This is a genomic window from Haladaptatus rarus (assembly GCF_054177585.1).
Genome location: NZ_JBPEHG010000020.1, coordinates 1 through 56741 on the forward strand (window position 1 = coordinate 1; position 56741 = coordinate 56741).

Genomic DNA, 56741 nt, shown 5'->3' on the forward strand with positions numbered 1-56741 from the left:
GTTCTCCCAACATTCAAGATTCGCCGTCTCTAACGTTTCACTGAGCAGTTCTTGGTTGAGCATGAACACCAAAACCACGGAACTGCTCGCTTCTTAAACTGGCCTAACTAGACAGTGCCTCTGCTTTTGAAACATCTATTGCTTCGGTATTGCCTGAGCCTAGTGAATATTTATCCCCGATGTCACTACAAGGTATAAGAATACTCCCCATCTCGGAATTCGCGGTTGGGTAAGATTTGAGTTGAAGCGTAAACGAATTCTCGGTTGAATCAACGATAGCCAATAATGCAATTCCACTTTCTGATTGTGCGACAGATAGACTTCCATCACCGACGACAAGATAATTCCCACCGATAATACTCTCTCCCTGGGCAATTTCGAGTGCTGCCTGCAACGGGAATCCACCGTTGAGCAATCGAGCCATCGTCTTGCCGATACGAATGGCACCACTGTTGATCACGTCGCTTAGTGTGACAACCCCACTAATCGCACCAGCTTCGATCAGGTGACAACCTTATGTATATGATTGACATGCATTAAGGAAGAACGCATCAACTTGTACCGATTCGAGAGTACCCGCATCCAGTGTACCATCAGTACAGCGGAACCCCCCGTCATCGATATGACCGATGTAGTGAAAGAAATCCGTCGGCGTCGATAACACGTCTTCGAGGGCAGTCGTCGAAAGACTATAATGTATCTGGATATTGAAGGGAAGCTCATCCCGAGAGCCGTAAATCTCGTCGATTGCATCTCGTTCCGCATCCATCGCCGTATCATTACAGACGACTGTGATGCTGATATCTCCGGAAGATGGTGAGCGATCGAGTCGGTTCTTGAACGCGGCAGGAACGATCTTGTTCGCACCGACTGGCGTATCGTCACCTACCCACGCCTGACACGTTGATGTGGTTGCTTCTGGTTGGACGAATGAGTCGGCGACTGTCTCGGATGATTGTGCCTCGGCACCGCGTGTAAACTCATCATCGCGGAAAAAGTCCTCGACTGCTATTGTCTCGACCGCAGATTGTGGAATCGTCTCTGCCTGTGGCGATCGGATAATCGCGAGATCATCGACCAAATACGGAAGCATCTCGACGCTATCCGGTGTGAGCGTGACGTGGCTTGTGAGCTGCCACTCGGGGATTTGCGACTCAATTGTCTCGTATGGTATCTGCAAGTACTGTTCTATCTGTTCTGCTAGTGGCTGCTCGTAGAGGTGTTCGAAATCGATATCGAGTTTCGGTTCGAGCGCATCACGTTCAGCAAGTGCTACTGGATAGTAGCCCTCTGTGCGGGTTACGCAATCGAGGACGAACACTTGTTTGAGGATGCGTTCTACCTGTGTATCGAAATCGTGCGGCTCGTCGAGTGGATATTCAAACCCAGTTGTCGTCCGGAGCAGCGGGCGGTCCCCAGGTACCATCGTTGCACCGAGATAATAGGCCAACGGTGCTGCAACGTAGATGTACCGATACTCTGGTGGAAGGATGAGTTCAACACCGCTCTCAGGACGCTCAAGCTGCGGGGGAATATTGAGTTCGTCACCGAGTTCGATAGCTGGTGGATGGCCCCGAAGTGTCGGAAACGACCGTTCGGGTGAGAACGTCTTGAGTGCCGATCCAAACGTAGAGATAGCAGCCATGATATCTTCTGGCTCACTAGTCGTCGTAACTGTCGTTGCCGGATGTTTATGATGAGATCGAGCACCAACAAGTATTGCCGTCGGCTCGACAAATGTAATCTCTGTTCGCCCGGTGTCGGAGCATACGGACATAGAGCCTTCGACTTTAATATATGTCTTAATTGTACCTTCTAGCTTAAGTTGATACTTTCCTGCTGGGAAGGAAGTTTGGCTACCAGGTTCGACATTGGCTATTACTCCATCCGTTTCAGTACGGACGTTAACGACAATGACCGTCGGAAGTGTTAAAGAAGAAGTCCGTAGACGAACTGCTGCATCAACTGGGAAGTGGAAATGATTGGTCGCCGCTCGCTCGAGAGTCGACGTGATGGGGTCGCTCGTGGTCAATGTCAACCGGTGGCGCTCGATCGGGTCGATGATTTCGAGTCCTGACTCGGCCTCTAATGGCCTAAACGATATTGCCACTTCGTGGCTTGGACTCCCCCTTCCAGATTCCCGAGCGAGGTCAGTCATATTGACTTCATGTTATCATATAAGAACAAAAATGTATCGGAACGTAGAACAAATTAAGTAATGACCTTGGTCACGGTACTACGAGCCAGTCTGTCGTCGTCTCTCTATCATGACTATGCCACCGCTGTTGCAGTTGTCCGCTCTCGAGTCGAAGTTCGACGACAGCGTCGAAGAGCGACTCTAAACGCAGAACAGCGGCATTCGTGTGCGCACGCGGGAGGTGAAAATGGCCCATTCCGTTAGCCGATTTCAGACGCCCGATAAGAATGTGAAGAAATCGGAACAGCAGTTTTTCGTCAATCGAAAGCAGCGGAATGAGTGAATCGAAACAAAGCCGAAGTTCCGCAGGCGCAAGCCCGTCTGCATCAGCGTCGAAGGCGTCGATCGCCTCGGAAATCGCGACTCCCCCCGTCCAGAACAGTTGTCGGAAGCGTCTCACTACGTACCGACTGATCGATTGCGGTACTTCGATTTTCTGTAGGATAGTGAATCACTTGCATCCGGTCAGGAGCCCGAGCTGGTGCCTGAAAGTGTGTCGCCGCATGCGGCGTCTGAGCCTTTGTCGAAACGAACAATCTGCGTCGACACTGTTTCGACTGCCCACCCAGCATTTGATTACAGGCCTCAGTCCGTATTCCATCTGGGAGGTCGCCAACGACAAGAAGGGCTGCACCAGTTGCTTTGAGACGAGAAAGAACGGTAGGGAACTCAGTCTGTGTTCCCTTTAGTGTTTGCCCAGTGCCATCCTGCTGCACCATTTTCTATACCTTCTAATTACGACATAATAAACATTTCCAAAGTAATTACTAACCGACAAGTAACTACTGTCCCTTCACGAGTAGATTTGAGGTACCAAGCTTCTCTCCCCTGTTTGTAAGAGAAGCGGGTGTTGAGGTCAATCAAGTGGTGTGCTGCACACTTGGCACATGTCTGGTTGCCAGCTCACTGTTTTGATGATTGGCTGCTCTTCCTGACAATGAGGACAATATTCTTTTTCTTCAGACATCTATGATGACAATTAGAGCTTAATTATCATAAGTGATACAATCGCACACTGGATATGTTATTTGTAAGTTGTACACAACTTTAGTCGCTTTTCAATCCCGACGGTAAAATCGCGACCGTTTACTCTAATCAATGGTGTGATGATCGGATAATCGGTGGCGGCCATTTTGTTTGGGCTTGATCCCTCTTGTGTGTCGCAACAGGGTTTGCCACCGAGGCACTTGGCAGTGCAACAAGATAGTGTAGCTAATAAGTAATAAATTATTTGATTTATTTGTTTTGTGCCACAAACCAGAAAATGAATAGGGTAATATGGTGGAAAGATGGGTGGAAGGTACAGTATTGACTACTTCTGTGATCTCTGTCAGGAGTAAGCCTTGAGGCTCTCGTATTTCAAAACTGTATATTATTTTGTCGAATATCGGGGGTAGATATGGAATCGACAGATTTGTCGAACCCCGATAATCAGTCATTCAAACTTACATTATGTATTCATTACTATTCTTGGTGTGGCCGAGGACTTCGTCCTGATCTCGACTAGCTCTAAGGGAAATGTCGAAAGAATCCTCCGTTTTAGGTAGATGAGGACTTATTGGTTTCTCTAACGCCCTGTCTCCCCTCTCAGTCGGAAGCGAGTACAGCGATGGAGTAGACGGCTCTCGCGCTTCTTTCATTGCTAACAATGTTTTCATTGTTGGCAGTGCTAACATTTCTATCATTGTCGTCGTTGAGGGAGACAGAGGCTCACAGTTGAATTGAAGACCATTATCAATCTCAGTGGAACCTCCGCCGAATATCTTCGCAAATTTCGACTTCGAAATGGTGAACCTTGTTGGAAAGGTACTCCGTATTCAAGCTAGTTCCTCAGACGGTCTGCACACGTCGCATCGATTTATCTCGTAATTCAGGTACAGCAACGATTCATAAAATATTAATTCTGGAGCAAAAGGGATCCGACGGCTGCGACAGTATTGATAGCCGCTAATGCGACAAATGCACCACCATAGTCACCTGTTGCATCACGGATGGCGCCGGTAACAGCTGGCAACAGAAGCGCAGCAAGATTCCCGGCAGCGATAACGACCGCGAGCGCTGCCCCCTCACTGATTGCCGTGTCAGTTGTGACCCCGTAGATTGCGCCGAACGGAAGCGAGACGGCGAGCATTGCAATAAGCGGGAAGACCACGAGAAGCAACGGTGAGTGAGCGACTGCAAGAACACTGAATCCCACTGTTGCTGTCACCGTCGCGGCGGTGATCAAAGACCAATCCTGGATTCCCACTCGCCCAGCTACAACGCCGCCAGCTACCCGTCCGGTTGTAGCAACGAGTAACACGGCAGCATTGAGCGGCCCGTTCACATTGAGTGCATCGAAGTATGCAGTGACAAACGTCGACAGGGTCACGTACGACCCGAGTGAGGCGATGTAGCAGACTGCAGCAACGACCACCACGGGATGGGTGAGTATATGGTGAACATTCGATGGGCGGCCATTCGCTCGGTCAGTATTCATGGGCGATGACGTCTTGTGAACTGTACCCGGTGTCGCCGTTTCAGTGTTTTCGGCCTTTTTGGTGGCTGACTGAGAACGGTAAGGAATGGTGAGAGTTTCCTCTCGGTGCTGCCAACAGGCGATGCTAGCGAGCGTTCCTAAGAGTGCACCGGCCCCATGAAGTCCAAACGATCCAACACTGTCGAGGAGTGGTGGCACCAGAAGGAAAGCAACCACTCCACCAAACGTCAACGCACCTCCGTAGAATCCCTGTTTGCGTGTTGCATCCGTCCCACGGTGAAGTCGGGCGATGTGTGTCGCACCAACAGTGAGGATGATTCCGCTCGCGAGTCCCCAGATGGATCGGAAAGCAAGCAGCATGAGAAAGGTGCGAGCGAAATCGAGCGTAATCGATAACGCCACGTGTCCTACTGTGGCTCCGAGCAGAATCCGTGTAGTCGAGTACCTGGGTGTTAGATAACTACTCAGGATTTGTGCGAGGACGACTGAGAAGAGCGGCACGCTCGTTAAGAGCCCAAATGCCGTGTAACCGATGTCGAACCGGTTGGTGAGCACGTTGGGAATCGCGGCAGGTGCGAATAGCACATAACCGACGCTCGTCACTGCGATGAATGGGATGATTTCGAGTGTTCTCGGTACTGACGCTTCGGTGGACACACTTATTGCCGTCACTGGTTGGACGATCGACTGCCGGGCGTATCGTCGGTATTGCTATCCTTGTCACGGTTCGGATTTTCGTACTCATACTCGTATACCGCACGTGCCGTCTCTTGTGAGACTTTCCCGAGTTCGATGTCACGTCTAATCGCTTCTGGATTGCGGTCGTCGGGATTCCCATATCCACCGGCACCAGGCGTACGAATGCTAACAACTGTTCCAGGGTCGAGTTCGCGGACGACTTTTCCAGCCAGCTGCTCGCCGTTGCTTGTGTCGGTTTTTGCCTTCCCATTGAGAGCGTTTTCAAGGAGGTACGCAGCACCGGGCGTTCCGTCACGGCCACCAACGAGTCCGTAGGGCGCATGACGACGACGGTCGGCGAGGAGACTGAACATCGCTTGGTGATCACGCACGCCGATATCCCGCCGCAAGCCAAGTCCTCCCCGGAATTCGCCCGCGCCCCCTGAATCTTCTCGGAATGCATAGCGAGTCACACGAAGAGGGTAAGCGGTCTCAAGGACTTCGACCGGGGTATTCATCGTATTGCTCATGTGGACGTGGACGCCATCTAATCCGTCTTTCCCGGCACGACCGCCAAACCCACCACCTTGTGTTTCGTAAAACGCATACTGCGAGTCGTCTCGCGGATCGGTCCCGCCAAATGTGACATTGTTCATCGTCCCTTGACTGCCTGCGAGCACGCGGTCTGGTGTTGCCTTCGCGAGCGCGCCGAGCACAACGTCAGTAACGCGTTGAGATGTTTCGAGATTCCCGCCGACGACCGCCGCCGGAAGTACTGGGTTGATGATGGTTCCTTCTGGCGCCTGGATTTTGATTGGCCGGTAACAACCATGGTTCGGTGGAATATCCGGGTCGGTCACGCACCGTATCGCGTAGTACGTCGCCGATGCCGTTACGGCGAAGACGGCGTTAACCGGTCCCTCGGTCTGGGCCGCTGTTCCTTCGAAGTCGACGGTGACCGCCTCGCCGTCAATGGTCACAGCGGCAACAATAGGGAGGTCTTCGTTGCCCCGACCGTCATCGTCGAGGACATCCTCGAATCGGTAGGTATCGTTGGGAAGTGAGGCGATTTCCGCTCGCATTCGGCGTTCAGAATAATCCTTAATCGCTTCGAGTGCCTCACCGAGATAGTCTGCACCATACTTCGATACGAGTTCCTGAAACCGCCTCCGACCGGTCTGATTCGCGGCCTCCTGAGCACGCAGGTCTCCACGTCGCTCGTCAGGTGTTCGGACGTTCGCGAGAATGAGATCCATCGCTGTCTCATTCACTTCCCCACTTTCATAGAATTTCACGGGTGGAATCCGGATACCTTCTTGATAAATTTCTGTCGAGTCGGCTGCAACGCTTCCGGCGCTTGACCCACCCACGTCTGCATGGTGGGCGCGATTAGCGGCGTAGGCAACGACATCTCCGTCGGCAAACACCGGTGTAACAAGCGTAAGATCGGGGAGATGGGCTCCGCCGCGGAAGGGATCGTTCAGAAGCACACCGTCACCCGGTTCGAGGGTTTCTGGTGGGAAATGATCAATCGCCGCTGCCACCGAAAAGGGCATTGCCCCGAGGTGAACGGGCATGTTTTCGGCTTGGCTGATCATCTCACCAGCCGCGTCAAATAAAGCACACGAACAGTCCCTACGTTCTTTGATATTCGGCGAGTACCCCGTTCGGATCAAGTTTGCATTCATTTCTTCGGCAATCGCCGCACAGGCGTTCCGGATGATTTCGAGAGAAGCCGAATCGACCTCGGAGTCGTCGGTCGTGGCATCAACGTCAGACGCCGTATCGTGATCAGTCATCGGGAAACACCTCTACAAGCAGGTTACCGTATTCATCGACACGGACGCACTGCTTTGGTGGGACGACCGTCGTGCTTTCGGCTCCCTCAACGACTGCCGGGCCGTCGAAATTGCTGTCTGGCGGCAAGCGAGTGCCGTCGTAGATGCGTGTCTCCAGAGATTCGCCGTCGTGGATGACGTCTCGCGTCTCACGAAGTGCGTCGTCCGCATTACCGCTTGAGCGGTCAGCGGTGAGAGCTGGCGTTTCGATAACGCCACGCGAGCGAAGGCGAATTGTCACGAGTTCGACCGATTCATCGGGGTATGCGTGACCGTAGCGCTGCTCGTGGCGCTCATGGAATTGTTTTTCAACGGCGTCGATGCTTGCCTCATCCAGTTCGCCCTCCGGAACGGGGATCGATAGCTCAAATGACTGACCGACATATCGGAGATCAAGCTTTCGCTCGAAATACATCCGGTCGTCGGAGAGTGCCGCTTCAGCGAGCTGATTTCGCCCTTTTCGTTCGAAATCTGTGAACGTGGTCGCCAATTCAGTGGGATCGACGGCAGAGAGACGGCGGACTCGTGAGGTACTGTAGTCATAGATCATATCGCTCATTAGTAGTCCGAGCGCGGAGAGAACGCCCGCGGTTCGGGGAACGATCACCCGAGGAATTTCGAGTTCGCGGGCAATTTCACAGGCGTGGAGTGGCCCCGCCCCGCCAAACGCAACGAGACCGAACTCGCGGGGGTCATGGCCGCGCTCGACGCTGACGACCCGCAGTGCCCGTTGTATATTCGCATTTGCAACGTCGACGATTCCCTGTGCTGCCTCCTCGACAGACTGTCCAAGTGGTTCCGCGATTTGTTGGTCAACGATTCGGTGAACGTCACTGACTTCGACGTTGAGTTCGCCGGAGAGGAATTCGTCGGGATTCAACCGTCCGAGCAAGAGATGAGCGTCAGTGATGGTTGGCTTGGTGCCGCCCCGTCCGTAACAAATCGGACCAGGGTCGGCGCCAGCGGATTGGGGACCGACTCGGAGGGCGTTGCCCTTGTCGATCCAGGCGATCGACCCTCCGCCAGATCCGATTGTGTGCACGTCGACCATCGGCACGCCAACTGGGTACTCTCCGATATCAACGTCGGTAGAGATTATCGGCGTCCCATCCTCGACGAGCGAAACGTCACAGGAGGTTCCGCCCATGTCCATCGTGATTACGTCGTCAATATCACAGCGTTCCGCGACTGCCGTCGCACCTTGGACACCGGCAGCAGGCCCCGACAGTAGTGTCCGAACCGGTTGTTCGCGGGCGACGTCAGTGGCAATGATCCCACCGTTCGATTGCATAATCTTGAGATCAGTATCGATTCCTATCGTTGCGATTTCGGTACCAAGATTGCCGATGTAGCGGTTCATTACCGGTTTAAGCGCAGCATTCATGGCTGTTGCCAATGTTCGTTCGTATTCACGGATTTCAGGGAGGACGTCGCTCGACAGCGAATACGAGGCATCGACACCCTCGTTCTTCAAAATATCGCGCACCTGTTGTTCGTGATCATCATTTTCGAACGCATAGAGCAGGCTGACCGCCACGCTTTCGGTTTCACTACTCTGCAGTTGATTCGCAACGGATCGAACACTCTCCTTGTCGAGAGCTCTGAGGACAGAACCTCGTTCGTCGAGACGCTCTGCCACCTCGAAGCGACGGTTTCGCGGAACGATTTGGGCCGGTTTTTCGGTCTGGAAGTCGTAGATATCTGGCCGGTTTTGACGGCCGATTTCGATGACGTCTCGGAAACCGTCGGTCGTCACGAGCGCGGTGTCTGCCCACTCCCCCTCAAGCACCGCGTTCGTCGCAACCGTGGTTCCATGGCCGAGGAAGCCTATCGACTCAAATGCCCACTCTTCGCGCTTGTTCGCTTTCTTGAGGCCGTCGAGAACGCCGTGCTCTGGAGCGTCAGGTGTGGATGACGTTTTACTGACCCGAACCGTTCCGTTCTGTACGGTAACAATGTCAGTGAAGGTTCCTCCGATATCCACGCCAACACGAAGCGTATCGTCGGTATCTGTATCAGTTCTGTCGTTATTCATCTCTGAACTATTGATGTAGCATCGTTTTCGCTATTTGTTCATCTATGCCTCGTGTCACATCTTCCCGAGTACGTGGTCTGACTGACCGAGCGTTGTGGAGAGTTTTTAGCATCGATCACAGAGGGTCATAGACGATCGTCAATCATCATCACCTATGGTGCGTTGATCACTACGATCCCACTCCCGCGAAATCGCGTAATCGATGTATCCTTGCGTATCTTCGAGCGACTCTTCGGAAACTCCACCGACAACGAAACTGATTGCAACGAAAGCAATCGTGTTCACGAGCAGGCCGTAGAATCCACTCACAAACCCAGGGAATGCGCTCGGTAGTGAGACGACCCCGAACTCGATTACCGCCGTGACGAGGACACCCAAGGAGAATCCGATGAGAGCGCCTTCTCGTGACGCACGTTGCCAGAACAGCGCCCCCAAAAGGAGCGGGAACAGTTGGGCGGCCCCGTAGAAACTGAGTGCCGTCAACAACAGAATGAACTCGAATTGCTGAATCGCGATAATATACGAGAGGAGCCCAAGCACGGGAATCGTGAACTGTGCGACGCGAGTAACGGTCTGTTCGTCCACATTCTCGTCGGCATAGTCCTGGTACCAGTCTCGGGTGATGAGTGCTGATACAGCGTGAAGCTGAGAATCGGCAGTACTCATCGCGGCCGCGACGGCTCCAGCGATGACAATTGAGGCGAACCACACAGGCGTGAATTCGTAGAGCACGGTCGGAATCGCAGAATCAGGTTGTGCGAGGTCGGGGAACGCTTGGACTGCACCCAACCCTAAGAAGGCCACCGGCAGATAGAACAGGATGAGATATCCGGTTCCGAAAGCAGCGACCCACTTGATTACGCGTGGCGACCGTGCCGAGATATATCGGAGAAAGAGGTGGGGCGTCATTGATACTCCGATTCCGGTCATGATTGCGAATGACACATAGAACGCTGGGGTGATCGTTCCCCCAGGGCCGGGAAGTGATACATAGGCGCTGAATGACTGTACCATCTCCGTCCAGAATGCCTGTGGGCCTTGGTAGGCAGAGAAGACAAAGAACCAGCCGGCAATCCACATCGCTCCGAACATGAACACTCCTTGGATGGCGTCGGTCCACGCGACAGCGCGAAGTCCACCGAGCCAAACATAGATGACACCAGCGACTAGAAAGATCGCAGCCCCTGCTTCGAAACTGATTGCGCCCTGGGTAGCCGTCTCGAAGATGATTCCGCCACCGATCAGCTGCGTCGCGATGTACGGGAAGGTAAACAGAATGAGTGCGAGGCTTACAAGTTTGCCGAGGAGTGGTGATTCATAGAAGTCCGCCAAGAGATCGGATGGGGTAATATAGCCATGTTTTTTCCCAAGCAACCAAACGCGGGAGCCGACAACCCAGAGAATCAACCCGGAAATAACGAGGTAAAATGTGGAGGCACTGAAAATGCCGATTCCATTTGCATAGACGAACCCACCGATGCCCAGGAAAGCAAACGCTGAGTGATAGGACGCAGCGAACGTGAATAATAGGACGACAATCCCGAGGCCACGGCCAGCTGCCATCCAATCATCGACTTCGAGTTTCCCGACCTGCCATCCCCGATACCCGAGTGCGAGGATAATCGCGAGGTAGACACCGATCGTACCGAGCGCGACTGTCGTCTGTAACGAGACCATTAGCTACCTCCCTCGACGGCGGTATCTTGCGAACTGGACTGTGTCGTCACTACTTCTTCACGACTGTGGAGTTCGGGTGGCACCTGATCTTCAGTGAGTGCGAACGCATCACGCCAGGCAGCCCAAATGAGAACGGCCGTGATGAATATACCCCATATAACTGTCCAAAGGTATAACGCACCGATTCCTGCGATCGTCCCTGGAACATCAACTATCTGTATCACCGGTGGATTCATCGCGATGGTAAATGCGATGAGAATCGCGGTCGTGATTTTCCCTGCTCGTGATGTGAAGTGCCCCATGGTATGTTATCTACTACCACTCACCTTAACCTTTGTTTATAAAATTTTTCATGAAAATATTTTTCGACATTGGAGAAACATTCTCTATTCTGTAACAATTTGAGAACACTGCCTAAAACAATGGGAACTTGTTTTCCCTCGAGATGGATGTCATGAACTTCCACTATCAATTGCCAGTAACTTACGAATCGCTTCGCTATCTTCTCTTGACATTTTCACTTATTCAAACTACCATCTTTTCAAATTCGAAAGATATTTAAATTATGATATCAAATAAACAAATGCAAGGGATCGATATAAGTTAACACCAGACACACAACGCACGACTCACGGCAGAAGTTGCACCCACTGTCATCCTCCCCTGCGCTACCACCCTCGAAAAACCCACACAACTGCACACCGGACAGCCTCAGAAAAGCATAGTCCCGCGTCTTCAAGGAACATGTCACCTGGATACAAGCATACTCCTCGTTCGGAGTCACTGTTCGCCCCTCAAATTGAGTGAAAAGTGTTGCTGGTACCGCCTCCCCTTGGACGCCCATCAAACCGTTCCACGACATGTCAGACTCCAAAACACCTCCGCGAAACGATCACCCAGAATCGCTTGCAAACCGTTCACTGGTCGAGAAAATTACTGCGGCAGTTGCAGCAGAAACCAATACCGCATCTGATGAGTTGGATTCTATTTACGAATGTATCGATCCAGATGCACTTGAGGCGCTGTTCGCATCGACACTTCAGGGAACGCTACGCACGAATGGAAAAGTACTGTTCCACTATGCCGGGTGCCAGGTGACAGTCAATGCAAATCGAACAGTCGAGGTCGACTCACTCAAAAATCCCGACATCGAGTGACCTTCTTCCTCCTTTCCCTGAATACCGGCTCTCAGTCCCCTTTGTGAGCGAGGGCCAAAAGCGCGGGTCGTCGGTCGCACTCTCAGCCGCGGTGATCGGTGCCTCCGTGATGGGGGAATCGATGTCATAACTTGTATCGACGCCGTAATCGACACCGAGTGCATCGACATCGGATTCCGTACTGATGACGACTGCGAGGTTGACCTCCGGCAAGTCGTGGACGATCGTCAGGTCGCTTCGTTTCAGGGTTCCCTGAGAGAGTCCCTTTGTGTCCACAATATACCGCCCTTCGACCGTCGCGGCTGTGACCGTGCCGCCCATCGCAAGCCCGCCGAGGATTGACCCACTCACCGTTAGGAATGTTCTCCTGGTATGTTCTACCATGACATAACTCGATACTACGTTATTACTAATTAATATATTGGATTTGAATTATCTGTATCATTGTGATAGGAGTTAACTACGGACCCAATCCGGCATCAGGACACACGGTTCGAGGGGTTCGCCGATCTCGTGGCAAGCGAGACGTTCCTGAGGCGGCAGACAGACGAAGTACGGCCGATGGCACGGCCCGTGCGATTCGAGTGGGACGACCACGAATGGTCGGGGAAATCATACCCTCACAAACGTCCTAAAGAAGTGCGTACCGACCAGCGAACGCTCATGGAATGCCCAGATTAGGAATGGGACTATTAGAGTTCAAACTATAATAGTTTCACCACTAATTCCGAAGCACATACCCTGTATTCCTACAGTCTGAACCAGTTCGTCAATCGCATCAAGGAACTTAACCGACTCAAAGCGCTGTACGACAGTCAGCCCCAGCACCTGCCACACCGGATTTCAGGGTTGCGAAACAGTTCAATACGACCTTAGTAGATCTCGACTGGAACGCCCAGTGCTTCGAAGTCATCGACGTTGTCAGTAAGAACTGCATCGTCGAGGACCTCGGCCATCGCCGCGATGTACGCGTCGTTCGGCCCGACACCAGCGTTTCCGCCCTCGCGGTCGTCTGCTGCGGCAAGTAGTTTTCCCGCCACCCGAGCGATCTCTTCATCGACTTCAACCCGAGGATAGCCCAGGAGGCGGTTTCGTACCTCCTGTTCGGTCGTATCGCTCCGAGCCGTAGCGACACCGTAGTAGGTTTCGGCGACGACCGGAGTGGGCAACCACTGCATCTCCCCGCGCTCTACAAGTTCCGTCCCCTTCGAGAACGCAGCAGGATCCTCCGCCATCAGGTCGAACAGGTACGACGAATCGATGATCATTCGCCCGTGTCACCGCTCTCGAAGGCGTTGCGGGCGGCGTCGAGACGGTCGCGGTCACGTCCGCGGAGTCGGTCAACTGTCTTCTTGGCGTCCTCCGCGTCCTCTTTCGACAAGAGGCCGGCGACATCGCTGGGATGAGGGCCACGCGTCATTCGGCGTAGCGTCTCCTCCATCGTTTCACCGCTCTTCTTGTGGGCGTTCAGCCACTCGTGATACTCTTCGGAGACTCGGATGGTTTTGACCATGCAATATATTTGGATATATGGGTCTAAGAGTGTTACGCTGCCGACCCTCCTCCTTCCCCGTGTCTGTAGTCGCTACCGTCTTGTGTTGACCTCTCGACGTCGTAGCCGACCGCGTGTTCCGACAACGTCTCGGCTCCTGGGTTGATTGACCGAAGATTGCACTCATAGCTGTGTGTGGCAACTACCGAATAGTGGTCAGTCGACCGGCAGAAACGAGACGGGGTGCCCACCCAGCTGAAACATACCGGATTTCCTCTGCTTTTCTACCGGCCAGACAGTCAGCCCCAGCTCCTGACAGTCCTCCTGGACACACCAGAGTTCCGCTGTGAATCGCCTCGGGGTCAAGCCCCGGGCGTTCTCCTTGACCGCCTGTAAACAGCGCTCGCTCGACAGTCTCACCGTCACTAAACCTAACACTCTCCTGCTAGTCCACAGAAGACAGTCCACGGGGCTCTAACCACCTTATCTCTCCTGTGCTGTTCATCTTGGACAGTCCCTTCAGCGTGAAACCATCGGAGTCCGGGGTGTGCTGGTCGCCAAATCTGACAGTCCATCTGTCGTGGTCGGCGGACACGGTAATTTGTCCTTCCTGGACAGTCCACTGTGCTGTTCCCTCCCGCTGACGCGGGTCACTTCATTGAAACTGCGGTGTCTCGCCGGAGACGGCACCCAGATCTGCGTGATGACAGGGGGCACCCCAACCAATGCACCGCTGGCACCCCACTACCGTCGCTCATCGGATTTCTTTGGCCTGTCCCGGGAAATGGACTGTCAGAACTCGTCGCTCTTGGTGACTGTCCTGTGCTGTCTCACAGCCTTTGTGTCTCATACGTCGTCACTCGGTTTCTGGGGTGAACCGCTCCTCGAAATCCTCCCGTCCTGGTGGCTGTTGTCCTCTCGTAACGTCACACGTCCTTCCCGTCGGTACTGCCGGGTAGCTCGCTCCTCGTCGTCCTGCTCCTCCCTTGTTTTCAGCCACCCTTCTCGCTCCCGCTACACTGTCCGTCGCTGTCTCGCTCTCATTGACTGTCCCCGGTTCTCGGTGTGGCTGTCTCTTCATCGTCTGTTGTCAGTGCCATCTTCAGTCAGCTAGGTCGGTTTCTACTTTCGCACTGCTGGACTGTCCTATCTCGCGGCATTCTGTGTTCTGTGGCTGTTGCTTCTGCATGAGAGGACTGTCCCTTCGTCCCGGATTCATGCACCCGAACTATGACGGGTATTGTATCACCCATGTTCCGGGCACGGCAGCAGCCGCACTCAACGCCTCCGTGAGTTCAACATTACCCGAAGGCGTCTTCATCGGTGTCAATACGGACGTTTCCAATGTTGTGGTTCTGTCGTTGACGCTTACGGCTTCGAGCAGTTCCAAGAGACGCACACCCATCACACGTTTTTTGAACGGATTGCACGCCGTGGGCTTCCTCCTTGCAATAGTGTGAACTCGACCTTTTTCGTTCCCGAGGACATGCACAACCGGAAACTCCTCTTCGAGAAGTCCCACGATTTTTGTTGGGGAGGATGTCAATTGATATCGGGTCGGGGAGCGTTTTCGTACTTGACCATCTTCTCGGGTTTGTCAGTGATGGTCTCGTAGATACGTTGGAGCGTCTCTTCGGCTTCCAGGAGGTTGTGTGCCTCGAGGAACTCGCGCCCTTCGTCGGTCAGCCCATAGAACTTCCAGGGATATCCCTGCCGGCGCTGGTCGTCCGGCAGTGCGACCTCTGCGACGATTCCAGCGTCAATCAACTTCTGGATGTGTTTGTAGACGGTGGCCTCGCTCACACTCGGGTTGAGCTGTTCAAGCTCGTACATCGACGGGAGTTGCTGTGGGTGCTGCAGGATGTTGGTGACGAGAGCAAACCGCGTCTGTTGGGTCACGAAGTGCACTAATTCGCGGGCGTCTGCGCTACCACCCGTCCCCAGGTCAGTACTCATATTGTGAGCTACGCACTGGTGCGGCAAGTAGTTTACCCTGCAGTAAATTACTTCAGGGTAAACTACCATAGTTGACCAAGTAAATTACTCCATAAACACCATCCGGCTTGCGTAAGGTGAGTTGACCATGTCTGACGAGGAGTCGCCAGTTCCCGACGAGGTTCTCACGAGCGCCACTGATCAACTCGATCAGGATGAGATATCGCTGGCCGACAATGAGGAAATTATCCAGACGCTGAGCGAACTCACGCCAATCTATGAAAATGACCACTCATACTTCGTTCTCGGAAACTACGACCGGGAGCCAATTCGGCGACTCAACCTCGTCACCGATCGTCTGAATCGCCGTGAGGACGCCTACGCGTTCCGCATGGTCGACATTCGCGGTGAGTGGGACAACAGCATTCAAAAATTCTGTCTCATCGCCGACCTCGTCACTTACCTCGTCGGTGTCGCCGAGAAGAATCCCAGCGACTTCCTCGTCGAACAGGGCTTGCTCGTGGGCACCACCGAGTACTTCTCGAAGAGTTACGTTCTCAAGCGGGAGTATAACGACGAAGACCATCCGTTTGGGTGGATGCAAGACGGTGTCTTCGACCTCTTTGAAAAAGAGGGTCGATTGTATCGGTGGCGAACAGACGATAATCTCCTCGAAGCTGCTGAGTTGCTTCCGTGATTGACCGAGTCACCCTGAACACCGCATTCAGCCCTGGTTCGTCGTCGTTTGAGTGTCGTTGTTCATCGCGATGTACTGCTCAGGGCACGTCCAGTGTGCCGTCGCCCGCTCTTCGTTGGTTTCGGGAACGCCCGTACACAGTTCTTCTTGGGCCTCTCGATCGACAGTGCGTTGCTCGGGCGTTTGTTGACCAGCGTTGTGTTCGACAACTTCCACAGTACGGGGAAGCGAGGATGCGAATGCAACCGTGACGCGGTAGTGAGTCCCGCCCATTGCCGCCGTACACCCACCAAAGCTGAGCAATTTGCGCGTGGGGTCAAGCACCACTCGCAGTCGATCAGCCTCCGGCTCGTACGTGGCTGTCTTCAGACTCGCCTTGTCGCATCCCCCGCCGTACCACATGAAGCCAGTTACCTGTACTTCTTGAGCGTTATCGTCGAATGCGACGATGATTGGCCGGGATTTGCGGCTGCGCCGGGGATCAACGGTCTCAAACCGCTTGCCGACAATCCCTGACCCACTTGCAAGACTCCCGAAGCACCCGGCGGTGACGGCTCCACCTGCTGTGCCAACTAATGCGAGAAATCGTCGTCGGGAAGGCGAAGACGAGTCTGGCATATTGCGTGACATCATTGTGTGCCCCCTAGCGCGTGGATATGGTCGTCATCGCACGTGACGAACAGCATGTCGTCAATCACTGCTGGGCCACCACGAACCCATCCAGGCAGGGAGTACTCCCAGCGCCGGTCACCTGAGTCAGGATCGAGTGCATACACCATCGTATCGTCGCATCCAGCATACACTGCATCAGCAGTGACGGCAGGTTCCGATCCGAAGTTGTTCCACCCCCAGAACGACCACTCGACCTCGCCATTGGAGAGATCTAACGCATAGAGATGCGTGTCGGAACTGCCAACATACACCGTCCCATCACGAACTGCGGCGGTTGTGAAGGGGCCGGGTCGTAGGGGGGATTGCGAATTGGACGAGACAGTCGGCGTGGATTCGAATGACCACCGGATATCCCCGGTCGTGGCGTCAAGCGCGTAGAGCGTTCCTTTCTGGCTACTGGCGATAACGATCCCGTCAGCAACAGTCACTGCACCCCACATCGAGCGATCGAGCGGGTGGCGCCACTGTTCGGTACCATCCTCCGCTCTGAGGGCGACGAGTGCGCCCTCACCGCCGCTCACATAGACACTCCCGTCGGCAACCGCGGCACTTCCCGGAATCCAGCGGTCGATGGGTGCTTCCCACGCTTGCTCCCCGGTCATGGCATCCAGTGCGTAGAGCATTCCGTTTTGACTACAGCCGACATATACGGTGCCATTCGTTTGTGCGGCGGTATTGTGTCCTTCACTGCGACTGACAACGGTCGGGGCGGTCAGTTCGTAATCGGGAAGTTTGTGTCGCCAGCGCTCGGTACCAGTCGCTGCCTCGAAGGTGTATACCGTCGTCTCGAAGCCGACGTAGACGAGTCCGTTTGCGACTGCCGCTGCTCCGTCGTTGAGGCCATCACTCACCTTGGTCGACCAGACTTTGTCCCCTGTGGCAGCGTCCACCGCATGGAGGTGGTCATGTCCGGGCATGTACACGTGTCCGTTGGCGACAACGGGAGTCTTGTCGATAGTGGTGCCGACATCGTAGGCCCATCGTTTTGTAACGCCAGCTGTCGGGCCGGAGGCGTCGGTCGATCCAGTATTGGCGGTATCGTATCCAGCTTCGGGCCATGTCCCCGGTATCGAATGGTCGGAGGTACGATTGCCGAAAATCGAGGAGTGGGAACGGCCGGCGATGGCAAGGCCACTGCCAGTGATTGCGACACCGCCGGCAGCTAGAATTGTTCGGCGTGTGGAGGGCATTGTCTTTACTGCGACAGTTCACGATTTAGTTTTGTCGTCGATGTAGAATCAATTCCTTTCCTAATGGGTGGACTACTGCGCGTTGCGATCCACCCCCACTCGCGTTCTGCCCACTCCTCGAATGGCTCCGTCGTATACTCAACCGGGCCCTCGGAGTTTCGGGCAATCACGATCCGAACGTCGTTCGATTCAGGAAGATACTCCACGTCTTTGCTCGTGACCTCTTTCTGGACGGTGAGTGGCGTGCCAGTCGCCTGAATCCCAGGGGCGGGGACACAACGGCGGCGGTTCGTGCTCGTGTATACTCGTCTGCGAGATGGCCGACGAGGCACTCCATTCTAGTGGACTGGCAATCGGTAGTTACTCATCCTCTTGCAGTTGCTCAATGAGCTCGTCCATCCGATCGACGAAGGCTTCCGTTCGAGTACGTAGCGCACTCACGTCGAGATCCAGTGGGTCATACCATAGTCTGCCTGCTCGCGGTAGTCCCACAGTTCAGAGAGAAACCGGCCGTCATCTCGTGGAACATCACCTTCGAGCACGACTTCCTTGCCAAAGAGGGTCGAAACGCCACGGTGGGACGTGGGATCGAACCCTTTCGCGTAGAGTACTGCCTGCGCTGCGTGAAAACAGGCATAGTACAGTCGGTTCACGACTGCCGAATCTGAGCCGTTTCCCTCGTTGAGGATTTCCGCATCAGCTAGTGCTGTCTGAGCTTGGTCGAGTTCCTCATCGACGTAGTCTGCCTCAGGCATACGAGCGGCCTTCTGTGAGCACGTGTTTGATGAATGGATGATTCTTGCGTTTCGCGAATCGCTCCGTGGTTTGGATGTGGACGGACACCACGACAGAATAGTCGAGTTGCACATCGTACGCGAGATCTCGAAGGTCGTCCGTAATGGTCTCGTCAGTGACGATTACGAAGATATCGACATCCGAATCCCTCCCCCGGGTCTCACCACGCACCGTACTACCAAAGACGATGAGATCCTCGATGTGCTCGCCATACTCGGCTTGCGCAGCGGCTGCAAATTCCTCTGCCGCTTGCTCATGATGTGAGGAATCCTCATCGGTCATACGTCTACGTACGTGAGCGAGACCTGCTAAATGTTCGCCTCGGTGCAAGCGAGGAATGCCACTAAGATGCTCAAGATGACCTACTCGTCAGCCATGGAGGCTATCATCTTCGACCCTCCTCGAGGACCAGGCGTCTCTCACCCATCTATGGTCACCCGTCATCGGGTAATCTATTCGTTTCTTCGAACGACGACAAAATCCGTCGTCACGGCCACCTGGCAGCCGTTGTAGCTGAACTCCATCGTCCTTTCTTCATCAAGGGAGTGGGTGCTCGGATCGTCAAATAGGCCATCAAGATGGTCGGGATCCATCACATCATAGAGCGGGTCGAGATCAAGGACTGGGGTGTTCGTCAGGGCGGCAGTTGCCTGTACGACGGCTTCGCTCGGTGACTCGGTCTCACCGATTTCGTATGTGATCTCAGTGGACTGGGAGGCAGTCTCGTTCCCATTTTTGTCGTTATTCGGAGGCATGTCTGTCATTGTGATATTGTCATGAGTGGAGTTCGCTGTGGAAATCTGCGCTCTGGCAATCGAGGTGATCAAGTCGTGGTCCAAGGAGTTCCCGAACGAGGATGACCAGCGGGTTGTCCTCACCCTCGCCGATCAGTGCCGTCTCTTTGGGGTAACTGCCATCCGAATTCGGCTCGTCCAGAATTGCGAGCATGACCTTTCGGCGGTCGATGAGAATCAAGCGACCGACTCTCGGGTATCCCGGTAGTGCGTTCAACAACCCACGCTGGGGTTCCCAGAGTGTGACGTCTGGCAGGTTTCTGCGGGTCAGGTCGCGGACGTCAGCATTCTGCGACCCCAAGAATATTTCTACACCCCGGTCGATGGCGTCTTCTGCGTGACGAAGACACTTTTCTTCGAGTAGATCGGTGCTGACGTACATGCAGAACAGTTCTTCCTCCGCCTCGTCGGCAAGTTGTCTGCCGTACTCGATCGCTGCTTGACGGCCTTCGAGAATCCCGATCGAGTTCTCACTGGACTGTCGATCGGTGTCGAACTGTGCCAGCACCTCGTCGAGCATGTCTCCATCGAACCAATCCATTTCTGCCCCGACATCGTTTCGAGACGAAGCGGTCTTCGTCTCGCGGTCGTAGTCGATCATCCCATGATCTGCGAGTCTCGGAAGCGCATTGTGATGTAACTGGAGCCGTTCTCGTTTGCGCTGCTGCTCAAACTCGTCGGACCGTATCACCGTTTCGTCTTGCTTGACCAGCCGGTCGGCCAGTTCGGTGACGTGGAGCGACCGTGGGGCATCGTCGAAGTGGGACAATATATCCCGATAGTAGGGATCAGACAGAACTGTCGTCCTCCGTCGGTACTCTCTACTGGTCATGTTGTCACACAAATATTTCTCAACATTAATAAGTAGTTGGGCCAAGGACTGCGAAAGATGACGCCCTTCCTCTCAGCACTTCTCCATGGTTTTGACATCCTCCCCGCGCTAAAGCGCGAGGATTCCACCGTGGGGGTTCGGCTACTCCGATTCCCCGGCGGTAATTTGCGGGTGTGTATGCTCCTCGTTGGGACGGTGAGCGCGTGGTGACGCCGACCATCGGTGGTCGTCCCACTTGAGGCATACGGGCCGTGCCATCGGCCGTGGTACGTTTGCTTCGTGCCGTCGGAGGAACGTCTCCGACGCCGTGAGATCCGCGTGGCCCTCGAAGCCACACGGACAGGTCAGCGAATAATCTACTCAGTGTCTGGTAGAAACCCAGTGCTGAATAGAGAGGGTGAATTCAGCAGTGTACTAGCTCGTATCTCACTCTGTTACTGTCGGATTCCTTGGTAGAGACGATACGTAGACATCAGTCGCCGAGCCCTTGACTGAACTCCCGGTGACGTTCCCGCTCTCGGGAGATACACGACTTGGTGCTCCTGTATGTGCAAGCGTTGTACTCTTTGGCCGGTGTGCCATAGGGTTCAAGGAACGGTCGACCGTTTACCGATATACGAGCATTCTCAACGAGGCCTCCCCTATGTCAAGAGACAATTCAGTCGTTTTTATCAGAGCAGAGCAGACGAACTGGAAAGCAGTTGTGAGTGTCGCAATCGCAGTATTCGTTCTATTAATCATCTCGGTTCTCGAATTCGATATCGCTGTTCCACAGCGCGGTATCGGAGCTTTCACAGCGCTGTCTGCTCACGCCGGGTTAGTTCTGTCGATCGCCGGACTCGTCACCCAGCTCGGTGACCCGTGGTTTCTCTTACTCGTGGCATTAGCCGTCTATCTGGCCGGGCCGAAGCGGTCTCTTCTCGAGAATCCGCGAGAGGGGGCGTTTGTCGTCGCGGCGACATTCAGTGCGTTCTCTCTCACGGATCTTCTCAAGACCTTCTTTGCCGCTCCTCGTCCTCCCGAGGCCGGAACCGTAACCGTTCCCGCGTGGCTCCCGAACGCTCTCGAGGGGTTGTTCCGCAGTATCACGACTGGTACAGGATACGCGTTCCCGAGCGGTCACGCTCTCGGTACGGCGGTCGTCGCTACAACACTCGCATACAAGTTAGACATCGGATCACAGGCTCTTCGGTGGTCGACAGCGTCCGTTATCGTGTTTTTCGTCGCGGTTTCTCGACTCGTGCTTGGGGTTCACTTCCTGGTCGATATCGTCGCCGGTGCGTTCGCAGGCCTGAGCCTCTTCGTGGTCGCCGCTGCTATCGGGAGTCGAAAACCAGGTCGCGTGTTCGTTCTCGGGGCGGGAATCGGTGTTCTGGCGGTTCTCATGAGCGCAGCATCTCCGTCCGGAGAGGTATGGAACGCGGGTCAGTGGCTCGGTGGGTCTATCGGTGCCGGGATAGCGTGGTATGCTGTCCGACCGACTACCTCACTCACACTCCGAGAAGCGGTCGGGGCTGGGAGTCCTATCGGCACCCTGTGGGTAGCTGTCTTTCTTACATCACCGCCGTTGCTCATTACGGTGTTCTTGACGGCACTCGCTGCTGGATTCGCTATCGCAGCGCCGACGCTGATCAACCGAGTACAGGTCGCCTGAGTGTGGTCACTTGGTCGTGCGACTGACCGGTTGCTCCGAAAGGGGAGCGATCGCACTCACCCCCACAATTCACCCCCAGAAGTCGATGATTCGATCGACGGATCGCCACGCGCAAACTCCTCGACGCCGACGAGAATGTCTCGAACGTCCGTCCGTCGACCGTATCGTCATCGACGTTTCCCGATGGCCTCTTCCTGCAGTTTGTCGGCCCCGTACCACGTCCGCGGGCGAGCAGCGACGACGACCGCGACGAAGGAGAACACGGCGACCGCTACGGTCACTGCGAGTCCCGGAATCTGTCCAATCGTGGCGCTGGCGGGCCACGCCTGAGGGCCGAACGCCGTGATGCGGACGACCCACGCGCTCAGCGTGATCGCAAACAGCCAAGGGTGAACCGCCTCGGGGTCACGCCCCGAGGCTTCCCGTGGGTTAGTCGGACACTCCCATCCGACCATCGGCCTGATAGCCTCGAACGGTCGGATGGGTCACGGTCGGGGCGTCCACGGCCCCCGATGCCTGCCGTCGCACCTTTCGAACAACGGGAAGACTGTTGAGAGCAGGCACATTCCAATCGAGTTTCTTGATGCCTTTCACGGCGATGTTGACGCTTGCACCACGATCCGCGTGGTCTTGATGCTCACAGGCTTTGCACTTGAACCGTTTCTTGTTGCGGTTCACTCGCTCGGTATGTCCGCACATCGGACACCGCTGGCTCGTGTACTCAGGGTTAATCCATCCAGTCGGGATACCCTCGAACGACGCTTTGTACGACGTGTAGTATTGGAGGGCGCGGAACGGGAGGTGGTGCAAGCGTCGGTTCATCCGCGTGCCGTAATCCACGCTCTCGCGGATGTACGTTAGGTTTTCAGGAACCAGTACAGGATTCTTGAATTGATCGGCGTAAGCGACGGCTTCCGCCTGAAGACGGAGGTATGCGCTCTCGATCTATATCACCGTTACTACTCACCCACGAATTCTCGAAGAACGTCTTTGGAAACACCCTCTCTGGAGAAAACCGTCACGACATCGTCCGGCTGAATTCTCGTACTCCCCTTCGGAGTGAGAACCGTATCGTCACGTTCGATCGCAATCACAAGGAGTTCGTCGCCGATCATCCCTTCCTGTCCTGCCTCTTTCAGCGTCTTGTTGGCGATGGGTGCGTCAGTATCGATCACCAACTCGACGACATCTGCCTCGCCGGAGAGACTCACCAGGTCGGCCATCGAGATGTGGCCGCGTTGTTCGTCCGGCCCGAACTGGTGATAAGGGTGGTATCGCTCGTTTTGCACGAGATCCTCTCCTTCAATCTCGAGTCCGTAATTCGAAAGCTCATATGCAATTCTGGAGAGATCACCCGTATCATCACTTACTGCTTTAACGTGCAGATTTCCCCGTCCAGTCATCAATTCGCGGACGTTGATGACGCCGGGAATTTCGAGGATACGCTGTGCCAGCCCCTCCCTGCTCGGCACCTCGACCGTACAGATGAACAGACTCGTCAATTGCCCATCGACACGCTCGAAATCGACGTTCGCGTGGAATCCGGTGAGTATTCCGTGCTCTTGCATCTTCTGGACGCGATTCCGTATCGTTCCGGCTGAGACATTTACTTCGTCGGCGATTTGCGGTGCAGAAGTGTTTCGTGCATCTTGCATCAGGCGATAGATGATTCGCTTGTCGATTTCGTCGAGCCGATATCCCATGGCTAGGTCAATCAGGAGCACGCTAAAACCGTTTTTCGTCCTCTCTTTCGGCTCGACCATCAATGAGGATTGTCTGGCAGCTTCGTCCGATAGTGACGGTAACTATCGTTTGAAGGTGCACTACTTTTTAGCGCAAGCGAGATAGTGGATACGATCTACACAGATAATCAAGGCGAGTGCCTCGGGGCGTGACCCCGAGGCGGTTCACGCTTCGACGCGACCCAGGAACGACCAGTGAAGCGCCGGGTTACCACCCACTACCGAGCCTTCGATTCGAACTCGATAGAGGTACGGCCCGTGCGGGCAGTCAGCACATCCATCTGCGCACGGTTGTGTTTTCGTTATCAGGGTGTATCCAAACCGATCACTGATACTGACGATCTCTTCTTCAGCCGCTGTTTCGATTAATACCTTCGGGGGAAGCCGTTCGTCGAGAAGGGTTTGGGCGTAGTCGATGACCTCCCGAAGTGTGACATCATCGAGGATGGCTAGCTCCTCAGCTATCGATTCCGGCAGGCCGTTATTGGAACCGGAATATCGATGGGCCATAATTGTACTTCATGCTGAATACTTATATACCTAGTTGAGCAATCCTATATACTATGAGCCAGTAGGTATTCTAAAGAGATGTATCTTATCATCGTCGGGGCGGGCAGTATCGGGCGACAATCGATCAAGCTTGCTACCGAACAACACAACGATGTCGTCGTTATCGAACAGGATTCGAACGTCGCCGAGATGGCGGCGCAGAACTACGATTGCCTGGTTCTCAATGACGATGCGACCGTCATCGAGACGTTGGAGGAAGCAGGTGCGGAGCAAGCTGACGCGATTCTGAGTACGACTGACCAAGACGCGACCAACATCATGGTGATGTTGCTCGCCAAAGAACTCGAAATCCCATCGCTCGTCTCGGTCGTGCATAATTCCGAACATATGGAGGTATTCCGCCAGTTGGGTGTGAACGTCATCGAAAACCCACAACACCTCATTGCGGAGTATCTCTATCGTGCCGTTCAGCGTCCCTCTGTGAAGGATTTCATGCATCTCGGCGATGGGGCAGAAGTCTTCGAGATAACGGCCACGAAGGGATGCAAAATCGCTGGAATGACGCTCCAACAAGCGAATACAATGGGGATTTTAGACGATGATATTCTCGTTGTCGCGATCCAGCGTGACCAGTCGGTCATCACGCCACGCGGCGAGACGGAAATCCAACCCGGTGACCTCGTCACGGTGTTCTCGAAGCGAGGTTTCGCGCCGGGAGTCATGGAACTGTTCACGGGGGCGGAAAGCAACCGAGTCCACTAGGACTGGCGTCGCGGACGAGGAGAGAATTGCCACGGTACGATTCTGCCGGTCACCGTCTTTCACTCGCCACTTCACTCTTCAGTTTTCCTTACCCAGTTTAAAAAGCCAATTCTTTTTTCAGTATTCAGTGTGCAGAGTGAGTACGTATGGCTAAAGAACCGATGGGCGAAGAGACAGTAGAGACGGAACAGACGGGGACGGGTGAGGTCGAAACCGAACTCTCCCGCGATATGAGCCTGTTCGACATCACCTTCATCGGCGTCGGGGCGATGATCGGCGCCGGTGTCTTCGCGCTCACCGGCTTTGCAGCGGGTATCGCCGGTCCCGCCCTCACCGTCGCGTTCATCCTCAACGGGTTCGTCGCGATGTTCACCGCCGTTTCGTACGCGGAACTCGGTGCAGCGTTCCCGGAGGCGGGTGGGGGCTACCTCTGGGTGAAAGAGGCGCTCGTTGACCCCAATGGCTTCTACGCCGGGTGGATGAGCTGGTTCGCCCACGCAGTCGCGTGTTCGCTATACGCTGTAACCTTTGGAACGTTCTTCGTCCATTTCCTCGAATACCTGGGCCTTCTTCACTTCCCGGCGTTCGGATTCGGAATCATCGCCTACGAGAAACTACTTGCGGTATTGATGATCTCGGCGTTTGCGTACATCAACTTCCGCGGGGCGGAGGAGACGGGGAAAGCGGGGGTTATCGTCACTGCCATCAAAGTGGTTATCCTCGGACTCTTCGTTGGGTCCGGCATCTGGGCAACCTTCCAACAGCCGAACTGGACGGCGAAGTTCCTCAACAGTCCCAGCTTCGCACCTGCGGGGTGGATGGGCATTGTCGGTGCGATGGGGTTCACGTACATCGCATTCGAGGGGTACGAGATCATCGTCCAATCCGGCGAGGAGGTCGTTGACCCTGGAACGAACGTGCCGAAGGCGGTGTTCTACTCAATGTACATCGTCGTTCCCATCTACGTGCTCGTCGCGTTCGCGGCTATCGGTGGTATCGACGTTACTCAGCAACTCATCTCAGGCACGTCTATTCCGAGCAGTGCGAGTCCGTCGTTACCGACGTGGGAGGCACTCGGCTACATGGGCGAACTGGGCATCATCAGCGCGGCGGGGCAGTTCGTGCCCTATGGTGCGCCCCTTCTGTTGTTCGCCGGGCTGGCAGCGACGATGAGTGCGTTGAACGCGACGGTGTACTCGTCCAGTCGCGTCTCGTTCGCGATGGGCCGCGACCGTGCGTTACCGAGTATCTTCGATAGCATTCACTCGGATAAGCGAACGCCTCACTGGGCGATCCTGATTTCAGCAATCATCATCGCTGCAATGGCGGTCGCGCTCCCCATCGAGAGCGTAGCTGCCTCCGCGGATATCATGTTCATCCTACTGTTCGTACAGGTGAACTGGACGGTCATCCGGATGCGCCAGACGCACCCCGACCTGCCCCGGACGTACAAAGTGCCGTACATGCCGTGGCCGCCGCTCATCGGGATTGTCCTCCAAATCTTGCTCACGCCATTCCTCCTACTCGAACTCGGGTTGCAACCCGGTTTTTCGGGGCAGAACTCCCATGGATTCGTTGCGTTGGTCACGACAGCGGTGTGGATGCTTCTCGGACTCGGTATCTACTACGGCTACTCCAAACAGCAGGAAGCCGAGCAACTCGAAGAGGAGACCCCGACCGTGGTCTCCCCCGAACCGGCCGCTGAAGCAGAGAACCAGATTGTCGTCCCCATCGCGAATCCAGCGAATGCCGAGCAGTTGATGCGAACCGCCGTCGACCTCGCACGTGACGAAGAGACGTATCCGAACGGAGAGATTCTCGTGATGAGCGTCGTCACAGTTCCGCAGCAGACGCCACCCTCGGAAGGCCGTGAGTTCGTGACGAACGAACCCGATGTGCTCGACGATGCGATGGAGATCGCCTACGAAGCGGATGTGCAGGTGAGTGGGACGATTCGAATTGGTCACGACGTTTCACAGGCGATCCTCAACACCGTGGAGCAGTACGACAGCGACGTCGTATTGATGGGGTGGAAAGGTCAGCGGAAGACCCAACGCCGCGATATCGTCCTCGGGAGTAACGTCGACGATGTCGTCCAAAACGCGAGTTGTGACGTGCTCGTCGAACGAATAGGTACTGACGCGGGCACGGTGGACTCGATTCTCGTTCCGACCGCGGGCGGCCCGCACGCCGACTTCGCCGCTGACGTTGCGGATACGGTTTCACGTTCGACTGATGCTGGAGTAGAGATTATCCATATCCTCGACGCAGGTGCAACTGATCAAGATCGCCAAGACGCACAGGAGATACTCGATAACACGGCAGGTCGATTCCGGAATCAACAACAGGTTTCGACAACCGTTCTCGAAAGCGACGACATCGTTGAAACGGTCGTCGACCGGTCTGAGTCATACGATTTAACAATCATTGGCGCAACACGAGAAGGACTGCTTCAGCAGTTCGTCTTCGGAGTAATCCCCGAACAGATTGGCTGGCGAGCGAAAAGTACGGTCATCATGGCGAAGCGCAATCTCGGGATCGTCTCACGGCTCGAACGGTGGCTATGATCGAATGGCGTCCGAGTAAGCGGTTCACACGTTTTCCTGATCGACCTTTTCAGGGGTTGTTCAATAACTCGGTGCCGACCGACGCCATTGGTATGACCGATCACCTCCAGGGCGCTCGCGAGAACATCCGACTGGCCAGCGACACGGCTGACGGCGAAGTGCAGACGAACCTCAACTCGCTCGATGAAGGCCTCGGAGATCTAACCGAGGAGGGAAAGACCAGCACCGGCGAACCCGCCGACGAGGCGGACCGATTCGAAGAGCTCGAAGAGAAACTTCGCGGGCTAATCGACGAGACCGACGGCGAGACGGAGACGGCACTACAAGACGCAAGAGACGAGTTGGACGCGTATCGACGAGAGCGCGATTTGGCGTGAACTCGCCATCAAGAATCGGGTGGACGCTTCCGCTCTCGCACTTGGTGGCGTACGCGGTAGTCGGACTCTTCGTCGTCCTTACTGTGTTCGCGGTACAAATTCACCTTGAAAATTCACTTACGCGATAGTGTTTTTGTGATTCAGGTCGATACTCCCGGTCGATGGCGCTGTCCCGGAGACGCTGGGGACGACCAGTAAACCCAGCCCGAGACACAACTGGGAGTGGACTGAATCGTTACGAGGTTCGATATGACACTACAGCTCTGTGTCGGGATGAGGGTAACGGGAGATGATTCCATTCGTGACCACCTCCTTCCTCCAGCTCACCCCGACGGAGGTGGCCACGAACGCTGACCTCGTGATGTTCTTGATCATCGGTATCTTAGCTGGCGCTCACTGTCTTGGCATGTGCGGCCCACTCGTTGGCATCTATGCGGATCGCATGTCAAAACGGCACTCAAGCCAGCACAGTAAGACCCTGACACTGTTCGAGGTTCGTCAGCACGCACTTTTTAACGGTGGACGAGTGGTCGGGTACGCTGTTGTCGGAGCATTTTTTGGAGTGCTCGGTGGAACGCTCTTCGCCACTGCCGATGACATCTCGACAGCCGGGGTTGGGGTGCGTGCGGCAAGCGGAATCCTCGTCGGTAGTCTCGTCATGATCGGAGGGGTGGCGTACATGTTTCGGGGGTCGAGGGCCGTACTCCCTGGCTCGATCCCCATCGTCGCTACCGTGTTCCGCCGAATTAGCGACTTCCTTACCGGTAGGATTGATCGACTTGCAGGCTCGACCGGTATCGTTGTACTCGGTATCGTGCACGCCTTCTTGCCGTGTCCCATCATCTATCCGGCGTACCTGTATGCTTTTGCGATCGGTGACCCCCTTCGGGGTAGCCTCTCACTGGCCGTTCTCGGTTTGGGGACGTTCCCGAGTCTCTTTGCGTATGGGACGATGTTGGGGTCATTGACCGCGACACAACGGGTTGCTCTGCATCGCGTACTTGGTGTGGCGTTCTTCGCACTTGGCTATCTCCTACTCTCTCACGGGCTAATTTTGCTCGGGATTCACATTCCACACGTTGAGTTGCCATACTACCAGCCACTACCCGCACCATGACAAACGACTGCACACTGTGTGGCTTGCCGACGTCAACGCAACCAGTGACAGCCCCTGATGTCACGGGAATGTTTTGCTGTCGTGGCTGTCTGGAGGTCTCACGAGCTATCGGAGACGTCGAAGAAATCACGGCAGCAGAGATTCGAGAGCGTACACGTCGCAACCCGACCGACGACGCTGCAAACGAGCATTCAGAGGAGGTTGCAGAGGCGTATCTCCACATCGACGGAATGCACTGTACGACCTGTGAGTCGTTCGTCTCCCTTCGTGGTGAGTCACACGACGAGATCCAATCAGTTGCGGCTAGCTACGCGACGGACACTGTCCGTGTTCGGTACGACCCCGAGCAGATCGACGCAAGCGACCTCCCAAGCATGTTGAGTGGCTACGGATATATCGCGCGGTTCAGAGATGGGACGACCGCTAATTCACCTGCTCGCGATGAAGAAACGCTCCACCGACTGCTTCTCGGCGGCTTCCTTGCGATGCTCATCATGCCGTGGTACATCTTCTTCCTTTACCCGAGCTATGCGGGCATCGAAACCGGCATTCTCACCGCCGACATGACGACACCGGTCGGCCTCTATCTGCCGATGGCATTTATCGGATTGTTGGCTGGGGGCGTCGTGTTCTACACCGGTTGGCCGATTCTCCGTGGCGCATACGTGAGCGTCAAAACAGGGCAACCAAACATGGATCTCCTTCTTACGGTAGCGGTACTGGCGGCGTTCGCCTACAGCACGGTTGCACTCGTAACCGGCAGCATCCATCTCTACTATGACGTATCGGTTGCTATCGTACTGGTCGTCACTGCAGGCAACTACTACGAGGGGCAGTTGAAACAACGGGCCACCGGATTATTGTCGGATCTCACAACGATGCAGGTGACGGAGGCGACTCGCCTTTGTGAGGATGGATCGACAGAGAGGGTCAACACCGATGACCTCGGACCAGGAGATGAGGTAGTGATCCGACCAGGCGAGCGTGTCCCGATCGACGGAATCGTCGTCGAGGGCGTCGCTGACGTCGATGAGGCTGTATTGACCGGTGAGTCACTACCGAAGACGAAACGGCAGGGAGACAGCGTCGTCAGCGGAAGCGTCGTGACTGATAGCGCGCTCGTCATCACGGTCGACGCGAACGCCGAGAGTACCTTCGACCGTATCACGTCACTTCTGTGGGCCGTTCAGAGCGACCGACCTGGCGTTCAGCGGTTCGCTGATCGGCTTGCCACGGTGTTCGTCCCACTCGTCCTCGTCGTCGGTGGGAGTGTCACAGTCTGGCGACTGGCGACCGCTGAACCGGTTTCGGCTGCGTTGCTGGGCGGCCTCACGGTTCTGGTCGCCGCCTGTCCATGCGCGATGGGGTTGGCGACGCCCCTGGCGATCGCTGGCGGACTTCGTGATGCGCTGGTGCGCGGGATCGTCGTCACCAACAGCTCACTGTTTGAAACGGCACCGGAGGTCGATATAGTCGTTTTCGACAAGACGGGGACCCTCACAACCGGAGAAATGACGGTGCAGTCGGTGGTCGGAAATCCAACGGCGCTCGCTGTGGCAGCGGCAGCCGAACGGCGGTCGTCTCATCCCGTCGCGTCTGCCATCGTCGAATACGTGACTGCGGTAACCGATGATGGCCCGATGCAGGAAGAACAGACAGAACGTGACGACCCGCAAGGCATCGATCCCTTGTCAGCGACAGTAACCGATTTCCATCGACACCCAGGTGAAGGTATCAGCGCTTGCGTTGAGGGCGAGCATGTCACGGTTGGTACGCCCGAATTCGTCGAGCAGCGCTCCGGATCGCTCTCAGAAGAACTACAGACCGCAGTTCGGAATGCCCAAACGACCGGCAACCTCCCAGTCGCCATTGGACACGGCCAACAAGCCGCTGCTGTCATCGTTGTTGGTGATCGCGAACGTGATGACTGGCAACAGGTACTAGACGAATTCGACGACAAACAGGTCGTCGTCCTCACTGGTGACGACGAAACCGCTGCAGCGCGGTTTCGCGAGCACCCGGCTGTCGATCAGGTGTTCGCCGGTGTTCCGCCGAATGGCAAGGTTACGACCGTCCAAAAGCTGCGAACCGAAGGGACAACTGCGATGATCGGTGACGGAACGAACGACGCCCCAGCACTGGGAGTTGCTGATGTCGGCATTGCAATTGCAGGAACCGCTCGTGCTGCCGACGCAGCCGATGTCGTCATCGTCGAGGGATCGCTGGCTGATATCCCAGCAGTGTTCACTCTCGCGTCTGCAACGCGGCGACGTATCCGGGAGAACGTTGCTTGGGCCTTCTGTTACAATGGAATTGCGATTCCATTGGCGGTGATCGGTGTCCTCAATCCGCTGTTGGCGGCTCTAGCAATGGCGACAAGTAGCGTGCTCGTAGTGACTAACTCACGACGACGGTTACTCTGACATCCTCCTCGCAATTCCGTCCATCATCCGGGGATGAGTTCGGCACGACGGATGTACCTGCGGATGGTATCGCCGTTATCATCCCGTAACTCGACCGTGAACTGACGATCCCCGTTGACTGTCTCCAGGTCGTTCACGTTCACGTCGAAGTCGAACGGCGGATCGTCTATTACTTTCAGCGTCTTGCCGCCGGAGGAGACGACCACGCTGTCGATGCCACGGGAGTCCGAGAGGTGGCAGTGGACGATTTCGCCCGACTTCGTGCATTGGAGCTGTGGATTGACGTCGCCGTCCCCGCTCCCGCCAACGGGCACTTGAAATTCGAATGTCATAACGCCGAGGGGGAACGTTCCTAGGACGAGTACGATTAGTAGAAACACCGTGAGATTGACCTTCGAGCCGTGACGAGCGAACTGACGTCTCAGCCCACCCTTGCCCGACCGCCGCATCCGGATCACCATCGGTACGACAACAAGGTGAGTAAACGGACCCCAGAAGAGGAGCACGAATCCGTAAGCCATGACGTAATAGAGGAACCCCCAGTCCGGTCGGTAGGAGAGCACGAGATTCGCACCACTCCAGCAGAACAGGCCAAGGGCGATTAACGCTCCACTTTTGAGCAATCTCCAGATAAGCGTGTTCGCGTAGTAGACGCTCAGGAGGTCGTTCCACGCGCCCTGAAGTATCCTTCTCGTCCATTCGAATGGGGAGCCGACCTGTTCGGATTCACTTGGGTTTGGCATGGCGTTTCTACCCCGCTTCGACGCCGGAAATCGTGTCCCGAGAGTAATTCATCGCTTCGGGGCTCAGCAGATTGGGTTGGCTTGCAGGCTATAGCCCAACTGACCAGAGTTCCGTAAGCAAGTACCAGTTGATCACGTACGATACAATAAACACGGCCAGAAAGACGAGACAGATGAGGAACGTTCCTCGCATCTCGTAAGCATGGACGGGTTTGCCTGCATCCTGATCTCCGCCGTCGGGGACGAGATCAGCATTGTCCTCGGGGCCAGTGACTGGGTCGCCGACGAGCAGAGAGGCGACTGCTACCACGACGAAGATCGTCCCAGCGAGGATGGCGAGCAGTGCGAACACGCCGAAGATGGCGAATAGTGGGGATGCCGCTGCCAGGTTGAAGTCGGTTCCTGGGATATTCTGAATGACTTCGGCGGTTCGTCTCGGCGCGCCGTAGAGGATTCCAGCGTATAGCATCATGATTACTGTGATGCCCATCGCGCCGGCATAGAAGAACGGCTGGGCGCTTGCCAGCCGACCGAATGATAGTCGGCGTTGGAACATCGTCCGGACGACGAAGTAGACTAATCCCATGAAGGTGAGCGTCGTACCGACGGCGACAGTACCGTGAAAGTGTCCCACGGTTGCGAACGTGTTGTGCCAAGTCATGTTGACCTGCAATTGCCCCATCACGACGCCGGTGATCCCTCCGAGGAAGCCGAAGAGGATGATGCTGAAGATGGTCGCAGAGAATACCGGGTTCGTCCACGGCGCGTTGGTTAGCCAGCCGAACGTACCACCGCCCTTGCCGCGCTTGCGACGTCCAACCTCGAGACCCGCCGGGATGGCGAAGGCGTGGATCATACTGGCGAAGGCAGCACCATAGAACGCGTACGATGCGTTCCAGATTCGCCATCCCGAGGAGACGGCAGGATCCGATAGGAGGTGATGGGCCGCACCTAAATTGATGAAAAAGAGATACAGGATGAACGCAGTTCGCGAGACCTTTTCGCTGACCACTTCCGCACCGCCGACGACGTGGGTCAGGAAGTACCACACCGTAACCATCGCCGCGAGGTTGATCTGCTGGGTTCCGTGACCGATAGTCCAGTACATCTGACGATACCACGCGGCGTCCATCCACTGGATGACGTCGACCCTCCAGAGGAAGGTGACAACGAAGGTGATGAGACCGCCAACGAGGGCCTCGACGGCGATAATCGATGTCACGAAGGCGCCGAAGGCAACCAGTGGCAATGATTGATTCGGGTTCTCTTGGCGCTGGTACCACAGGCTCAGGAAAAACGGCAGAGCGGCGATAACGGCGCCGACGATGAACACGATCACACCAATGTAGAACCACGTGGGAGCCTGTAACGGCGCGTATGCGGTCAATAGCGGGGCAGTGTTGGGTGGACTCGTCGTAAACACCGAGACGTTGATCGCAATCGCGCCGAAAACCATCGCAATCCAGCCTGCTTTGGCCACGCTAGTTATCGGAAGACGACGCCCAAGGATCATCGGCCCGCCAACGTACAGGATGGCGATCTCCATGAATACCATCCAGAAAATGAGCAAGTTCCAGGCGTGAAGGGTGAGATGGACGTAGAAGTCCTCCGGTTGGAGCAGACCGATTACCTCCCAGCGGGTCATCGCCACGGTGAACGCGAAGATACCGCCGACGAGAAGCGCAACCACAGCCGTCAACCCGAACAGTTTGACGTGGTTCTCGGCCGTCCGGTGGATATTCAATCCGGTTACCGAGCACGTCCGAAAGCCATTCTCGTCGTAGTTGTTGTCGAACAGGCCCAGCGCGGTCATAGTTCCTCGACCACCTCGATGGTGCCGTGCATCGTGCGATGGCCATTCCCACAGTACTCGTTGCAGATGACATGGTATTCGCCAGGTTCATCGAATTCCATCGGTAACACCCACTCGTAGCCGGGCAATACCTGGAAGTTCATCTGCTTACTTAGTGCGTGCTCTGGGCGGATCGAGAACCCATGCTGGACGTCGTAGGAACTGAGATGGAAGTTGTACTCGGTTCCAGTTTCGAGGACGACCGGTGTTCCGTCCCAGTTGAACCGGAACGCCGCGATATAGACATCCTCGTTTGGCGGAACGAGTGCATCGCCACGTTCACCTGCTGCGTCCTTGTACGACTGCATCTTCTCTTGATACTCGCTGGCGTCCACCCGAAGCGTCCTGCCGATTGGGTTCTGTTCGCCGATCCGGGTGAAGACACTCATCCATCCGAAAATAATAACCGACCAGGCTCCAGCAAGCCCGAGCCAAATACTCTCGCGGCGGTTAATCTTCTGATTCCACCAGTCGTCATCGGGGGTATCGAGTGGAGATGACATGGGATCTCACCCTGGCGGGATCGAGAAGATATCAGCCATTCCCCACACGGCGTAAGAGAGTGCCCAAAACAGGAGCGCCGCCAGCGCTAGCCACCAAATCCGATCGTACAACCGCTGTACGAGCGGGGTTTCGTTTTGGTCAGTCGATGCCATACTGACAATCACAATTACCGACACTATAAGTCTTGGTACGTATATACATACCACACTCCCGATCCAGTGTGAGTTAACGTTGGGTTCCACAGCCCTCGGACGTCATCGACCGGTAGTACATTCATACGCCTATGTCAGAGAGAAACGCCCGCGATGCTGAAGTAACGCTCCAGTGGCCGGAGTTTCTCGTATTCTCTGGATTCGTGTGTCTTATCGTTAGTATCTTTCTCCGGATCTTCGAGGAATCCTATCCGGTGCTTCATGAAGTTTCATCTCTCATCGGGTATTTGGGCTCTTTCTCGTCTTGGCCGGGTTCTTGATTCAGGTATCACTCGACTGATTCAGCCGAATCAGCACGCGATGCGCACGATTCACCCAAAATTAACCAAACAACCGCTCGATGAGCTCTCGTTTCCGGGCCCGTTCGGCGAGGAGTACGGAGCAGTCAACATCATCGACGATATCCATGACCAGTGAGCCGCTAACGAGTCGCGAGAGCAGCCCTTGTTCGGTCGCTCCGATGATGACCATCGAACACTCCTCTGCCACATCTTCGATTGCGGTTTCAACATCGCCTGTCTCGACTCGTAATTCTGCGTTGGTGAGGGCATGTTTCTCTGCCCACTCTTCGAGAAAGACCGTCCCTTCGTCTCTCGAGTCGGCGACGTGTAACACCGTGATTCGTGAGTCATATTCTTCGTGGAGGAGCCGGGAAATCTCGCCAGAAAGATCCGAATCGGGGCCGCCGGCGGTGGGGACGAGGATATGCTCCGGTTCGAAGCCTCGATCCTTGAGCACGAGGAAATCACAGGGCAAATCCATCGCCACATCGTCAATCGCACTCTCGACCCGTCCTGGTGAGCCATGCGAACTCTCACCCCACCCCATGACGACGAGATCCGCCCGATGGGCTTGCGCTGCGTCAAAAATCTCCTCGAATGAGCGATGGGAGATGATGGTGTGGGATTCGATGGGGACACCGAACGTCTCGGCGTCGTCACGAGCGGCGGCGAGGAGTTTCTCGGAACTCTCGTCGAGTTCGGCTGCGTGTTCAGCTGCACCAGCCAACGCCATTTGGTCGGGAACCGTTACGATGTGGACGGCATCAACAATGCCACCTCGTTGCTTGGCGATCGCACTCGCAAGTGTGATGAGAGGCTTTTCGTGTTCGGGATTTGCGAGCGGAACCATCACGCGATATTTCCCACCATCCGGCTGGACGCTACTCGCGACCGAAACGGCGGAATCGGGCATCTCCTGCGGTTGAGAGAGGATGTGCTGACTCAGTATGCCTTGCTTCTTGGTTTGTTTCCGGGCATAGGTGAAATACCAGACGATGCCACCGGCGACGAACACGAGCGAAAGCGCGATCTCGATGGGTTCCATGAATGCAATCAGTCCAAACGAGGTTATCGCACCGAGAATCGGGACGACGGGGTAGAATGGAACCTTGAATTCGGGCTGATACTCCTCGGCGTTCGCTTGCCGCATGACGATGAGTGCGACGTTGAGAAGCCCATAGACGATGAGGTGAAGGACACTCCCAGCCTTGGCGAGCGTCTTTACGTCGCCGATGACGATGAACAACAAGATGAGGCCTCCAGTGACCGCGATGCTCCGATAGGGGGTCGCGAAGTTCGGATGAATCGCGTTGAGTTTGTCGCTGATGAGTTTGTCTCGGCCCATCGCGAAATTAATGCGCGAGGAGGCAAGAATCGAGGCGTTCGCACTCGATGCCGTCGCGAGCAGTCCCGCGAACGTCAGTAACCCAACACCAACAGCAGCAAGTCCGAACGTTCCGAAGGCGATTCCGGCGACATCGAGGACTGGTGTTTTCGTGAACGCGGGGGCGAGCTGTTGCCAGTTGATGACGCCCATCAGGACGACCATAATAATCGCGTACATCGTCGTCACGATGACGACGCTCCCGACCACCGCGATTGGGAGGTTCCGACCGGGATTTTTGAGTTCCTCGGCAACGGTCGTGATTTTCGCAAAACCGAGGAACGAGACGAACACGAGCCCGGTTGCGGGGAGGACAGCAGCAGCCCCACCGGTGTCGGGCGGGAAGAATGGCCGGAGTGTCGAGAGATCCGCTTGCAGTACGCCCAGGACGGAGAAGACGGTAAGAATGCCGACCAGCAGCGTCACGATGACGATTTGGACGCCACCGGTTTCTTTCGCTCCAACGTAGTTGACGGCGATAAACGCGATTCCTGCGAGGAGTGCTCCGACTTGGAAGGACGTCAATCCGATAGGACCGAGTATCAGTGCGGGGAGGGGAAGAAACGTCGCAAGGTATTCTCCGAAACCGAGTGTATAGAACGCACTCGCGAACGCCAGCCCCATCCAGTTTCCCCATCCGGCGATCGAGCCGAATAGGGGGCCGAGCGCGTGATTGACGTAGTAGTAGCTGCCGCCAGCTTTCGGCATCGCGGTGCCGAGTTCGGATGCCGAAAGCGCAGTGAACAGAGATATTATACCCCCGACGACGAACGAGAGCGCGACTGCGGGGCCAGCCGCGGCTGCGGCTTCCCCTGGAAGCACGAAGATGCCGGCACCGATCATCGTTCCAACGCCGATCGTGAGCGCAGCGAGCAACCCAAGGTCTTTCGCCAACTCCTCGTCGTTCTCCGTCATTGCTCTTCTGGGTCAGGCAGCACAATCACTGGACGATTCGTCTCCGTGATTAGTCTAAGTGATCGGTCGCCTGCGAGCAACTGGAGGAGGCGGCCGCCGCCTCGAGGCCGGAAGACGATGGCACTGGCATCGATGTCGTCGGCGACATCGATGATGGCTTTGACGACGTCTCGCCGATACGTAGTCTTCGTTCCAGCGTGTGGGAATGTTTCGTGGAATGCTGCAAACGCGTCAGCAGCGCGGGCTTCGGATTGCTCAACGGGTGTTTTGTCAGGGACTCCCTCACCTTTCTCGACCACGTGCAGCACCGTAATACGGTTGGGACGATACGGCTCAAGGACAGTTGCGGTCGCCCGGGCATCGGCCTCGGTGGCGACGGGGACAACCACGTGCTGTAGGGGATTCATGTTAGGCATTGTTGTAACGGGACACGTGGCTATCGCCACGTGGTGATCACTGTGTTCGAAGCGTGGTCTTGGACTGATTGCGCTGTAGAGCCGAAGATAAAGCGTCTGAGGCGTGATGTACGTGGTGCACCGATGACGGTGGCGTCGTAGTATTGTGATTGGTCGATGATAGCCTCTGCTGCATCCTCGGCTTCGAGTATCCACGTATCCACATTGTCAAAGGAATCGAGGCGGGTGCGGTTTGGACTGACATATTGGTCGGCGACTTGCTCTGGGTTGGTCTGGGTGGGCGTGACGACGTGGAACAGTTCGATGTGCGCATCATGAGCGCGGGCGATTGCGTGAGCGATATCGGTTGCAGTTCCCGAATGGGGGCCGCCAGCGACCGGAACGAGGATTGAAGAGATGGTTTCTGGAAGGGGCGCCCCAGTCGGAAGAACAACAGTACACTCAACATTCCTGGTGAGCCGTTCGAGTACAGTCGGGACAATTGGACTGAAGCTGGCTGTCCACCACGACTTGTCGGCGATGACGGTAGTGATATCGTATTTTTCGACGGCAGTAGCGAGTACATGGACGAGATGATGACCGATACGTATCGTCCCATGAACCGGAATATCTGCGTCAGTATCTTCGATGGTGTCCAAAACGCGATGCATTTGCGCACGATGTTTCGTGCGCTCCGCACTAGGGAGTGAGAGTGGTGTTTGCTCTGGGACGCAGATAGCGTTCTGCACTATTAGATCGGTGTTCATGCCGGTTGCGAGTGCTCGGGCAGTCGTCAGAGATTGCTCAGAGACATCGCAATTGGACAGTGAAAGGAGGATCGACTCCCTCTCTGGCGAGTCGGGAGAGCGGATCGCTTCCTGCCCCGTCAGCGGCCCACCGACGGTTGCCGTGGGTATGCTCATAGTAGTAACGTTTCTATCGAACCACTATAAAATCACCCCTTATTATTTCGGTTCGTTTGGTACAATCGCAATGCTTTTCTATTCGTTTATTTGCCCTGTGGAGGACTCTCACTCCATGGCGCGGACGAAGAGGTCAGAGCCGTCGATATTCCGGTGGCAACGGACAGCTGTACCACGGGAGGTGATTAGCGTAATATAAATGGTGTTTGCGAACCGATTGGAGACCATAAAAATGGGACTTCAAATCGATGCCGTCGACAAACGAATCCTCTACCACTTAGCACAGGATGCTCGACACACCTCCGCCCCCGATATCGCCAAAGAACTCGATTTGTCGGCACCGACGATTCGGAATCGAATCCGTCGCCTCGAAGACGAAGGCGTCATCCGAGGGTACCACACGGACATCGATTATGAGATGGTCGACGGCCGACTGGCAAACTTGTTTATTTGTACGACGACCGGCACAGATCGTGAACGATTAGCACGACGAATCCTCGGCATTTCGAGTGTTGTCAACGTCCGCGAAGTGATGACCGGACGAGGAGATATCCAAGTAAAGGCAATTGGAACGGATACGGATGACATCGCCCAGATGGCCCGAGCTATCAGGACGCTTGGCGCCGATATCGAGGACGAAGACCTCATCCATCGGGAACACTTCAGTCCGTATGCTCCGTTTGGACCCACAGACGAGCGTACCGGGTCGCTTGTGACCGGGATTGCGGATCTCGCAGGCGATGCCGACATCGTCGAACTGAAGATCGGGATGGGTGCTGCAATCGCTGGCAAGACGCTGCAGGATGCGAGCGAAGAGGGATTGTTCGAAGGAGATATCCTCATCATAACAATCGAGCGTGATGACCAGACGATCACACCGCATGGTGAGACAACGATCGAAGAGGGAGATCACGTGACCGTTCTCACTCGGACTGGCCTTTCCGACGAACTAATACAGAAATTCATCGGGGATTGACATCCCCCTACGCCTGAAGGGGCAGGAATCCCACGCGTTGAGAGTTTCAGGTTCGCAACCAGGACTCTGCCACTTCTCGAGAACCCATTGCTATCGACTGGGATGCAGTCTTTGTTAAAGAACGCGAGCATATACCCATGTCTTTAGGGGCGGGAGGAGGTCAATTCCTCAGCGAAACAAGAACGAGTATCAAGCCACTTGAGACAATTGCTGACTGGATAAGACTGGCAGACAGTATCGAGGTATCCAAGACGAGGTAGATGAGTCCCTCGCAGATTGCACCAGTACCGATGAACACGAATCCGACAGAGACATACAGCATCGGTTTGCTTTCGTTCCGTCGATATCCGTGATACGCTAGATATGCGACTGTCAGGCTCAAAACGAGCGTGACCAATTTCGCTGCAAGAACCGGTGTTTCGATCATTCGGTACCTCGGAGGCCGTTCCAAAGGGAAGTAAAGTTATCCGCGAGATTGTCACGGGTTTCGATGGCCAATGACAATTCACCGTTGTTGACGTCCTCCACACGACTGAAGTCGTGGGATTCCTCCGTGGGCAACCCGGCCAGACTGGTTACCCCGGCTGTGAACTTACGGATTCACTGATACTGGTTTGGTCAACTGGACTCGACTGTTCCCCAAAACTCGCGGGTGTCCAGTCGTGTCCGTTCCACTCCCAGTACGCCCCGTTAACGGGTGCGTCCCTGTCGCGTCCAGCAGACAGGGCAGCGGGCCGCGCCATCGGCCTCACTTCGTTTTGCAGTAGATTCCACGCCCCTGCCACGTCACTATGCGCGTCTAGCTTGCAGTCGTGGCACCGGAACGAGTCGCCCTCACGGGTCACGTCATCGCTCCCGCACTCAGGGCACTCGCTACTCGAATCGAACTCGTTCACTTGCTCGACGGTGATGCCGATATCGCCGAGCGTGAGTTCGAGGCGGTCGACTAATTGTCGGTGCGACCAGTACGCGTGGGTTTTCTCGTTCACCGTAGCGTTCCAGTGCGCTTCCAACACGTCCGTGAGGTCACCGACGTACACTGTGTCGACATTGCGGGCGAGCAGCCACTCCGCCGCGTGTTTCACTGCGGCGTCACGACTATGGTCGCGCTTCTGTGACCGCTCGTCGTACACGCGTTGGATACGCTTGCTCGTGTACTTTCCGTCGGGAAGCACCGATTGCAATTCAGCGATTAACCCCGACAACACATGGAACTGGTCGAACTCTGGACGAGCGTGGTACACCGCAGTCTCCCCAGTGGTGGTGACGATGGCGAGGGTGTTGTTCGTGCCTACGTCGATGGCAGCCTCGTGCGTCGTGTTCTCGGAGTCGAGTGTGTGAGTGAATGTATCCAGTCGCTGTTCTTGGACGTTGTCTGGCTGAATGCGAACTGGATGCTTGACACGAAGCACACCGGCCGCTTCGTCATAGACGAGTTCTAACCGCGCGTCGTCACCATCCCACTTGGGGTTACCGCGAACTTCGAGTGTGACGCGTTCGTGGTATGCGAAGTCGTACTTGTCTTCTAAGACATCGCCGACGCCGAACTCTAAGGTACTCTTGTCCTCATCCCAGTCGAGCGTGTACAAGTCGTTGCGGATAAGACCGTGCAATTCGTACCCGTCGTCCCGATTCCCCCAGTACCCGGGAGGACTTGGTTTCTCAGTGACAGTGGAGTCTGCGTCGTGGTATTTGTCGAGGAGGCGGAAGTGGCTGCGCCATGCCTCGGCGTTCTTGCGGGCGACCTGTTGGCACGCTGCCTTGCCGAGAAATGGTGCGTACTCATCGTACAAGTCCGCGTACTCGGCGTCCCACACGTTGCCGTCGTCACCAAAGTAGGCTTGTCGGCGTCGGTAGTTAATCTGGTTCCACAAAGGGGCGTGGGCGGCCAACCAGTCGAACAAGCACTTGCGGTACCGTTCACTATCGGGTTCCGCGGTGTACTCGTTTGTGCGTTGTAGCTGGTCGCTCACACTACCGTGTTCGTGTCTTGGTTTTGTAATTGTTGGGTTGCGGGCTGGCTATGTCGGGTGGTTTGCGTCGTGTTTGGTCGGATTCATCCCCCGACTAAAGTCGTGGGCTTTCCCCTCGAATTTGTGTAAGTTCCACATTCATCCCTTTGAGGGCCGTCACGTACTCGTTTTCGTGGCCACCGTCAGGATTGATCACCGTCCGCTCTTCGAGAAGGTTGTATTCCCGCAGTGTTGAAACGCGGCGGTAAATCGTCGGTAGCGACGCGTCACATACTTCGCTGAGTGCCTTCGCAGTCATCGGCTGGCGATCTGCCGCGACGAGAATTCCTCGTGCGTAATCATCTGCTAGGAGCGCGAAGATTTCATCGAAATCTGGTTCACCGGGCAGATGCACGATGACTTCATTATTACACGCCATTAAATAGGTAGTGATTTCCGAAGGTAGGAGTCTTGCTGATCGATCGCTTGGACTGTGACGTGTTCGCTGCACCGGTCTAGTACGAGCGTCGATCACTCACATTCGCAACGTCGACAGAATCGGTCATGTCTGATGTAGATGAGTCCCGCCAAGATAGCCACCGAAATTGCTCCAAGCGCAGGCCGAAGTGGGTCGAAGTAGGTCATCAAGGCGGACGAACTGAAGAGCGCCAGCAGGAAGACATTACAAATCGGACAGCCAACGGCGAGAAATCCTCCGACAGCACCACCAATCGCCCACCGATCTGTCTTTGCTTCGGGAGGCACATCATCGGTCGCCACTCCCTGTGCGGTATAGATGCCAGCCAAAAGTGCTGTCACCGTCAGAAACAGGTAATCAAGTGGCGTTCGTGGCACCATTCGAACGTAGAGTGGATTTGGGATTAGACCGGTAACGGTTCCAAAGAGCAAGAATACGCCACCGCTGACGAGGATCCCTCTTATGAGTGCGCGTCGATTCGATGACATCGCTTCTTACCCTTTCATCGGTTCTCTGAATGTGTGATAAGTGGCGGTTCTCTCTACTACGAATCCCTTGTTTCCATTCATTGTGAACTGACTCCGTCTGATTCGGCGGGAATCATGATTGTCTGAGTCAAGAATAGCGATATATAAAGACCCGGTCACCATTTTCTAGACCTGAAACTCGGCAATGGACACCATCAGATGAAAGTCACCCGTCTTGGTGACCGTTCCTATTTTCGGCAGTAAACAGCAGTCCTCTTCACGAATTGAGAGGTGCTGTGTGTCGCTGGGCTTGACACTGAAACAGGTTTACTGCTATCATTTATCGTCTCTGTCGGGGTGACAGCGGGCGCGATAAACGCCGACCCGCCACCAGCAGTCACCCCCTGCTTGTTAGACTGTTCGGTAAACGCGAGAGGCGAAGTACCGAACGCGAGACGCGGGCCAGCGAAACGGCTTGCTGGCACGATTTCAAAGTCTCCCGTGTAGGAAGACGTGAAATCGTGGTTCAGCGTTGCCGTTTCTCTAAAGAACACGTGAGCCACGTTGACGGCACCAATGTAGTCGCGGTCGGCTTGGAAGCCGCATCGAGCGTTGTCACAGCGGAAGTGCCCGCCCCACCACACTTCGTGGAAGTGATCCGGCGACTTCGTGGTGTGGCCAGTCGCGCCACATCGAGGGCACGAGCGAGACGTGTTGCCCGGACGCACTTGCTCCACGTGCAGTCCGGCGATGTCTGCCCGGTACTCGATTTTCGAGATGATTTCTCGACGCGCCCACGAACTGAGTTCCCACGAGAGTTGGCCGTCGCCACGGGGAGGTGAGAGGCTTCGCAGGTCTTCGTGAACAATCGCGTCAACGTCGTACACGAGAGCGAGGGCGATGACTTGGTTCGCTACGTCGTGGACGAGTTGTTCGCGTTTATGCCGGATCTTGTTGTTCACTCGCTCGTACTCTGCGTGGACGTGTGTGAACGAGTTCGTGTGATCGCGTCCTTCTCGACGCAGGTGCGCGAGTTTGGCGTTGAGTTGGTTGCGTTCCCGAGCGAGATTCTTCATCTGGTCTCGCTCCGTGTTCTGGATGAAATACGGGACAGAAAGTTGCTCGCCCTCTTCATTCACGACGACAGCGGTAGCGTCTTTTCGGATACCGCCGTCAATCGCTAAGACGGTTTCAACGTCTTCTGGTTTTTCTTGGTGTTCGACTTCTATGGGGAACGCGAGTTCGTAGTAGTCGTTTCCGGTTTTCGTTCGAGTTGGTTGGAACGATGGGGCGGAGAGGCTGCCGTGTTCGAGCAGTTCGTGGAAGGCTTCGTAGCCTTCCAGTTCGTGTTCGTTCCATGTCCAGTCGCCTTTTGTTTCGGGGTCGAGTGTGTCTGGTGTTTTGAGTTTGACTGTGAGCGTCTGCGTTTCTTCGTCGTAAATGTATTTCACGACCTGTCCGCTCGTGGGGCCATCGTCTGCGGAATACGGGAGGACGCCTTTCGAGTACGCGGGACACGCTTGCAGGTCAAAATACGACTCGGGATACCGTCCGTGACAGTCGTAATGAGAGTTGAGTTGTCCGATAAGCGAATCCACGTACCCCGCTTTGAGGTATTCCTCTGAATCCCAGAGTAGTTCCTTAATCCTCCGTGTGTGGATGCGTCGAATCTTGTGGTCGGGAAGAACGGTTTGAATAGTGCGGAACGCTTCGCGTTTGTCGGCGTGACTGCGAAGCGTCTCACCGACTTTCTGCATCACACAGCGTTTGTACCGACTCGGGAGGTACAGGTCAGTGTCATCGAACGCTTTACTCTCGTCAAAGTATTTCCACGCCTGATACGAGTACTCGTCAATTCCGGTGAGGTGTTCAGGCGTCCAGTATTGCCCGATGAGTTTGTTCGATACGCGAGTCGTGAGTGCGTCTAATAGAGCGTGACGCTCTCGCTCCTCGAAATAGAGACGAACTGGGAGTGAGAGGTGTGTGGACGCCATGTTGTGTTACTCGTCTTCTTCAGCTTCTTGCTGTTCGAGGCGAATGACTGCGACTTTGTCACCAATCCAGTCTTTTGGGACGAGGACATGTGCCCCTCCGCCGACGGGTTTTGCCTCTTTCTCAAGGGCTTCTCGGCCCTTGAACGTGAACTCAGCCATATACTGAATTTATACTCAGTATAAAATAAGTGTTTGGGTTCGATTTGCATTGAGGGACTGCCGTTTACTGCCAATTTTTGTAACAGTTACGCAACCCTGCACACAGTGTAGTGGACTGACCGGACTTGCAGAGTTCGTTCAATGTGGCCACGCTGGTGTATGTGGTGTGTGAGAACGTCACTTCTCGATGACCACATCCTCGAGTACGAGTACGTCGAGTCCCATTCCATAGAAATCTTTGAGTGCCTGTGCTGGTGTCTCGACGATCGGCTCGGCGTGATCGTTAAACGACGTATTCAGGACAACAGGCACACCAGTGAGATCGGCAAACTCCGAGATAAGGCGATGATACTCTGGATGTTGTTCTTCCCGAACCGTTTGTGGTCGTGTCGATCTGTCTGCCGGGTGGAGAACCGCCTCGATATCGTCTTGCTTCGTTGGTTTTACATCAGTTGCGGTTATCATAAACGGCGCTGGCTCGCCGTTTTCAAGATACTCTTCTGCTGCGTCTTCGAGCATCGACGGGGCGAACGGTCGCCACTCTTCGCGGTGTTTGACGAACTCGTTCACCCGGTCGCGGGACGCAGTGGTTCGCGGGTCAGCGAGGATACTTCGACTCCCGAGTGCACGCGGCCCCAACTCCATCCGCCCAGTAAACCATCCCACCAGCGCCCCATCGGCGAGATGTTCGGCGACGTAGCGGTGGAGATTATCTGGGCGTTCGTACTCGACTTTGTTCGTTTCTAGGAGATCGACGACTTCCTCGGAGTCGTACTCGGAGCCAAGATAGACGTTCGTCATCGTCGGAACCGCTGTGGGCGACTGATCGAGCCATCCCGCACCGAGTGCCAGTCCGGCGTCGTGTGCGACCGGTTGGACGAACACGTTCTCGATGGGTGCTGCGTCGATCAGTTGCTTGTTCATCTTGCAGTTCAATGCGACGCCACCAGCGATTCCGATATTCGCCGTCCCGATAACATCGGCGTAGGTCGTCGCAATGTCGAGAACAGTCTCTTCGAGAAATTTCTGAGCGGTGTACGCGAGGTCTTTCTGCCACTGGTCGAACTCGCCCGGCGTGTCGTTTCGTGGGCGACCAAGTGTCTCTTCTAACGTTCGCACACCGTAGTCCGTGCCCCATCGCTTCGTCAGTTTGGTCACGTCGTAGTCGACACCCAAGGTAACGAGGTCTCGAAGTGCAGTCTCGATCGCGTCGTTCTCCTCACCATACGGTGCGAGACCCATGACTTTCCCTTCGCCATTGAACATCCGGTACCCGAGGTACTCGGTGATGACGGCGAAGAAAAGACCAAGACTATTCGGGTGTTCGTACGTTCGAATCCGCGAAAGGCCGTTGTCGTCCCCACGCCAGACGACAGTCGAATCGTACTCACCTTTGGCGTCCACCGTGAGGACTAACGCCTCGTCGAACCCGGAGGGGTGGAATGCACTGGCAGCATGACATGCGTGGTGTGGTTTGGTCTCGACTGGCGGAACCGGGGTTCCGATTTTGGCCAGTTTCGATTCGACCTGGTTGGTCGGGAAAAACTGGCCTCGCACCTGGGATTTCACTACCCACTCCAAGTGACGGAGCTTCGTCTCGACGCCATCGAGACGAACTGCATCTCGCACGTAATGGTCGAGAATCTTCGATTGTAGTGACGGGTCGTAGGGGAGGATGACCTTCGAGATATCTCGGAGGTCGAGATTGCGGTAGTCGAGACAGGCGCGTATCGCCTCTTCTGGAAACGTCTCTGGCGCATGTTTGCTACGAGTGAGCCGTTCTTCTTCGATGCCAAACACGACCGCACCATCCTCGAACAGGACTGCACTGGGGTCGTGTCGTCCATACAATCCGATTGCAGGCTTGAACGCGAGCGAGTACTCAGGCATGATGATTTTTCGAAATCAGTGTTCGTTGTCCGGAGCGGCGTCGCTGTGGACGTACACCCAGATGATGTCGCCGTCTTGCAGTTCGTACGATTTCGGATCGATGTCGGTCGCTCGCTGTCGGATGCTGATTTTTGTCCCGTCGGTGGACGCTTTGTAGATTCCACCGTGCTGTCCTCCACTCGCGTACTTGATCACGTGACCACCACGGTTCGAGTAGGAAATATCCGGGAGCTGGTCGAACACTTCGGCGAGTGTGATCGTATCACCCTGACTCGTCCAGCCATAGTACGGGGGATCGCTGTTTTCGAACTGGAACCGTTTCGTCCCGGCGCGCTGGTACTTCGACGCCGTGAAGTCCAGCCGGCGGTTGTTGATGTCGAACATAATCTTCCCTGACCGAGTGTCACCACTCCCATCTGACTCATCACCAGTCGAGATACTAACCCAGAAATGGTCGGCGTGTTCGATTTCGTAGCTCGTCGGGTCGATATCCTCGGTTCCCTCACGGATGGTGATATCAGTGCCAGAGCGGCCGCCGTGATACGTCGTTCCTTTGTATCCAACGACGTGGCTCCCTCCGCGTCGCGAATACGAGATATCCGGCAGAAGATTCAGCCCCCGAGCGAACGTGACGACCTTCTTCTCATTGCTCCACTCGTTCGGCCCATGCGCAGACTTGTGGAAATGGAAGTACACCGTCTCGGGGTGTTGCTTTTCGAGATTATCGAGATAGTACTTCGACCGATCGAAATTGACGAGATTTCCGTCGATTTCGAAAAAGAGCGGACCGTGCCAGTGATAGTCGATGTATCCCGGCTTGTCTTCGGTAGTGGTCTCGGTTGTTTCGGTCGACTCGCTGGTTCGTTCTGTCGTCTGCGTTTCGCGATACGTTGTTCCTGTCGTCTGTGTCGTCGTGCGACTGGTTGTTGTTCGCGTGGTCGAAGCAGTCGTCGATTCGTTTGATGCTCCGTCAAGCCCCGCACAACCAGCGAGACTTGAGAGTATGGTTGCGGTACTACCCAACACAGCTCTGCGCGTTGATCGTCGCTCGTTTGAATCCATATTTGGGAAGTCGAAATCAATCGCTGAATGCAACTGTACGTCTTGTAATATCTGTGAATACCGGTCTGTGACAGTCAGTCGGTATCCCTACCTCGGTCGAGGTGTGAAAACAGTATAATACGGGGTGAGCGCTCTCAATACGAGAATATGCCCGGCACATTTAAAAGAGAAATTAGCCTTTTCGGTAAGAACAAACCGGCCACAGAAGACAGGAGCTCGTCATGTGTGTACAATATTGGGATAGATTCCCAAAAACATATATCGGCGGCCCCACTGCAAGCTATCAATGGCGACGGCGAACTTATGTCCGAGGTCAGAACTGTTGGAGGCAGTTGAGTCAGTTCGCTTGGAAGTCGAGCAAACGAAAAAACGAGAACTTGCCGAGGCGACAGCGAAGCTTCGGCAGAACGATTTTTCCCCTGAGCAACGGCAAGTCGTTGCATCTATGGCCGACACAATCACGACGCGAATCACTGCTGACGCGGTGGCGACGCTTTGGACTGCTGTGGAGCGTAAAGACCGTGAAATGGTCGAAGCGGGGTGTCAGGTGTTGGGAATCGATGCATCGAACGAAGGTCAACACTGAAATGCAGCACACATCTTTTTCCACCACATGAGACGGAAGAACAAGCTCCTCTTCGGGGGGATCGGGATCGCTCTTCTCCTCATCGTTCTCGCAGCGACGACGATGAACGCGACGACCATGTTCGTCACCCCAACGAGCGTACAGAGTGGCGAGTACAATGGCGAGTGGGTTAATCTAGAGGGGCGGGTTGCTGACCTCGAGCGGTCAAACGGACAAGTAACGTTTCGCGTTGTGGAGAATAACAGTTCCGTGCTGGTGACATACGATAAGACGATGCCGGAGACGATGCAGAACGGACGAGTCGTCGTCGCGAAAGGCGTTCTTCGAGACGGTCGACTTGATGCGCGCAAGCTTTCCGTTCGGGCTCACGAGGGAAGCAAACGTCCAGAGAAATCGAAGCAGTAGTCGAGAAGGTAAACCATCGCCACAGAGGGTAGGGAAAGGATTTCCAGCAACGATGACCAGTATCGAAGTCGATGGATTGACGAAACGATTTGGCCCTGTGACGGCGATTCACGACGTGAGTTTTCACGTTGCGGATGGCGAACGGGTCGGCCTATTCGGTCCAAACGGCGCGGGCAAGACGACCCTCCTCCGTATTCTCGGGACACTGTCGACTCCAACGGACGGGCGGATCGTGGTCGGTGACAGAGAGCTTACGCCAGATTGGGCGGCCGTTCGGCAACAGATTGGCGTCCTTTCCCACGAGACAATGCATTACGAAGGGTTGACGGCGCGCGAGAACCTTCAGCTGCACGCTCGTCTTCATGGCGTCGATACCGACCGCTGTGAGCGAATGCTAGAACTGGTTGGACTTGCATCATATGGGAGCAGCGACCCCGATACCTTCTCCCACGGGATGCGAAAACGGCTTGCGCTCGCGCGGGCACTGTTGCACGACCCGGCTGTGCTGTTGCTAGACGAACCATTCGCTGGACTCGACCGCCGCTCGATGGCCGATTTCCACGACCTCCTCGATTCGGTCAGCGCGGAGACGGTCGTGATGGCGACGCACGACTTCGAGCGCGGGTTCGCGTTCTGCGACCGTGCGCTCGTCCTCGACGAAAGTATCCAATGCGACATCCCAGTAGACGACCTCGATACGTCAGCAGCGTTTCTGGATCGCTATCGAACCGCCATCGGTCTGGGGGATGACTAACGATGCGGACGTTTCTACGCGTCGCCACTACAGTTGCTCGGAAGGATCTAACTGTGGAGGCACGGTCGAAGCGCGTCCTCAACACTGCTATCGTGTTCTCTCTATTGGTTGTCGTCGTCTTCGCGTTCAGTTTCGCCCAATCGTTCGTCGACCTCGAAACCATTGGGAGCGGCGCGCTTTGGGTCGCCTTCGTCTTCGCAGGTACATTTGGCGTCATTCAGGGAGCAGTCGCCGAGGAGCAAGACGCTGCACTCGACGGTGTGTTGCTCGCGCCCGTCGATCGGTCGGCCATCTACGTCGGGAAGGTCGCAAGTTCGACAGTGTTCGTTACGATAGTCGAACTGCTCACGCTTGGATTCGTTGCAGTGTTCCTCGACTATGCGCCGCGCCTCACCGCGATTCCCGCGCTTGTCGCCGTCGTAATCGCAGCGTCATTCGGCTTTTCCGCTGCCGGTGTCGTGTTGTCGCTACTGACAGTGAAGTCCCAGCTCCGAGAACTGTTGTTGCCAATGCTGCTAGTGCCACTTGTCGTGCCAGTGTTGTTGGCTGGCATTTCGCTCACACGTGGTCTCACGGGGGGTGGCGTTCGCGAGTCATGGATCGTTCTGTTACTCGCATACGATGGTATCCTCTTTCTCACCGGATTCATGACGTTTGAATACGTTGTTGAAGGATGAATTATAAATTCCCCCGACCCCGAAGGGCGGCTTTCTCGCTTCGTTCTCCGTACGAAAGTGCTGCTGTGAGTCGCGTCAGAGGACTCGGTAAGCGAGGATTCCCCCGGCGACGATGCTCAAGAACGACAGCCCTAAGACGGCGACTGGGAGATCAGAACCACTGTTGCCATCGGCTGATTGATTGGTTGGCGTCTGCGTCGACTGTCTCGCTGCTTCCGGCACGTGGATGCGAATCTGGTCTCCGGATGTGAGCTCCGTGGCATTCGTCAGTATCGGAATCGGCGCTGACCCGGGGCGGAGATTCGAAGAGTGAGACACTCGTGAGAGATTATACCCTCGGAGGACGACTGCGAGACGATCTGTGTCGTGGTCGATCGACTTCTGAACCCTCCGACTGTCCATGTTATATGCGATGCCGATACGAACCGTGTCGTTCGCGGCGACCGTTGCATTGACGACGACACCGTCACCGCGTCGCGTGAACTGTGTCCGTTGGTCACGAAACATCGCGCCAGTCGGGGTCGCCCCGTCTGGAAGTGAGACGTGTACAGGGCCAACGAACGGCTGGTCACCGGTGTTGTTCAATGTGAGCGTCTCGACGACCCGCAGCCCGGAGGCGTTCTGGCGAGAAGAAACCTGTATTACGTGACTTGCTGGTGTGCCGCCGGAGACTGTCAGCACAGAGTCGTTCGACGTTGGTTCACGTTTTACGAAACGCACATCGGTCGCATTCGAGTCCGTGGTAATCGTCTTCTTGTAGGGGACGCCCGCCCGCTGCATCCGAATCGTATAGGTCGTGTTCGGTTGCAGTGGGCCGACATCGAACGTGCCGTTCTCGGATGTATTCACCTCTCCGACTGGCGGTCCGGTTGGACTCGTCACCAACAACCGTGCGTTCGAGATAGCCGAACCGTTCTCCGTCACGACGCGACCGGAGACGGTCGCGCTGAGATCGAAGGAGATGCCCTTGGTGTCGCGTGTTAGCGCGTAGTGAGCGAGACCGTCGTGGCTCAGGCGGACGAAGTAGAACGAGGCATTTGTCACTCCGTTGGCTGTAAACGACCCATTGGAGACGGAGACGTTCACCGACTTGCCGGCCCGCCGGTAGTTATTATCTAGTGGCGTCACCGTCACCGTGTCACCGTTCGCCGTTTCATTTGCAACCGTCACTGTTCCAGAGACCGAAACTGTCTTGTTGGCCGTCCCACCTGCGAGCGGCATCGTTGAGACGCACGCGAGGAGGACGACGAGCGAGAGTACGAAGCGTTTCATTCGTGTATCAGTATCGTTATCAGTCAGAAGTCGTCGAGTCGTTCCGTGATGCGGTCGTGGGCGACCGAAGCGATTCTACCGTAAGTCCATGCTCTGGGTCGAACAGGAAGACGAGGGACATCCCGACGAGCAAGAGCAGGACACCCACCCGAATTGGCGTCATCAGTGGGATGCGCTTTACTGTCAGTGACGCGGTTCCGTCGTTGAGGGCGGCGATAACGTACGTGTCGTGAGTGAGGCCGCGGTCGATGAGCACGTCGCGCACCTGCATGCCACCTTGTTTGACGTAGCGACGTTGGCCCACGCCCCCAGCGGCGACCGATTCGCCGTTCCGGAAGACGCGGAGATCCATCGATTGAATCTTGACGCGGGTCAAGTCGATCGCTGCTGGCGGATTCGAGATTGGACCGACGTTACGCGCGTCGGTGACCACGACGACGTCTGTTTGTGGGACATAGTTCCACATGACTGCTCCGCGTGCGACGATTTCTTGCCCCTTCGAGAGGTCGGCAGCTGATCGGTTCGTCCCAGCTAATCCAACCCAGACACCCGAGTCATCGAGTTGTGCGACAGTCGCTCGCGGTCCACGCCTGATCGCCGTCACAGTTCCGTGAACGACTTTGACTGACCCGTTCAACGAGTTCCCTTTCGAGAGCACTTGCTGGCTCGAGAGTGCGACGCGTCGCGGATCGGGATTCGTCGGCTTCGTCGTTTCGGAGTAATCGATGGCTTGGACGGAATACGCCGAGTCAGGCACCTGATGGACGGACACATCGTTGCGCCCGTCCTGGACGATGACCGATGACTGGGTAGTAAAGAGGTAGGTGAACGCGAGTGAGATTACCAGAATCGCCACGCCAAGGTGGATGAGTGTGATACCAGTTTCTTTGAGTTGGAATCGACGGGGTGTCCCGGGGATGCGGTCGAGTGCTCGCTTGATGACTGTGATGCAGACGTACATGCCTGGCGGAATCACGGAGAGCGCGCTTGCGTTACCGACGATGCGATAGATGATCGCATCGGTGCTCGACACCGACGCCAGTTGCCATGCTTGCGATGGGGTGACGAACGCCGCGATCACGGTCGCAATGCTAAAGACGCCGAGCGCAACGAGGCTCCGTCTGCGCCCTTCGACGTCAAAGTCCATGTAGAATCCGAGCAGGAGTAACGCGATGAGCACCACCGGATAACTCCATAAATTGTAGTACTTGGGATTGACCGCGACTTCAATACCGGTCGTGAGGTCACGCAACAGCGGGAACGTTAGCCCCCACATGGAAATGAATGCGAGCGTCCCCAGTGCGAGTACTGCGAGGTGAAGCAAGTTCGAACGGGAGACCCATTCTCCGTCGCTGACAGCGGCATCGTCGGTCTGCAGAAACCAGTATATGAGCGGCACGACGACACCGAGAACGGCTGTCGCAGCCATCAACATGAGCAAAGACAGCCCGATGCCGTCCGAAGCGAATGAGTGAACACTCCGGAAGACGCCACTGCGGACGACCGACGTGGTGTAGATGGCGAGCGCGAGAACCGTCGATGTCATCGCAGGTGCGAGAACTGTATAATTACGGTCGGGACGGTAGTTCGTCACCGCGTGCAGAGTCGCCGTCAAGAACAGCCATGGGATGAAAATTGCAGTTTCGACGGGATCCCACGCCCAGATGCCACCCCATCCAAGCACCGTGTACGACCAGAGTGCACCGAGAGCGACGGCGGCCGTCAGGAACAGCCATGAGACGCGCAACCAGCGGAGGACGCTCCCGTACCAGTTTTCGAACAATCCGCCTCGCCCACGGAGCAACGAGATGAAATGTGCCGAGCCGATGGCAAACGGCACCGTTAACAGCGCGTAAGAGATGAACATGACCGGCGGGTGAATCGCCATGTACGGATCGACAAGTAACGGATTCAGTCCGCGGCCAGTCGTGGGTACGAACCCGGTCGCCGACTGTGGGAACTCCTGTGCGACAGTGTCGAACGGACTTTGGACGACAAGCATCATTCCGAAGTACGACACGATACCCATCGTGAGCCCTTGCACGAGTTTCCGATCCCGACCGGTGACGCCACGAGCACGCGCCGCCCAGAAGGCGACGACGGATGCGAGTGTCGCCCACAGTAATACTGACCCCTCATTACCTGCATACACTCCCGTGAATCGGTACAACAGCGGCAGGTAGTCAGCCGTGTTGTTCCAGACATAGGCGTTCGAGTAGTCGGTCGTGACGAACTGGTAGGTAAGGTACGTCAGTGCGGTTGCCAGCAGTCCAGCCGTCACCCCAACAAGCGTGGGGACGTACTCAGCGAATTTCTCCTCATCGCGCACGTAGTCACGTCCGAGTAGAAGTGTTGCAGCAGAACTCGCACTGAGTGCAAGGAAGACGATGACGTGGCCGGGAGTCATTGCTTGGCCCTCCGCTGTGCGCGTTCGAGGTACTTGATGAACGCCTCCTTCTTGGCGTAGCCATTTATCTTCACGAGACGTTCACCTTGCGGCGTTACCGCGACGTGTTGTGGCGGATAGTTTGCGTTGTACTGCTGTTTCAAACGCGTCGCTTCTGGACTGCTATTGTCTAAGTTTACTGCAACAAGTACGAACTCGTCGAGTTTGTCCCGAACCGTCGGATCCGAGTAGACCTTCTGGTTGTAGTCCTCGCAGTACGTACACCACGTCGTCCAGAAGTAGACTAATATCGGCTTGTTCTGCTCCGCGGCGACCTCACGTGCATCGGAGAAGTTAGTGTGCCACTGTGTGCCCCCATGGTACGAATATGACTGGTCGCTCAGTACCGGAGCAGCGTTCATGGAGTGATAGCCGATACCTAACAGTGCGGCCAGAAATAGCAAGGTGAGTACCTTTCGTGGTGACATCCGACTACTCGCTGTTGTGAACGCCCCCGGTTAAATATTGCGTGTTATTGTGGATAACATTCAAGAAGGGATTTGACGAGTCGGTTGTACACTCCATTCTATACCTAACCCAGAATCGACACCCGTGATGCATGTCACCGGACTCACTCGTAAAATTCCCATAAATTTTATAACTTTGTTTCCCATTCACGAACGTTTAATATCCTTGCATCAATACTCGGAAAACACAATACTGCAAACAATGTACACAGTTGCGAAGGCGGGGGGACAGTTTAGCGTGCAACGGACAGCGAGAACACACCACAGAGAACGATGAGCCGGCGATTAGCAACCGCGTCGCTTGCACTCGTCCTCGTGGTGGCTGGCTGTGCCGCACCATTGATGTATCGAGAGGATACTAGTCAGGAGGGCGAACTGAAACTCCCAGGTGACTGGCCAGGCTACGAATGGATAGATAAAGACCTGCGCGAAGGCCCATCGGGTAACGACATGCGCTATCGGAACAAAACGGCCGGAGAGGAAGTCGCGTTCGTTCCGAAGAAGATGAACAATTCGACGCTACCCGAGAACGAGCACCGGCGCGAACTCGTCAAGTATGGCCGGAAGCTATTCGCAAACACCTCTGGCGTGATTCCGAATAAGACCGGGACGAGCCGGATGTCATGTGCGAACTGCCACGGTGGCGGAACTCTGCCGTCGGCAACAGGCATGGTCGGACAAGACATCAATATGATTCCACTCGTCGGGACAGCCGCGGGCTATCCCGAGTGGACAGGACGAACCAGCCGGATGCGCGATATGCGCCAGCGCATCCAGGGATGCTTCCTCCGGAGCATGAACACCGAGCCAAAAAATATCCCAAAATACGATAGCCGCGAGATGCAAGCAATGGAGGTGTATCTCGTCTGGCTGGCGAAGGGAACGCCTGTGCAAAAGGTACCGTACTGGCGTCACATCAAGAAGCCAGAAGATGGTAATCGGATTCCTGTGCCCGAGGTCAACCCAGTCCGCGGCGCAGAACTCTACCTCGAGAACTGTGCGTCGTGTCACGGCAAAGACGGACAGGGGAAGAAAGGACAATATCCACCGCTGTGGGGACCGGACTCCTACAACGACGGAGCGGGCATGGGTCGAATCTATACCGCAGCAGGCTTCATACGTGAAGCGATGCCGTACGGTTCACCCCACCAAGTGAGCGACTGGCGGGACGTACAGGACATCGCTGGGTTCGTTAACGCCCACGAACGGCCACACCTTGATCGCCAGTCGAAAGATTGGTCTGCGGATGGCCCACCAGACGAAGCCGTCTACTACAAGCGGGTTCAAGATCGATTCGGCTACGATATGAACCCGATGCGTAAGAAGCTCCTGTTGGCTGGACTGCCGGTCGGGACTGAGCCGATCAACAAGAGCGACATTCCGAACGACGTCCGGCGGTACAATGATCCGCTCCGGAATGCAACGGTGAATGGTTCCGCGAACTCGAGCAGCCAAAGCGACATCAGTGCCGCGTTCACTGATTCGAAGCAAGACGACAAACAACGGGCGTCATAGCGCGGATACCGTCACGAACGACGGTTTTTTGATCAACGTAAGAAACTACAGACGATGACCGGAACACCAGACGTAGCCGCGGTCTTTCTTGCTGGCGTGCTCACCATCTTGACGCCCTGCTGTCTACCGATGCTCCCCCCTATGCTCGCCGGCAGTATCGGCCACCGCCTTCGACCACTGTCAATAGTGGTCGGTAGTATCAGTTCGTTCACTGCCCTTGGTGTTGCGACTGGTATCGTTGGTGGGTTTACGCCAGACACCCTTCGTGGTCCGCTGATGGCGGTGATGATCGGATTCGGTGCGGTCATGGCCGACGACGACATCCACGATGTTTACTCCAAGTACGCGTCAAAAGTCGCGGGACAGGCGACCGCGGTGACGACGCTCATTGACGAGGACTCCCACCCCATCGCCAGCGCCTATTTACTCGGACTATTGCTCGGTGTCGTTTGGCTCCCGTGTGTTGGCCCCATTCTCGGCGGGGTTCTTGCGTATGTTGGGATGTCCGGCGGCGTCACGTGGAGTGCGTTGCTCATGTTCGTCTATGGTCTGGGCTTTTCGATTCCCCTCCTCGGTGTTGCTTATGGGAGCAAGCGTGGTGGGAGTACACTTGTGGAGCTCGTGACGCAGGACCGACGACCGATTCATCTCCGAAAGGTGGCTGGATATGTCCTTGTGATAACTGGCATTGCAATGTTGTTCGAATTAGACAAACTAGCAATGTCGTTGCTCACCTGAAAGCCAATTGATACCGTGATAGACGGAAAGAGTTAGAAACCAACCGTACAATGATGGTATAGAGTAGGGATATG

58 protein-coding genes and 4 pseudogenes (1 of these 62 running past the window's edge) are annotated in these 56741 nt (G+C 55.6%); 17 read left to right on the forward strand and 45 right to left on the reverse strand.

Translation table 11 applies throughout. The features are described from left to right. Window positions 1-103 precede the first annotated feature (103 nt). The 9 genes from ACR3FE_RS24340 to ACR3FE_RS24380 all read right to left on the reverse strand — a co-directional run bounded on the left by ACR3FE_RS24340 (window position 104) and on the right by ACR3FE_RS24380 (window position 11206). Window positions 104-460 carry a hypothetical protein gene (locus ACR3FE_RS24340; protein WP_458210436.1) on the reverse strand — a complete coding sequence of 119 codons (357 nt, stop codon included), beginning with the start codon at window positions 458-460 and terminating at the stop codon, window positions 104-106. Window positions 461-514: 54 nt separating this feature from the next. After that, window positions 515-1645: a hypothetical protein gene (locus ACR3FE_RS24345; protein WP_458210437.1), complete on the reverse strand. Its 1131-nt coding sequence runs from the start codon at window positions 1643-1645 to the stop codon at window positions 515-517. A gap of 583 nt (window positions 1646-2228) precedes the next feature. Further along, entirely contained in the window at window positions 2229-2597 is a 369-nt protein-coding gene (locus ACR3FE_RS24350; protein ID WP_458210438.1) for a DUF7504 family protein, read from the reverse strand. After that, on the reverse strand, window positions 2524-2916 hold the full coding sequence (locus tag ACR3FE_RS24355; RefSeq protein ID WP_458210439.1) for a DUF7504 family protein: 393 nt from the start codon (window positions 2914-2916) through the stop codon (window positions 2524-2526). The genes ACR3FE_RS24350 and ACR3FE_RS24355 overlap by 74 nt, the downstream gene beginning before the upstream one ends. Before the next feature lie 1178 nt (window positions 2917-4094). Continuing rightward, window positions 4095-5348 (reverse strand): MFS transporter, encoded by a 1254-nt coding sequence (locus tag ACR3FE_RS24360; protein WP_458210440.1) that lies wholly within the window; start codon window positions 5346-5348, stop codon window positions 4095-4097. Next, a complete protein-coding gene (locus ACR3FE_RS24365; RefSeq protein WP_458210441.1) occupies window positions 5345-7153 on the reverse strand; it encodes a hydantoinase B/oxoprolinase family protein in 1809 nt (602 codons plus the stop codon). The genes ACR3FE_RS24360 and ACR3FE_RS24365 overlap by 4 nt, the downstream gene beginning before the upstream one ends. Then, window positions 7146-9227 (reverse strand): hydantoinase/oxoprolinase family protein, encoded by a 2082-nt coding sequence (locus tag ACR3FE_RS24370; RefSeq protein ID WP_458210442.1) that lies wholly within the window; start codon window positions 9225-9227, stop codon window positions 7146-7148. Before ACR3FE_RS24370 ends, ACR3FE_RS24365 begins: the two co-directional genes overlap by 8 nt. 138 nt (window positions 9228-9365) lie before the next feature. After that, window positions 9366-10904 (reverse strand): sodium:solute symporter family protein, encoded by a 1539-nt coding sequence (locus ACR3FE_RS24375; protein WP_458210443.1) that lies wholly within the window; start codon window positions 10902-10904, stop codon window positions 9366-9368. Continuing rightward, window positions 10904-11206 (reverse strand): hypothetical protein, encoded by a 303-nt coding sequence (locus ACR3FE_RS24380; protein WP_458210444.1) that lies wholly within the window; start codon window positions 11204-11206, stop codon window positions 10904-10906. The genes ACR3FE_RS24375 and ACR3FE_RS24380 overlap by 1 nt, the downstream gene beginning before the upstream one ends. A 558-nt stretch (window positions 11207-11764) precedes the next feature. Here ACR3FE_RS24380 and ACR3FE_RS24385 point away from each other — a divergent pair. Continuing rightward, window positions 11765-12061 carry a HalOD1 output domain-containing protein gene (locus ACR3FE_RS24385; protein WP_458210445.1) on the forward strand — a complete coding sequence of 99 codons (297 nt, stop codon included), beginning with the start codon at window positions 11765-11767 and terminating at the stop codon, window positions 12059-12061. Here ACR3FE_RS24385 and ACR3FE_RS24390 read toward each other — a convergent pair. Beyond that, window positions 12035-12412, reverse strand: a complete 378-nt coding sequence (locus ACR3FE_RS24390; protein ID WP_458210446.1) for a hypothetical protein — start codon at window positions 12410-12412, stop codon at window positions 12035-12037. The genes ACR3FE_RS24385 and ACR3FE_RS24390 overlap by 27 nt on opposite strands. A gap of 114 nt (window positions 12413-12526) precedes the next feature. On the opposite strand from ACR3FE_RS24390, the pseudogene ACR3FE_RS24395 reads away from it, so the two are divergent. Beyond that, window positions 12527-12742, forward strand: a pseudogene (locus ACR3FE_RS24395) (IS200/IS605 family transposon protein TnpB); the annotation flags it as partial. Window positions 12743-12933: 191 nt separating this feature from the next. Here the strand turns inward: ACR3FE_RS24395 and ACR3FE_RS24400 are convergent. From ACR3FE_RS24400 to ACR3FE_RS24415, 4 genes are all read right to left on the reverse strand, one after another. Beyond that, complete coding sequence (locus ACR3FE_RS24400; protein ID WP_458210447.1) at window positions 12934-13329, reverse strand: PIN domain-containing protein; 396 nt, start codon at window positions 13327-13329, stop codon at window positions 12934-12936. Next, window positions 13326-13574 carry a hypothetical protein gene (locus ACR3FE_RS24405; protein WP_458210448.1) on the reverse strand — a complete coding sequence of 83 codons (249 nt, stop codon included), beginning with the start codon at window positions 13572-13574 and terminating at the stop codon, window positions 13326-13328. Before ACR3FE_RS24405 ends, ACR3FE_RS24400 begins: the two co-directional genes overlap by 4 nt. 1207 nt (window positions 13575-14781) lie before the next feature. Next, on the reverse strand, window positions 14782-15075 hold the full coding sequence (locus ACR3FE_RS24410; protein WP_458210449.1) for a hypothetical protein: 294 nt from the start codon (window positions 15073-15075) through the stop codon (window positions 14782-14784). 20 nt (window positions 15076-15095) lie between these two features. Beyond that, window positions 15096-15509, reverse strand: a complete 414-nt coding sequence (locus ACR3FE_RS24415; protein WP_458210450.1) for a PadR family transcriptional regulator — start codon at window positions 15507-15509, stop codon at window positions 15096-15098. A 127-nt stretch (window positions 15510-15636) separates the two neighbouring features. On the opposite strand from ACR3FE_RS24415, the gene ACR3FE_RS24420 reads away from it, so the two are divergent. Continuing rightward, complete coding sequence (locus ACR3FE_RS24420) at window positions 15637-16185, forward strand: DUF8170 family protein (RefSeq protein ID WP_458210451.1); 549 nt, start codon at window positions 15637-15639, stop codon at window positions 16183-16185. A 27-nt stretch (window positions 16186-16212) separates the two neighbouring features. On the opposite strand, the gene ACR3FE_RS24425 is transcribed toward ACR3FE_RS24420, so the two are convergent. The 7 genes and pseudogenes from ACR3FE_RS24425 to ACR3FE_RS24455 all read right to left on the reverse strand — a co-directional run. After that, entirely contained in the window at window positions 16213-16803 is a 591-nt protein-coding gene (locus ACR3FE_RS24425) for a nucleotidyl transferase family protein (RefSeq protein ID WP_458210452.1), read from the reverse strand. A gap of 11 nt (window positions 16804-16814) precedes the next feature. Next, a complete protein-coding gene (locus ACR3FE_RS24430; protein WP_458210453.1) occupies window positions 16815-18047 on the reverse strand; it encodes an outer membrane protein assembly factor BamB family protein in 1233 nt (410 codons plus the stop codon). A gap of 437 nt (window positions 18048-18484) precedes the next feature. Beyond that, window positions 18485-18802, reverse strand: a complete 318-nt coding sequence (locus ACR3FE_RS24435; protein WP_458210454.1) for a HEPN domain-containing protein — start codon at window positions 18800-18802, stop codon at window positions 18485-18487. Continuing rightward, a complete protein-coding gene (locus ACR3FE_RS24440) occupies window positions 18795-19124 on the reverse strand; it encodes a nucleotidyltransferase domain-containing protein (protein ID WP_458210455.1) in 330 nt (109 codons plus the stop codon). Before ACR3FE_RS24440 ends, ACR3FE_RS24435 begins: the two co-directional genes overlap by 8 nt. A 170-nt stretch (window positions 19125-19294) precedes the next feature. After that, window positions 19295-19597, reverse strand: a complete 303-nt coding sequence (locus ACR3FE_RS24445; RefSeq protein ID WP_458210456.1) for a HalOD1 output domain-containing protein — start codon at window positions 19595-19597, stop codon at window positions 19295-19297. Between the two features lie 19 nt (window positions 19598-19616). Continuing rightward, window positions 19617-20468, reverse strand: a complete 852-nt coding sequence (locus tag ACR3FE_RS24450) for a DUF7344 domain-containing protein (protein ID WP_458210457.1) — start codon at window positions 20466-20468, stop codon at window positions 19617-19619. A 141-nt stretch (window positions 20469-20609) separates the two neighbouring features. Further along, a pseudogene (locus ACR3FE_RS24455) lies at window positions 20610-20819 on the reverse strand (IS200/IS605 family transposon protein TnpB); the annotation flags it as partial. Between the two features lie 292 nt (window positions 20820-21111). Here ACR3FE_RS24455 and ACR3FE_RS24460 point away from each other — a divergent pair. Next, window positions 21112-22122: a phosphatase PAP2 family protein gene (locus tag ACR3FE_RS24460; RefSeq protein WP_458210458.1), complete on the forward strand. Its 1011-nt coding sequence runs from the start codon at window positions 21112-21114 to the stop codon at window positions 22120-22122. A gap of 167 nt (window positions 22123-22289) precedes the next feature. Here ACR3FE_RS24460 and ACR3FE_RS24465 read toward each other — a convergent pair whose 3' ends face one another. The 4 genes and pseudogenes from ACR3FE_RS24465 to ACR3FE_RS24480 form a co-directional block, all read right to left on the reverse strand. Further along, window positions 22290-22577, reverse strand: a complete 288-nt coding sequence (locus ACR3FE_RS24465; protein ID WP_458210459.1) for a DUF2270 domain-containing protein — start codon at window positions 22575-22577, stop codon at window positions 22290-22292. Beyond that, window positions 22552-23031: pseudogene (locus ACR3FE_RS24470) on the reverse strand (transposase); the annotation flags it as partial. The pseudogene ACR3FE_RS24470 and the gene ACR3FE_RS24465, both read right to left, overlap by 26 nt. 50 nt (window positions 23032-23081) lie before the next feature. Continuing rightward, window positions 23082-23825: an Lrp/AsnC family transcriptional regulator gene (locus ACR3FE_RS24475; RefSeq protein WP_458210460.1), complete on the reverse strand. Its 744-nt coding sequence runs from the start codon at window positions 23823-23825 to the stop codon at window positions 23082-23084. Between the two features lie 204 nt (window positions 23826-24029). Next, window positions 24030-24374, reverse strand: a complete 345-nt coding sequence (locus tag ACR3FE_RS24480; protein WP_458210461.1) for a hypothetical protein — start codon at window positions 24372-24374, stop codon at window positions 24030-24032. A 78-nt stretch (window positions 24375-24452) separates the two neighbouring features. Here ACR3FE_RS24480 and ACR3FE_RS24485 point away from each other — a divergent pair, with 78 nt between their 5' ends. From ACR3FE_RS24485 to ACR3FE_RS24505, 5 genes are all read left to right on the forward strand, one after another. Next, window positions 24453-25136: a potassium channel family protein gene (locus ACR3FE_RS24485; protein ID WP_458210462.1), complete on the forward strand. Its 684-nt coding sequence runs from the start codon at window positions 24453-24455 to the stop codon at window positions 25134-25136. Between the two features lie 146 nt (window positions 25137-25282). Then, the gene (locus tag ACR3FE_RS24490) at window positions 25283-27703 is read left to right on the forward strand and encodes an amino acid permease (RefSeq protein WP_458210463.1); all 2421 of its coding nucleotides are present in this window, start codon (window positions 25283-25285) and stop codon (window positions 27701-27703) included. 92 nt (window positions 27704-27795) lie between these two features. After that, on the forward strand, window positions 27796-28080 hold the full coding sequence (locus tag ACR3FE_RS24495) for a DUF7553 family protein (protein WP_458210464.1): 285 nt from the start codon (window positions 27796-27798) through the stop codon (window positions 28078-28080). A 289-nt stretch (window positions 28081-28369) separates the two neighbouring features. Beyond that, the gene (locus ACR3FE_RS24500; protein ID WP_458210465.1) at window positions 28370-29197 is read left to right on the forward strand and encodes a sulfite exporter TauE/SafE family protein; all 828 of its coding nucleotides are present in this window, start codon (window positions 28370-28372) and stop codon (window positions 29195-29197) included. Continuing rightward, a complete protein-coding gene (locus ACR3FE_RS24505) occupies window positions 29194-31620 on the forward strand; it encodes a heavy metal translocating P-type ATPase (RefSeq protein ID WP_458210466.1) in 2427 nt (808 codons plus the stop codon). The genes ACR3FE_RS24500 and ACR3FE_RS24505 overlap by 4 nt, the downstream gene beginning before the upstream one ends. 23 nt (window positions 31621-31643) lie before the next feature. Here the strand turns inward: ACR3FE_RS24505 and ACR3FE_RS24510 are convergent, their stop codons facing one another. From ACR3FE_RS24510 to ACR3FE_RS24545, 8 genes are all read right to left on the reverse strand, one after another. Next, window positions 31644-32363, reverse strand: a complete 720-nt coding sequence (locus tag ACR3FE_RS24510) for a hypothetical protein (RefSeq protein ID WP_458210467.1) — start codon at window positions 32361-32363, stop codon at window positions 31644-31646. 88 nt (window positions 32364-32451) lie between these two features. Then, window positions 32452-34176: a cytochrome c oxidase subunit I gene (locus tag ACR3FE_RS24515; RefSeq protein WP_458210468.1), complete on the reverse strand. Its 1725-nt coding sequence runs from the start codon at window positions 34174-34176 to the stop codon at window positions 32452-32454. Continuing rightward, window positions 34173-34718, reverse strand: coding sequence for a cupredoxin domain-containing protein (locus ACR3FE_RS24520; protein ID WP_458210469.1), 546 nt, complete (start codon window positions 34716-34718; stop codon window positions 34173-34175). The genes ACR3FE_RS24515 and ACR3FE_RS24520 overlap by 4 nt, the downstream gene beginning before the upstream one ends. 6 nt (window positions 34719-34724) lie before the next feature. Beyond that, window positions 34725-34871 carry a hypothetical protein gene (locus ACR3FE_RS24525; RefSeq protein WP_458210470.1) on the reverse strand — a complete coding sequence of 49 codons (147 nt, stop codon included), beginning with the start codon at window positions 34869-34871 and terminating at the stop codon, window positions 34725-34727. Window positions 34872-35005: 134 nt separating this feature from the next. Continuing rightward, window positions 35006-35134: a hypothetical protein gene (locus tag ACR3FE_RS24530; protein WP_458210471.1), complete on the reverse strand. Its 129-nt coding sequence runs from the start codon at window positions 35132-35134 to the stop codon at window positions 35006-35008. 118 nt (window positions 35135-35252) lie between these two features. Continuing rightward, complete coding sequence (locus tag ACR3FE_RS24535) at window positions 35253-37511, reverse strand: amino acid permease (RefSeq protein ID WP_458210472.1); 2259 nt, start codon at window positions 37509-37511, stop codon at window positions 35253-35255. Further along, window positions 37508-37918, reverse strand: coding sequence for a universal stress protein (locus ACR3FE_RS24540; protein WP_458210473.1), 411 nt, complete (start codon window positions 37916-37918; stop codon window positions 37508-37510). The genes ACR3FE_RS24535 and ACR3FE_RS24540 overlap by 4 nt, the downstream gene beginning before the upstream one ends. Before the next feature lie 29 nt (window positions 37919-37947). Beyond that, a complete protein-coding gene (locus ACR3FE_RS24545) occupies window positions 37948-38829 on the reverse strand; it encodes a universal stress protein (RefSeq protein WP_458210474.1) in 882 nt (293 codons plus the stop codon). Window positions 38830-39061: 232 nt separating this feature from the next. On the opposite strand from ACR3FE_RS24545, the gene ACR3FE_RS24550 reads away from it, so the two are divergent. Next, complete coding sequence (locus ACR3FE_RS24550) at window positions 39062-39805, forward strand: Lrp/AsnC family transcriptional regulator (protein ID WP_458210475.1); 744 nt, start codon at window positions 39062-39064, stop codon at window positions 39803-39805. Between the two features lie 160 nt (window positions 39806-39965). On the opposite strand, the gene ACR3FE_RS24555 is transcribed toward ACR3FE_RS24550, so the two are convergent. From ACR3FE_RS24555 to ACR3FE_RS24595, 9 genes and pseudogenes are all read right to left on the reverse strand, one after another. Next, a complete protein-coding gene (locus ACR3FE_RS24555; protein WP_458210476.1) occupies window positions 39966-40232 on the reverse strand; it encodes a DUF7521 family protein in 267 nt (88 codons plus the stop codon). After that, window positions 40229-40327: pseudogene (locus ACR3FE_RS24560) on the reverse strand (transcriptional regulator); the annotation flags it as partial. The pseudogene ACR3FE_RS24560 and the gene ACR3FE_RS24555, both read right to left, overlap by 4 nt. Before the next feature lie 53 nt (window positions 40328-40380). Further along, on the reverse strand, window positions 40381-41778 hold the full coding sequence (locus ACR3FE_RS24565) for an RNA-guided endonuclease TnpB family protein (RefSeq protein ID WP_458210477.1): 1398 nt from the start codon (window positions 41776-41778) through the stop codon (window positions 40381-40383). A 94-nt stretch (window positions 41779-41872) separates the two neighbouring features. After that, window positions 41873-42196, reverse strand: coding sequence for a helix-turn-helix domain-containing protein (locus tag ACR3FE_RS24570; RefSeq protein ID WP_458210478.1), 324 nt, complete (start codon window positions 42194-42196; stop codon window positions 41873-41875). A gap of 92 nt (window positions 42197-42288) precedes the next feature. Continuing rightward, a complete protein-coding gene (locus tag ACR3FE_RS24575; RefSeq protein WP_458210479.1) occupies window positions 42289-42723 on the reverse strand; it encodes a hypothetical protein in 435 nt (144 codons plus the stop codon). Between the two features lie 227 nt (window positions 42724-42950). Further along, complete coding sequence (locus ACR3FE_RS24580) at window positions 42951-44696, reverse strand: zinc ribbon domain-containing protein (RefSeq protein WP_458210480.1); 1746 nt, start codon at window positions 44694-44696, stop codon at window positions 42951-42953. A 6-nt stretch (window positions 44697-44702) separates the two neighbouring features. Next, window positions 44703-44855 (reverse strand): DUF2080 family transposase-associated protein, encoded by a 153-nt coding sequence (locus ACR3FE_RS24585; protein ID WP_458210481.1) that lies wholly within the window; start codon window positions 44853-44855, stop codon window positions 44703-44705. A gap of 177 nt (window positions 44856-45032) precedes the next feature. Further along, window positions 45033-46745 (reverse strand): carbamoyltransferase family protein, encoded by a 1713-nt coding sequence (locus ACR3FE_RS24590; RefSeq protein ID WP_458210482.1) that lies wholly within the window; start codon window positions 46743-46745, stop codon window positions 45033-45035. Between the two features lie 15 nt (window positions 46746-46760). Next, window positions 46761-47771 (reverse strand): hypothetical protein, encoded by a 1011-nt coding sequence (locus tag ACR3FE_RS24595; RefSeq protein ID WP_458210483.1) that lies wholly within the window; start codon window positions 47769-47771, stop codon window positions 46761-46763. 322 nt (window positions 47772-48093) lie between these two features. Between ACR3FE_RS24595 and ACR3FE_RS24600 the strand changes: the two genes are divergently transcribed. The 4 genes from ACR3FE_RS24600 to ACR3FE_RS24615 are packed head-to-tail and all read left to right on the forward strand — an operon-like array spanning window position 48094 to window position 50229. Further along, on the forward strand, window positions 48094-48393 hold the full coding sequence (locus tag ACR3FE_RS24600) for a hypothetical protein (RefSeq protein ID WP_458210484.1): 300 nt from the start codon (window positions 48094-48096) through the stop codon (window positions 48391-48393). Between the two features lie 27 nt (window positions 48394-48420). Further along, on the forward strand, window positions 48421-48798 hold the full coding sequence (locus tag ACR3FE_RS24605; protein WP_458210485.1) for a cytochrome c maturation protein CcmE domain-containing protein: 378 nt from the start codon (window positions 48421-48423) through the stop codon (window positions 48796-48798). A gap of 52 nt (window positions 48799-48850) precedes the next feature. Beyond that, on the forward strand, window positions 48851-49552 hold the full coding sequence (locus tag ACR3FE_RS24610; protein WP_458210486.1) for an ABC transporter ATP-binding protein: 702 nt from the start codon (window positions 48851-48853) through the stop codon (window positions 49550-49552). A 2-nt stretch (window positions 49553-49554) separates the two neighbouring features. Continuing rightward, on the forward strand, window positions 49555-50229 hold the full coding sequence (locus tag ACR3FE_RS24615; protein WP_458210487.1) for a heme exporter protein CcmB: 675 nt from the start codon (window positions 49555-49557) through the stop codon (window positions 50227-50229). A 75-nt stretch (window positions 50230-50304) separates the two neighbouring features. Here the strand turns inward: ACR3FE_RS24615 and ACR3FE_RS24620 are convergent, their stop codons facing one another. Genes ACR3FE_RS24620 through ACR3FE_RS24630 form a run of 3 tightly spaced genes read right to left on the reverse strand, consistent with a single transcriptional unit; the run spans window position 50305 to window position 54375 of the window. After that, complete coding sequence (locus ACR3FE_RS24620; RefSeq protein WP_458210488.1) at window positions 50305-51501, reverse strand: carboxypeptidase-like regulatory domain-containing protein; 1197 nt, start codon at window positions 51499-51501, stop codon at window positions 50305-50307. Window positions 51502-51520: 19 nt separating this feature from the next. Then, a complete protein-coding gene (gene ccsA / locus ACR3FE_RS24625) occupies window positions 51521-53908 on the reverse strand; it encodes a cytochrome c biogenesis protein CcsA (protein WP_458210489.1) in 2388 nt (795 codons plus the stop codon). Continuing rightward, the gene (locus ACR3FE_RS24630) at window positions 53905-54375 is read right to left on the reverse strand and encodes a thioredoxin family protein (RefSeq protein ID WP_458210490.1); all 471 of its coding nucleotides are present in this window, start codon (window positions 54373-54375) and stop codon (window positions 53905-53907) included. The genes ccsA and ACR3FE_RS24630 overlap by 4 nt, the downstream gene beginning before the upstream one ends. Before the next feature lie 312 nt (window positions 54376-54687). On the opposite strand from ACR3FE_RS24630, the gene ACR3FE_RS24635 reads away from it, so the two are divergent. From ACR3FE_RS24635 to ACR3FE_RS24645, 3 genes are all read left to right on the forward strand, one after another. After that, window positions 54688-55929, forward strand: coding sequence for a c-type cytochrome (locus ACR3FE_RS24635; protein ID WP_458210491.1), 1242 nt, complete (start codon window positions 54688-54690; stop codon window positions 55927-55929). Window positions 55930-55983: 54 nt separating this feature from the next. Further along, window positions 55984-56667, forward strand: a complete 684-nt coding sequence (locus tag ACR3FE_RS24640) for a cytochrome c biogenesis CcdA family protein (protein ID WP_458210492.1) — start codon at window positions 55984-55986, stop codon at window positions 56665-56667. A gap of 71 nt (window positions 56668-56738) precedes the next feature. Beyond that, window positions 56739-56741, forward strand: the 5' end (the start) of a protein-coding gene (locus ACR3FE_RS24645) for a cytochrome c biogenesis protein (RefSeq protein ID WP_458210493.1). It continues 723 nt past the right edge of the window; the window shows 3 of its 726 coding nt (coding positions 1-3); the start codon lies at window positions 56739-56741; its stop codon lies beyond the right edge, outside the window.

Bases quoted from the DNA above. Each gene is read 5' to 3' on its own strand.
- ACR3FE_RS24405 (WP_458210448.1), bottom strand. From the start codon at position 13,574: ATGGTCAAAACCATCCGAGTCTCCGAAGAGTATCACGAGTGGCTGAAC.
- ACR3FE_RS24605 (WP_458210485.1), top strand. From the start codon at position 48,421: ATGAGACGGAAGAACAAGCTCCTCTTCGGGGGGATCGGGATCGCTCTT.
- ACR3FE_RS24345 (WP_458210437.1), bottom strand. From the start codon at position 1,645: ATGGCTGCTATCTCTACGTTTGGATCGGCACTCAAGACGTTCTCACCC.
- ACR3FE_RS24495 (WP_458210464.1), top strand. From the start codon at position 27,796: ATGACCGATCACCTCCAGGGCGCTCGCGAGAACATCCGACTGGCCAGC.
- ACR3FE_RS24580 (WP_458210480.1), bottom strand. From the start codon at position 44,696: ATGGCGTCCACACACCTCTCACTCCCAGTTCGTCTCTATTTCGAGGAG.
- ACR3FE_RS24510 (WP_458210467.1), bottom strand. From the start codon at position 32,363: ATGCCAAACCCAAGTGAATCCGAACAGGTCGGCTCCCCATTCGAATGG.
- ACR3FE_RS24450 (WP_458210457.1), bottom strand. From the start codon at position 20,468: ATGACCAGTAGAGAGTACCGACGGAGGACGACAGTTCTGTCTGATCCC.
- ACR3FE_RS24620 (WP_458210488.1), bottom strand. From the start codon at position 51,501: ATGAAACGCTTCGTACTCTCGCTCGTCGTCCTCCTCGCGTGCGTCTCA.
- ACR3FE_RS24585 (WP_458210481.1), bottom strand. From the start codon at position 44,855: ATGGCTGAGTTCACGTTCAAGGGCCGAGAAGCCCTTGAGAAAGAGGCA.
- ACR3FE_RS24540 (WP_458210473.1), bottom strand. From the start codon at position 37,918: ATGAATCCCCTACAGCACGTGGTTGTCCCCGTCGCCACCGAGGCCGAT.
- ACR3FE_RS24490 (WP_458210463.1), top strand. From the start codon at position 25,283: ATGGCTAAAGAACCGATGGGCGAAGAGACAGTAGAGACGGAACAGACG.
- ACR3FE_RS24590 (WP_458210482.1), bottom strand. From the start codon at position 46,745: ATGCCTGAGTACTCGCTCGCGTTCAAGCCTGCAATCGGATTGTATGGA.
- ACR3FE_RS24550 (WP_458210475.1), top strand. From the start codon at position 39,062: ATGGGACTTCAAATCGATGCCGTCGACAAACGAATCCTCTACCACTTA.
- ACR3FE_RS24445 (WP_458210456.1), bottom strand. From the start codon at position 19,597: ATGCCTCCGAATAACGACAAAAATGGGAACGAGACTGCCTCCCAGTCC.
- ACR3FE_RS24385 (WP_458210445.1), top strand. From the start codon at position 11,765: ATGTCAGACTCCAAAACACCTCCGCGAAACGATCACCCAGAATCGCTT.
- ACR3FE_RS24400 (WP_458210447.1), bottom strand. From the start codon at position 13,329: ATGATCATCGATTCGTCGTACCTGTTCGACCTGATGGCGGAGGATCCT.
- ACR3FE_RS24610 (WP_458210486.1), top strand. From the start codon at position 48,851: ATGACCAGTATCGAAGTCGATGGATTGACGAAACGATTTGGCCCTGTG.
- ACR3FE_RS24365 (WP_458210441.1), bottom strand. From the start codon at position 7,153: ATGACTGATCACGATACGGCGTCTGACGTTGATGCCACGACCGACGAC.
- ACR3FE_RS24500 (WP_458210465.1), top strand. From the start codon at position 28,370: ATGATTCCATTCGTGACCACCTCCTTCCTCCAGCTCACCCCGACGGAG.
- ACR3FE_RS24415 (WP_458210450.1), bottom strand. From the start codon at position 15,509: ATGAGTACTGACCTGGGGACGGGTGGTAGCGCAGACGCCCGCGAATTA.
- ACR3FE_RS24475 (WP_458210460.1), bottom strand. From the start codon at position 23,825: ATGGGATATCGGCTCGACGAAATCGACAAGCGAATCATCTATCGCCTG.
- ACR3FE_RS24535 (WP_458210472.1), bottom strand. From the start codon at position 37,511: ATGACGGAGAACGACGAGGAGTTGGCGAAAGACCTTGGGTTGCTCGCT.
- ACR3FE_RS24520 (WP_458210469.1), bottom strand. From the start codon at position 34,718: ATGTCATCTCCACTCGATACCCCCGATGACGACTGGTGGAATCAGAAG.
- ACR3FE_RS24440 (WP_458210455.1), bottom strand. From the start codon at position 19,124: ATGACCGATGAGGATTCCTCACATCATGAGCAAGCGGCAGAGGAATTT.
- ACR3FE_RS24635 (WP_458210491.1), top strand. From the start codon at position 54,688: ATGAGCCGGCGATTAGCAACCGCGTCGCTTGCACTCGTCCTCGTGGTG.
- ACR3FE_RS24460 (WP_458210458.1), top strand. From the start codon at position 21,112: ATGTCAAGAGACAATTCAGTCGTTTTTATCAGAGCAGAGCAGACGAAC.
- ACR3FE_RS24355 (WP_458210439.1), bottom strand. From the start codon at position 2,916: ATGGTGCAGCAGGATGGCACTGGGCAAACACTAAAGGGAACACAGACT.
- ACR3FE_RS24615 (WP_458210487.1), top strand. From the start codon at position 49,555: ATGCGGACGTTTCTACGCGTCGCCACTACAGTTGCTCGGAAGGATCTA.
- ACR3FE_RS24430 (WP_458210453.1), bottom strand. From the start codon at position 18,047: ATGCCCTCCACACGCCGAACAATTCTAGCTGCCGGCGGTGTCGCAATC.
- ACR3FE_RS24435 (WP_458210454.1), bottom strand. From the start codon at position 18,802: ATGCCTGAGGCAGACTACGTCGATGAGGAACTCGACCAAGCTCAGACA.
- ACR3FE_RS24555 (WP_458210476.1), bottom strand. From the start codon at position 40,232: ATGATCGAAACACCGGTTCTTGCAGCGAAATTGGTCACGCTCGTTTTG.
- ACR3FE_RS24465 (WP_458210459.1), bottom strand. From the start codon at position 22,577: ATGGTCGGATGGGAGTGTCCGACTAACCCACGGGAAGCCTCGGGGCGT.
- ACR3FE_RS24420 (WP_458210451.1), top strand. From the start codon at position 15,637: ATGTCTGACGAGGAGTCGCCAGTTCCCGACGAGGTTCTCACGAGCGCC.
- ACR3FE_RS24570 (WP_458210478.1), bottom strand. From the start codon at position 42,196: ATGGCGTGTAATAATGAAGTCATCGTGCATCTGCCCGGTGAACCAGAT.
- ACR3FE_RS24530 (WP_458210471.1), bottom strand. From the start codon at position 35,134: ATGAAGCACCGGATAGGATTCCTCGAAGATCCGGAGAAAGATACTAAC.
- ACR3FE_RS24425 (WP_458210452.1), bottom strand. From the start codon at position 16,803: ATGCCAGACTCGTCTTCGCCTTCCCGACGACGATTTCTCGCATTAGTT.
- ACR3FE_RS24515 (WP_458210468.1), bottom strand. From the start codon at position 34,176: ATGACCGCGCTGGGCCTGTTCGACAACAACTACGACGAGAATGGCTTT.
- ACR3FE_RS24370 (WP_458210442.1), bottom strand. From the start codon at position 9,227: ATGAATAACGACAGAACTGATACAGATACCGACGATACGCTTCGTGTT.
- ACR3FE_RS24575 (WP_458210479.1), bottom strand. From the start codon at position 42,723: ATGTCATCGAATCGACGCGCACTCATAAGAGGGATCCTCGTCAGCGGT.
- ACR3FE_RS24380 (WP_458210444.1), bottom strand. From the start codon at position 11,206: ATGGGGCACTTCACATCACGAGCAGGGAAAATCACGACCGCGATTCTC.
- ACR3FE_RS24375 (WP_458210443.1), bottom strand. From the start codon at position 10,904: ATGGTCTCGTTACAGACGACAGTCGCGCTCGGTACGATCGGTGTCTAC.
- ccsA (WP_458210489.1), bottom strand. From the start codon at position 53,908: ATGACTCCCGGCCACGTCATCGTCTTCCTTGCACTCAGTGCGAGTTCT.
- ACR3FE_RS24630 (WP_458210490.1), bottom strand. From the start codon at position 54,375: ATGTCACCACGAAAGGTACTCACCTTGCTATTTCTGGCCGCACTGTTA.
- ACR3FE_RS24480 (WP_458210461.1), bottom strand. From the start codon at position 24,374: ATGGCCCATCGATATTCCGGTTCCAATAACGGCCTGCCGGAATCGATA.
- ACR3FE_RS24600 (WP_458210484.1), top strand. From the start codon at position 48,094: ATGGCGACGGCGAACTTATGTCCGAGGTCAGAACTGTTGGAGGCAGTT.
- ACR3FE_RS24485 (WP_458210462.1), top strand. From the start codon at position 24,453: ATGTATCTTATCATCGTCGGGGCGGGCAGTATCGGGCGACAATCGATC.
- ACR3FE_RS24545 (WP_458210474.1), bottom strand. From the start codon at position 38,829: ATGAGCATACCCACGGCAACCGTCGGTGGGCCGCTGACGGGGCAGGAA.
- ACR3FE_RS24525 (WP_458210470.1), bottom strand. From the start codon at position 34,871: ATGGCATCGACTGACCAAAACGAAACCCCGCTCGTACAGCGGTTGTAC.
- ACR3FE_RS24505 (WP_458210466.1), top strand. From the start codon at position 29,194: ATGACAAACGACTGCACACTGTGTGGCTTGCCGACGTCAACGCAACCA.
- ACR3FE_RS24640 (WP_458210492.1), top strand. From the start codon at position 55,984: ATGACCGGAACACCAGACGTAGCCGCGGTCTTTCTTGCTGGCGTGCTC.